The following is a 57671-nucleotide window of genomic DNA, read 5'->3' on the forward strand; positions in this document are numbered from 1 at the left end:
ATGTTGCCAGCGAAGGTGGTGTCGGCGCTGCGGTTGAACACCAGCGCGGCGTTGTTGGCGATGTGGCCGAGGATGCTGCCGCTGTCGCGGATCTCCAGCGTGCCGCTGTCGATGGTCGTGCCGCCGGTGTGCGTGGCGTTGCCGGTGTAGACCAGCGTGCCCGCGCCGGTCTTCGTCACGCTGCCGGTGCCAGTGATGAGGCCTGCGAAGGCCGTATCGTTCGATCGGTTGAAGACCAGCGCCGCATTGTTGGTGACGTTGCCGGTGATGCTGCCGCTGCCGATCTGCAAGGTGCCCGCGCTGACCGTCGTGCCGCCGGTGTAGGTGTTCGGGCCCGAGAGCGTCAAGGTGCCGGAGCCTTCCTTGACCAGCGAGCCCGTGCCGTCGATGCTGCCTGCGAAGGTGGTGCTGGCGTTGGCCGACCCGACGGTCAGGGTGGCGCTGCCCAGCTGAACGGCGCCTGCGGTGCCCGACAGGCTCGATGCACGCAGGTTGAAGCTGCCCAGGTCGAGCACGCCGCCAAACATGGTGTACGCCGTGTTCTGCGACAGGGCCGACGCGGCGCCGAAGCGCAGCGTGCCCGCTTGGATGGTCGTACCGCCGCTGTAGGTGTTGGCGCCGGTCAGGGTCAGGGTGCCCGCCGTCGTCTTCACCAGTTGGCCCGTGCCGGTGATCGCACCCGAGAACGCGCCGGACTCTACCGTCGTGGTCTGGGTCGGGCCATTGCCGGTCCGGGTGTTCAGCGTTCCCGCGCCCTGCAGGTTGCGGATACTGGCGCTGGAGCCGTTCAGGTCGAGCGTGGCGCCGCTGTCCACCGTGGTGGAAGCAGCGTAGGACAAGAAGAAACTGAGGGAATTGGCGTCTGCCGCCTGCAGCGTGCCGCCGGCCACGACGATCGCGGCATCCAAAGAGAGGCCGCCGCCGCTGCCCAGACGGATGGTGCCGTTTTCAGCGGCGCTGCCAAAGACGGCTGTCGCCCCGGGGCCCAGGTTCAGGACGCCGCCGATACCGAGGGCCTGGCCACTGGCGGCAGCCACCGTGCTGCGCTGACCGCCGGCGAAGTCCAGGCGGTTGGTCAGGTGAAGACTCGAGGTGGCGGTCAGCTTGCCGCCGTCGAGCGTGACCGTACCGGCGCCGAGCGCGCCGGCCGTGCCGATCTGCACCGTGGTGCCGTTCCTGATCGTGGTGCCGCCGGCGTACGTGTTGGTAGCGCCCAGCGCCAGCGTGCCACCGCCGTCGGCCGTGAGGCTGCCGGCACCGGAGATGACGCCGTTCATCGCCAACAGCGCGGGCGCCGCGCCACTGCCGTCGACAGTGACCGTGAGGTCGCCTGTGGGCAGGAACGCGCCCGTCAGCGTCCACTGGCTGCCGCTCTGGGCATGGACGCTCGAGAAGCCCGACATCGCATCGTCTTCGCTGCCGCTGCCCTGGAGATTCAGGGTGTTGCCGCTACCGAGGGCAACCACTTGGCCGTTCAGCACCGACCCCGTCTGCAGCGTGAGCGAAGCGTTGCCGCCGCTGAAGCTGATGGCGTTCGCGCGGGTGACGCCATCGCCAGAGAGCCCGCCCGAGATGGTGCCGCTGCTGACGATGCGCGAGGCACCGCTGGCGACGATGCCTTCTCCACCCGCGCCCGCAGCGCCTGCTGCAGCGTCCGTGCTGCTGCCCCCTGTGCCGCCGTTGCCACCGGTGATGCTGCCGGCGTTGACAAGTGAAAGCCCGGCTCCTGAGAGCGAGAGGCCCACCCCACCTCGGCCACCACTGCCGCCATTACCGACAGCCCCCCCGGCGAGGGCAACACCGTCGCCCGCTCCTCCATTGCCGCCATTGCCGCCAGACACGCTGCCGCCCTGGGCATTCGTGATCGTCGCCACGGCCGTGTCGACAACAAGCCCGAGCCCCCCGTCGCCGCCACTGCCGCCCCCTCCCGCCCCGCCAACGTTATAGCCACGGAACCCGGCGCTGCCATTGCCGCCATTCCCGCCTCGAACGGCCACTGCGTTGACAACATCGGTGGATGCCACAGACCCATGGCCACCCGCGCCGCCACCGCCGCCGCCATAGCTCGCGCTCCCGCCGGCTCTTGTTTCGCCGGCATTGCCGCCATTGCCGCCGGTCGGCGACTGCAAGGTACCGGACACGCCGCCGCCCCCTCCGCTGCCCGCGGTTGGTTGAGAGTTGGGCACACCGTCGGCTCCGTTGGCGCCCGGCGACGCACCGGCCGCCCCGCCTGCGACATGGCCCGTAGAAACACCGGCCTGTCCCACATCGCCGCCCGCGCCACCGCTGTCAAAGTCTCCCGCCCCACCAGCGCCCCCGGCAGCCAGTGCGGCAGCGCCGGCCACGGTCAGACCCGCGGCCAGGACAGCCGCACGCACCTTCGAGCCCGCGCCCGACTTGCCCGAGGCACGCGCGGTTTCAGGTGCGGCCACCCAGGCCCCCAGCGACGAGTTCCAGAGGCTGCGATGTGCTTTGTTCATGGGGAGAAAAACCTTGAAATGAGAGGCCGGATGCACCAGAAATGGGCAAACCGTCAGGAAACGTTTATTTTTGTAAATAAATTGTTTCCAACCTATCACCAGAACTAGTTATTCATGCGCGCCGCCATCCTTGCTGGGTTTTCGGAAACTTCCGTACGTCCAGCAATCCGGCGCGACAATCCGCCGCATGGCTTCCGCACCCGACCTCCCTCCCCTCAACCGCCAGTTCGTCGCCCACTTCGGCGAAATGGGCAGCAAGTGGGGCATCAACCGCACCGTCGGCCAGATCTATGCGCTGATCTTCTTGTCGGAGCGCGCGCTCAATGCCGACGAGATCGCCGAGATGCTGGAGTTCTCGCGCTCCAACGTGAGCATGGGTTTGAAGGAGCTGCAGGCCTGGCGCCTCGTGCACCTGCGCCACCACGCGGGCGACCGGCGCGAGTATTTCGAGGCGCCGAAGGACGTGTGGGAAATCTTCCGCGTGCTGGCCGAGGAACGCCGGCGCCGCGAGATCGAGCCCACGCTCTCGATGCTGCGCAACGCGCTGCTCGAATCGCCCACCAGCGACGCCGAGCGCCACGCGCAGGCCCGCATGCGCGAGATGCACGACCTGATCGACCGGCTGATGAAGTGGTTCGACGACGTGCAGCGCCTGGCGCCCGAGACTGCGATGCAGCTCATGGGCATGGGCGCGACGGTGACGAAGGTGCTGACGCTCAAGGACCGCCTCACGGGCGGTGCGTCGAAGAAGAGCAAAGGCCCCGCGGGCGAAACCTGAGTCGCGCCGCAAGGCAGAGGGAACGGATGGGGCGCTACGCCCTCACAGCCGTTCCTGCCCCTGCGGGGCTTCCGGCGTGCCGAGCTTTTCCTTGCGGATGGCCTCGTCGTCCATCAGCTCGTACCACATGGCGTTGAGCACGGCGAAGGCGGCGGCCAGCGGCAGGCCGAGGATCCAGGCGAAGTACCACATGTCTTTTTCCTTCCCGTTTCAGTAGGCGTGTCCGCTCTCGTCGCGGATGGCTTGTTCGTCGACCTTGCCCCACAGCACGTGGTAGACCCAGGTGGTGTAGGCCACGATGATCGGGATGAAGATCGCGGTGACCACCAGCATGATGAACAGCGTCAGGTGGCTCGACGACGAATCCCACACCGTGAGGCTGGCGCGCGGATCGATCGACGAGGGCAGGATGAACGGGAACATCGACGCGCCCACGCTCAGGATGATGCCGGCGATGCCCAGCGCCGCCGTGAGCAGCGCGAACCCCGGCCGACGCAGCACCAGCCCGAGCAATGCACCCAGCGTGCCGACGAAGCCCGCTGCCGGCGCAGCGATGGTCCAGGGGTGCGCCGCGTAGTTGCCCATCCAGGCGCCGGCATGCAGCTCGACGGTCTTGAGCATCGGGTTCGACGGGCCCACCGCATCGACCACGCTGCTGATGCGAAAGCCCCCGATGCCCATGGCCAGCCACACGCCGGCCAGCGCATAGAACACGAGCGTGAGCACCGCCGCGACCATGCCGTAGCTGCGCGCACGCTCGGCCACCGGCCCGGCGGTCTTGAGCAGCAGCCAGGCCGCGCCGTGCATCACCAGCATCGCCACCGACACCAGCCCGCAGAGGATGGCGAAGGGGTTCAGCAGGCCGAAGAAGCTGCCGTCGTAGAAGATGTGCATGTCGGCGCCGAAGCGGAACGGCACGCCCTGCAGCACGTTGCCCACGGCCACGCCGCAGATCAGCGCGGGCACGAAGCCGCTGAAGAACAGCACGCCGTCCCAGCGCGCGCGCCACTGCGGCGACTCGCGCTTGCTGCGGAACTTGAAGGCCACCGGCCGCAGGATGAGCGCCGACAGGATCACGAACATCGCCAGGTAGAAGCCCGAGAACGACACGGCGTACAGCTGCGGCCAGGCCGCAAAGACGGCACCGCCGCCCAGGATGAGCCACACCTGGTTGCCCTCCCACACCGGGCCCACGCTGTTGATGACCACGCGCCGTTCGATGTCGTTGCGCGCGGCAAAGGGCAGCAGCATGCCGGCGCCCAGGTCGAAGCCGTCGGTCACTGCGAAGCCGACCAGCAGCACGCCGATCAGCAGCCACCAGATGAAGCGCAGGGTGTCGTAGTCGAGAAGTGTGTGGAGGATCATGCGGCGCTCCCGGTCGATGCAGAAGAGGAAGACGTGGCGGCACGCGCCGGCGGAATGTGCGAGCGGGCATCGCCCTCGGTGGGCGCATGCTCGACCTCGGGGCCCTTGCGGATGGCCTTGAGCATCAGCTTCATCTCGATGATGAGCAGCGTGGTGTAGATCGCGATGAAGCCCGCGAGCGTGATCAGCAAGGTCGTCACGCCCAGGTTCGACACGGCCACCGCAGTCGGCAGCACGCCCTCGATCACCCAGGGCTGGCGGCCGAACTCCGCCACCAGCCAGCCGGATTCGATCGCGATCCACGGCAGCGGAATCGCCCACACCGCGACCTTCAGCAGCCAGCGGTGGCGGTCGAGCGCGCGGCGCGCCGACAGCACGAAGAAGGTGCCGGTCAGCAGGATCAGCAGCATGCCGATGCCCACCATCACGCGGAACAGCCAGAACAGCGGCGCCACCTGCGGCACGGTGTCCCACGCGGCCTTGGCGATCTGCTCGTCGGTGGCCTGGCGCGGGTCGTCCACGTAGCGCTTGAGCAGCAGCGCGTAGCCCATGTTGATGCCGTTGTCCTCGAAGTCGCCGCGCACGCCCTGCGTGACCTTGTCGGTGCCGCCGGCCTCGCGGATCTTCTGCAGCGCGTCGTAGGCCTTCAGGCCCTCGCGAATGCGGGCCTCGGCGCGCTTCACGAGCTCGTCGATGCCGGGCATCACGGTGTTGAGCGAGCGCGTGCCGATCAGGCCCATCACCGCCGGAATGTGAATGGCGTAGTGCGTCTCGCGCGCCTTCTGGTCGGGGAAGCCGATCACGGTGAAGGCGGCGGGCGCGGGCTGCGTCTCCCACATGCCTTCGATGGCGGCCAGCTTCATCTTCTGGTGTTCGCCCGAGAGGTAACCGCTCTCGTCGCCGAGCACCGCCACCGACAGCGCGGCAGCCAGGCCGAAGGACGCAGCCACGGTCATCGAGCGCTTGGCCAGTTCGATGTGGCGGCCCTTGAGCAGGTACCACGCCGACACGCCGAGCACGAACACCGCGGCGCACACATAGCCGGCCGACACGGTGTGCACGAACTTGGCCTGCGCCACGGGGTTGGTCAGCACGGCCGCGAAGTCGGTCACTTCCATGCGCATGGTCGCGGGGTTGAAGGCCGCGCCCACGGGGTTCTGCATCCAGCCGTTGGCAATGAGGATCCACAGCGCCGAGAAGTTGGAGCCGATGGCCACGGCCCAGGTGGCCGTGAGGTGACCCACCTTGGAGAGCTTGTCCCAGCCGAAGAAGAACAGGCCCACGAAGGTCGCTTCCATGAAGAAGGCCATGAGCCCTTCGATGGCCAGCGGCGCGCCGAAGATGTCGCCGACGTAGTGGCTGTAGTAGCTCCAGTTCATGCCGAACTGGAACTCCATCACGATGCCGGTGGCCACGCCCATCGCGAAGTTGATACCGAACAGCACGCCCCAGAACTTGGTCATGTCGCGCCAGATGACGCGCCCGGTCATCACGTAGACCGTCTCCATGATGGCCAGGATGATCGACAGTCCGAGCGTCAACGGCACGAACAGGAAGTGGTACAGCGCCGTCACGGCGAACTGCAGGCGCGAGAGCGCGACGATGTCAAGGTCCATGGGGGCTTCCTTTATGTGTTCTCTGTTCGTTCGTTGCTCGGTCGGTCAACTCATCAATCGGGGCGCAGGCCGCGCAATGCGGCTTCGAAGGCATCGGTGCCACGGCGCAGGTCGGCGACGATGCGGCCCTGCGCCATGCACACGAGGCGGTCGGCCAGCGCGGCTTCGCGGCGCAGGTGCGTGGCGATCAGCAGGGTGCGCGGGCCGGCCTCTTGCGCCAGGCGCTGCAGCACGTCGTGCGCGGTGGCGGCGTCGAGCGCCTCGGTCGGTTCGTCGAGCAGCCACAGCGGCACGGGCCGCAGCAGCAGCCGCGCGAGCGCGAGCCGGCGCGACTGCCCGCCCGAGAGGCCGAGGCCGCCTTCGCCCAGGCGCGTGTCGAGGCCGGTGGACAGCGCGCGCACATCGGCATCGAGGCCGGCGGCATGCAGCACGGCCCAGAGGCGCTCGTCGCCCGCTTGCGGATCGGCCAGGCGCAGGTTGTCGCGCAGGCTGTCCTGGAAGAGTTCGGTGCGTTGGGTCAGCAGGCAGGCCGGTTGCGCCTGCACCTGGCCGGCGCGCGGCGTGAGGTCGCCGGCAATCAGGGAGAGCAGCGTGGACTTGCCCGCGCCGCTGGCGCCGACCAGCGCGACGCGCTCGCCGGCGTTCAGGTGCAGCGACACGCCGCTGAGCACTTCGACCAAGCTGCCGGGGTGAACGACGGTGAGTTGGTCGACCTGCACGGCCGCCGTCTGTGCGGTGCGAGAGGCGCGCGCGCCCTCTTCCACTGAAGGGTCCAGCCGTGGCGCCAGCCGGCGCACGGCCAGCCAGGTGCGTCCTGCATCGAGCGCACCGCGCCGCAGCGCCGCGAAGGGTTCGGTGGCAGTGAGCGCGATCAGCAGTGCGAGCGCAGCGCCAGGGGCGCCGATGACGCCTTCGCTCACCAGCGCGCCGACAGCCAACAGCACGCCGACCAGCGTCAGGGTGCCCGCGCTGCCGTAGGCGAAGCCGGCCGCGGCTTCGAGCTTGTTCAGCGCGAGGTCCGCCTGCGCGAGGTGCGCGTCGGCATTCATGAGCGCCGCGCGCTGGGCGTCGAGCCGGCCCGCCATCGCGAGGTCGGCCTGGCCTGCGACCAGGTCGACGGCCCGCGCGCGCAGCGCTTCCACGGCATGCGCGCGCTGTCGCGCCGGCTGCCGCGCACGCCGCGCGATGAGGAACGCCAGCCCCCAGCCGACGGCGCAGAGCCAGAGCGCGATCGCCATGCCCATCCCCACATGCATGAAGCCGAGCACGATGCCCGCCAGCAGCGCCGCGCCCAGCGCCGCAGCGGCGGGCACGAACAGGCGCAGGTAGAGCGACTCGAGCGCGTCGATGTCGGACGTGAGGCGGAACAGCAGCCGCGCCGGCCGCATCAGCAGGTCGCGCGCGGCCTCGGGGCGGGCCCAGCCGCGGAACAGCCGCACGCGCAGTTCGGCAAGCACGGCGAAGGTGGCGTCGTGCGTGACCAGCCGCTCGCCGTAGCGCGACCCCGTGCGCCCGAGCGCCAGCAGCCGGATGCCGGCCGAAGGCATGAAGACATCGAAGGTGAAGGCCGTGGCCGCATGCAGGCCGGCGAGCGCGGTCGCGGTGATGAACCAACCCGACAGGCCCAGCAGCGCCATGCCCGCGAGCACGGTGACAGCGGCCAGCAGGCAGCCCAGCAGCAAGGCGCGCGGCTGGGTCGCGAGGAAGGGACGCAGCACGAGGCGCAGGTCGCGCCAGCGGGGGGAATGGGTGGCGTGGCGGCTCATGCGGCCTTCTCCACCAGCGGCTCGGGCCCGAGGCTCACCGTGCGGTCCATGCGCGCGGCCAGCACCGGGTCGTGGGTCGAGACGATCAAGGTCCGGCCGCGGGCGAGCGCCACCAGTGCGTCGGCGACGCGTGCGGCGGTGGCGGTGTCCAGGTGGGCCGTGGGTTCGTCGGCCAGGATCAGGTCGGCATGCGGATGCACCGCGACGCGCGCCAGCGCCAGCCGCACAGCCTCGCCGCCCGACAGGCCGCTGCCGCCCTCACCCAGCGTGGTGCCGGGATGGGCCTGCGCCACGTCGTCGAGCGCCGCGAAACGCATCGCCTCGGCCACCTCGGGCGCGCCGATGTCGGCGCGGCCCAGTGCCACGTTGGCTTCGACCGATCCGGCGAAGACGTGGGGCTTCTGCCCCATCCACGCCGTGCGCTGACGCAGCGCGGCGGCCGTGTGTTCGGTGAGCGGCACGCCGCCGATGGCGATCTCGCCGCGCGTGGCCGGCATCAGTCCGGCCAGCAGCGAGAGCAGCGCGGTCTTGCCCGCTCCGCTCGGGCCGGCCAGCGCGATGTGCTCGCCGGCGCCGATGCGCAATTCATAGCCGTCGAAGAGCGGTGTCGACTCGCCGGGCCAAGAAAAATGCAGCCCGTGGACCGTCACCGCAGGCGCGGCCCCTGCCCCGGCGGCGCCAGTCGCTGCGCGCGTGACCGCGACACCCGCGCCGGGCAACGGCAGCGCGCCACCTTGCAGGTCGTCGAGCGCCTGCAGTGCCGCCTCGCCCGCCGCGCGGTCGTGCCAGACCGCCGACAGCTCGCGCAGCGGCTCGAAGAAGGCCGGCGCCAGCAACAGCACGAACAGGCCTTCGCCCAGGCTGAGCTGCTGGCCCCAGGCGCCGAAGCCGAGCGAGCCCAGCAGATGGAAGCCGATGTAGACCGCGACCAGCGCCACGCCCAGCGCGGAGAACAGCTCCAGCACGGCCGACGACAGGAACGCGATGCGCAGCACCGCCATCGTGCGCTGGCGCAGCGACTGGGCGGAGGCACCGAGCCGGTCGGCCGTGGCGTCGACCGCGTCGAGCGCGCGCAGCGTGGCCAGGCCGCGCAGACGGTCGAGCAGGAAGGCGTTCATGCCGCCCATCTCGACCATCTGCGCCTCGCTGGCCGCCTTGGCGCGCCAGCCGACGATGGCCATGAAGATCGGGATCAGCGGCGCCGCCACCAGCAGCACCAGCGCCGCGGCCCACGAGAACCAGGCCACTGCGGCGAGCAGGAAAAGCGGCACCACCGTCGCGCGCCAGCGTGCGGGCTGGTAGCGCACGAGGTATGGCACCAGCGCCTCGGCCTGTTCGGCGAGCACGCTGGCCGCAAGGCCCGAGGGCGCACGTTCGCGGTCGAGCGGCGAGCCCGCCGCCAACGCCGCCGCGGTCTGCGCGCGCAAAGCCGTCAATTGCGCCCGGGCGCGCCCGAAGGTGCGGCGCACGCCCCAGGCTTCGCAGCCCGCGCGCAGCAGGCCGAGCAAGAGGATGCCCACCGCCGGCCACAGCACGGCCGCCATGCCTTCATCGTTGGCCAGCCCCTGCACCGCCATCGCCAGCAGCGCCGCCTGCGGCAGCCACGCGAGCGCCGCGACGCCTTGCACCACGCTGCCGATGTCGGGCGACGTGAAAGCCTTCAACGGCGATCGTGGCGGCGATGGTTCTGTCATTCCTTGAGTTTGTGTATTTTCAGTATTTACTGAAAGATTCACAATCATACACAACAGGGGCAGTTCGCGCAGACTGCCCGCTCTGAAGCCCGAAGGCAACAGATTTGCAAAGGAATGGGAAGAAAAAGGTCCGCACCGCAGCGGGTGCGGCGCGCTTCAGTACGACACGATGAGGCCGCTGACGAGCAATGCGGCAAAAAGTGTGCATACGCTGCGCAGCGAGGCCGGCCGGGCTTCGACCCCCCGGTACAGCAGCACTGCGGCGCCCACCGACAGGCCGAAGGTCGCGACCATGCCCAGCAGGTCGACCCACGGCCCGTGCGGCCCCAGGCCCGCCACCAGCGCGTTCACGGCGAGCAGCACCGGGAAGTGGATCAGGAACAGCGAATACGAAATGCGCCCCAGCTGCTGCAGCGGCACGGCGGCTGCGGGCCAGTGCGCGGGCGACAGCCACTGCCGGCGCTGCGCCACCGCGATGAGCAGCGCAGTCACCAGCGCGATGGCGATCCGGCTGCGCCAGTCGATCATGAGCGCGCCCGCCCCCACCAGCGCCAACAGCGCGACGGCGCCGTGCCAGGTGCTGGCACGCGTGGCGCGGCCGACCCAGAAGGCCAACATGCCGAGCCCGTAGGCGCCGAAGAAATAGAACGCGGTGTCGTCCAGCCGCGCCTGCCGGTTGAACAGTGCGAGCGAGGCCACGGCCACGATGAACACCAGCGCCACCGGCGCCCACCGCGCGGCCGAAGCCGGCTGCCGCAGCACGGCGGGCAACCCGACCAGCGCGAGCGCCAGCGCGAACAGCTGGAAGTCGATGGCCACGTACCAGACGCCGGTCGACAGCGACTCGTAGTTCAGCAGGTCCTGCAGCAGCAGGCCGTGCGCCAGCAATTGGCCGAGGCTCGGCGCGGCCGGCACCACGTCTTCACCGAGCCATGGCCTCACGACATCGGCCACCAGCACGCACACCGTGAGCGCCGCAAGGTACGGCATGACCAGCCGGGCGTAGCGCTGCAGGATGCGCGACACGGGCCGGTCGACACGCAGCACGCCATCGGGCGCGAGGCTCGCCGTCGCGAGAAAGCCGGCGATCACGAGGAATACCTGCACCGCGAGCCGGCCGTCGTCCGCCAGCCAGCCGAAGAAATCGGGCGCCAGCACCTGCGCGCCGGCCGGCATCGGGCCGTAGCGCGCCAGGTGGTGCCCGACGATCAGCGCACAGGCCAGGCCTTTGACCACGTCCAGCAGCGGCATCCGCCCCTGCCGCGCAGGCACGGCCCCGCCGCCACCGCTCGCAGCGGAGGTCGATGCCGGTGCGTGCGAACTGTTCAAAGTGCCAATCGCTGTCGTGCTTCCTGGTATTCGCGCTTGAGCTTCTCGATGAAGGCGCCCGCGCTCGCCACTTCGGTGATCGCGCCAATGCCCTGGCCCGAGCCCCAGATGTCTTTCCAGGCCTTGGCCTTGCTGCCTTCGCCGCCGCCGAAGTTCATGGTCGTCACGTCGCCTTCGGGCAGGTTGGCCGGGTCCATGCCGGCCTTGACGATGCTGGGTGCCAGGTAGTTGCCGTGCACGCCGGTGAACAGGCTCGAATAGACGATGTCGTCCGAGTTGCCGTCCACGATGGCCTGCTTGTACTCCTCGCTCGCGCGCGCTTCTTCGGTCGCGATGAAGGCGGTGCCGATGTAGGCGAAGTCGGCGCCCATGGCCTGCGCCGCGAGCACCGCGCCGCCGGAGGCGATGGAGCCCGACAGCGCGATCGGGCCGTCGAACCACTGGCGGATTTCCTGCACCAGCGCGAACGGGCTCTTCACGCCTGCGTGGCCGCCGGCACCGGCCGCCACGGCGATGATGCCGTCGGCGCCCTTCTCGATCGCCTTCTGCGCGAACTTGTTGTTGATGATGTCGTGCAAGGTCACGCCGCCGTAGCTGTGCACCGCGTCGTTCACGTCGGTGCGCGCGCCCAGCGAGGTGATCACGATCGGCACCTTGTACTTCACGACCATCTCCATGTCGTGTTCGAGGCGGTCGTTGCTCTTGTGCACGATCTGGTTGATGGCGAAGGGCGCGGCCGGCTTGTCCGGGTTGGCCTTGTTGTAGGCCGCCAGCTCCTCGGTGATCTCGATCAGCCACTCTTCGAGCTGGGCGGCCGGGCGGGCGTTGAGCGCCGGCATCGAGCCGACCACACCGGCCTTGCATTGCGCGATCACGAGCTTGGGGTTGCTGATGATGAACAGCGGCGAGCCGATGATCGGCAGCGGCAGGTTCGCGAGGACAGAAGGCAGCTTGGACATGTCGTCTCCGGGAAGGGGTTCGGTTTTATAAGAGCAAGGGGCCGCTGCCGCCCGTCAGATGGGCGACAGCAGCAGGTGCGTCAGAACGCTTCGAGCGCCAGCGCCGTGACGCTCTCGGCGCCTTCGACGATGCTGTCGCGGATGCCCGGCACCTTGTTCAGGATGTGCTCGGCGTAGAAGCGCGCGGTGGCGATCTTGGCCTGCATGAAGGCGGCGTCGACGTTGTGCGAGGCCTGGTCCTGCGCCACGATCAGCGAACGCGCCAGCTGCCAGCCGGCCACGAGGTTGCCTGCCAGCATCAGGTACGGCACGCTGCCCGAGAACACGGCGTTGGGCGAAGCCTTGGTCTGGCCGGCGACGAAGTCGACCACGTCGATGAACGCGAGGCGCGCGGCGGTCAGGCGCTTGAGGACGGCGGCGGCTGCGGCGCTGTCGCTCTTGGCGAGTTCAGCCTCGGTCTTCTCGATCTGCGCGGCGATCGCCTTGGCGGTCTGGCCGCCGTCGCGCGCGGTCTTGCGGCCCACGAGGTCGTTGGCCTGGATCGCGGTGGTGCCTTCGTAGATCGTGAGGATCTTCGCGTCGCGGTAGTACTGCGCCGCGCCCGTCTCTTCGATGAAGCCCATGCCGCCGTGCACCTGCACGCCCAGCGAGGTCACTTCGAGGCTCATCTCGGTGCTGTAGCCCTTCACGAGCGGCACCATGAATTCGTAGAAGGCCTGGTTCTGCTTGCGCGCGTCGGCATCGGGATGGTGGTGCGCGGCGTCGTAGGCGGCGGCGGCCACCGAGGCCATCGCGCGGCAGCCTTCGGTGTAGGCGCGCATCGTCATCAGCATGCGCTTGACATCGGGGTGGTGAATGATGGGCGCGCTGGCGTTGATCGAACCATCGACCGGGCGGCTCTGCACGCGGTCCTTGGCGTAGGCCACGGCGTGCTGGTAGGCGCGCTCGGCGATCGCGATGCCCTGCATGCCCACGGCGTAGCGGGCCGAGTTCATCATGATGAACATGTACTCGAGGCCGCGGTTTTCCTGGCCCACGAGGTAGCCGACGGCGCCGCCGTGGTCGCCGTACTGCAGCACGGCGGTCGGCGATGCCTTGATGCCCATCTTGTGCTCGATGCTCACGCAGTGCACGTCGTTGCGCGCACCGAGCGAACCGTCGGCGTTGACCATGAACTTCGGCACCACGAACAGGCTGATGCCCTTCACGCCTTCGGGCGCGCCGCTCACGCGGGCCAGCACGAGGTGCACGATGTTCTCGGCCATGTCGTGCTCACCGTAGGTGATGAAGATCTTGGTGCCGAACACCTTGTAGGTGCCGTCGGGCTGCGGCTCGGCGCGGCTGCGCACCATGGCCAGGTCGCTGCCGGCCTGCGGCTCGGTGAGGTTCATCGTGCCGGTCCACTGGCCGCTCACGAGCTTCTCGAGGTAGATGGCCTTGAGCTCATCGGAGCCGGCGGTGAGCAGCGCCTCGATGGCGCCGTCGCTCAAGAGCGGGCACAGCGCGAAGCTCATGTTGGCCGAGTTGAGCATTTCGCCGCAGGCCGCGCCGATGGTCTTGGGCAGGCCCTGGCCGCCGAAGTCCGCCGGATGCTGCAGGCCCTGCCAGCCGCCCGACACGTACTGCGCGAAGGCGTCCTTGAAGCCCTTGCTGGTGGTGACTTCGCCGTCCTTGAACGACGAAGGGTTGCGGTCGCCTTCGACGTTCAGCGGCGCCACCACGTCCTGGTTGAAGCGCGCGCACTCTTCGAGCACGGCCTGTGCGGTTTCGAGGCCGGCGTCTTCGAAGCCGGGCAGCTTGGCGATCTCGCCGATGTTGGCCAGGTGCTCGATGTCGAACAGCATGTCCTTGAGGGGGGCGGTGTAGCTCATGTCTTCTCTCCAGGGGCCGCGGTGGGGGCGGCAGATGTAAAAAAGGCATCGCGAACGATGCCTTCTGGCTCAATGCGTTGAAGCGATCAGAGCGCCTTCACGAGTTCCGGCACGGCCGTGAACAGGTCGGCCACGAGGCCGTAGTCGGCCACCGAGAAGATCGGCGCTTCTTCGTCCTTGTTGATCGCGACGATGACCTTCGAATCCTTCATGCCGGCCAAGTGCTGGATCGCACCCGAGATGCCCGCGGCGATGTACAGCTGCGGCGCGACGATCTTGCCCGTCTGGCCCACTTGCCAGTCGTTCGGGGCGTAGCCTGCGTCCACTGCAGCGCGGCTGGCGCCCAAGCCTGCGTTCAGCTTGTCGGCCAGCGGAGCCATCACTTCGGTGAACTTCTCAGCGCTGCCCAGGGCACGGCCACCGGAGACGATGATCTTGGCGGCCGTCAGTTCGGGGCGTTCGCTCTTCGTGACTTCGCGGCCGACGAAGGTCGACTTGCCGCTGTCTGCGACGCCTTCAGCGGTTTCAACGGTGGCGCTGCCACCGGTGGCGGCTGCGGCGTCGAAGCCGGTCGTGCGCACGGTGATCACCTTGGTGGCGTCGGTGCTCTGCACGGTGGCGATGGCGTTGCCGGCGTAGATCGGACGCTCGAACGTATCCGGGCTGTCGACCTTCGTGATGTCGCTGATCTGCGCCACATCGAGCTTGGCGGCCACGCGCGGTGCGACGTTTTTGCCGTTGGCGGTCGAGGGGAACAGGATGTGGCTGTAGTTTCCGGCGATCGCCAGCACTTGCGCTGCGACGTTCTCGGCGAGGTTCTCGGCCAGGCTGGCGCTGTCGGCAGCGATCACCTTGGACACGCCGGCGATCTGCGCGGCGGCCTTGGCAGCCTCTGCGGCGTTGGCACCGGCCACGAGGATGTGGACGTCGCCACCGCAAGCCAGGGCTGCGGTCACGGTGTTGAGGGTGGCCGGCTTGATGCTGGCGTGGTCGTGTTCGGCAATAACAAGTGCGGTCATGTTCAGATCACCTTCGCTTCGTTCTTCAGTTTGTCCACCAGCGTTGCAACGTCAGGCACCTTGATGCCTGCACCGCGCTTGGGCGGCTCGCTGACCTTGAGGGTCTTCAGGCGGGGCTTGACGTCCACGCCCAGGTCTTCCGGCTTGAAGGTGTCCAGCTGCTTCTTCTTGGCCTTCATGATGTTGGGCAAGGTGACGTAGCGCGGCTCGTTCAGGCGCAGGTCGGTCGTGATGACTGCGGGCAGCGTGAGCGTTAGCGTTTCCATGCCGCCGTCGACTTCGCGTGCGACGGTGACCTTGTCGGCTGCCAGGTCGACCTTCGAGGCGAAGGTGGCTTGGGGCAGATCGGCCAGCGCAGCCAGCATCTGGCCGGTCTGGTTGGCGTCGTCATCGATGGCTTGCTTGCCCAGGATGATCAGCTGGGGCTGTTCCTTGTCGACCAGCGCCTTCAGCAGCTTGGCCACGGCCAGCGGCTGCAGTTCTTCGCTCGTCTCGACCAGGATGCCGCGGTCGGCACCGATGGCCATCGCGGTGCGCAGGGTTTCCTGGCACTTGGCATCACCGCAGGAGACAGCGATGACTTCGGTCACGATGCCCTTTTCCTTCAGCCGAACCGCTTCTTCGACAGCGATCTCGTCGAAGGGGTTCATGCTCATCTTGACATTGGCAATGTCCACCCCGGTACCGTCGCTCTTGACGCGCACCTTCACGTTGTAATCGACGACCCGTTTGACAGGCACAAGAACCTTCATTGACTTGACTCCATTGGATTGCAAAAAGGGGGGCTTCGAGAGCAGCCTGCCATTTTAGGACGCAGGCCTTGGCTGCCTCTCCATTCTTCTTGTCGGCCTCAAGGGCCAAAAAAGAACGATCGTGCTTTTCCGTGATTATAAAACAGCGGGAGGCGCTGCGGCCACTCCTGCCGGCAAAGATTCCACTCGCAGCACCCGCTGCGGATAGGGAATGTCAATGCGGGCGGCCCGCAGTCCTTCGAGGATGGCGATGTTGATGGCCGAGCGCACGTTGTCCTTGCCCTTGTCAGGGTCGGCAACCCAGAAGTTCAGGCTGAACTCCAGGCCGTCGGGCGCGAAGGTGACGAGGTAGGCGATAGGCGCCGGGTCGGTCATGACGCGCGGCTGGGCCTTGGCGGCGTCGCACAGGATGCCCTGCACCTGCGCCACGTCGCTCTCGTAGCCGACCACGATGTTGGTCGTGATGTTGAACTTGCGGTCGGCCAGCGACAGGTTTTCGACCCGGCCGGTGATGAGCGATTCGTTCGGCACGATGGCCTCGCGCCCGTTGCCCGCGCGGATGAGCGTGTAGCGCGTCTTGATGTCGGTGATGCGGCCTTCGAAGGTGTCGACCTTCACGTTGTCGCCGATGCGGATCGAGCGCTCCAGCAGGATCACGAAACCGCTCACGTAGTTGGCCGCCAGCTTCTGCAGGCCGAAGCCCAGGCCCACACCGAGCGCGCCGCCCAGCACCGACAGCGCCGTGAGGTCGACCCCCACCGCCGACAGCGCGAACAAGAGGCCGATCAGCAGCAGGAAGGCGCGCACCGCGTTCGACGCCACCTTGCGCATCGACAGGTCGCTCACGGCCTCGCGCAGGATGCGTTTTTCGATGGTGCTGGAGATCCACAGCGCGATCATCAGCACCAGCCCCGCCGACAGCGCGCCCTGGATGATGGTCTGCAGGCTGACGCGGGTCTTGCCGAAGGCCAGCGTGATGTCGTCCAGTTCGGCCAGCACCGGCGGCAGCAGCCCGACGATCCACAGCACGGCGGCGATCCAGGCCAGCCACGAGATGGTGCGCTCGATCAGCCGCACCAGACTGGAGGTGGGGAACACGGCCCGCAGCACCCGCGCGAACAGCCGGATGACCGCCAGCGACAGGAACACCGGCACGGCGATGCGCAGCACCAGCACCACGGGCAGCACATCGAGCGCCACGCGGCGCGCAATGCCGGTGAGCACCAGCGCGAGCAGCGGGAACAGCAGGCCGTCGAAGGTGCGCTCGCCGAACCAGATCGAATCCTTGGGCTGGTCGCGCCCGAACCATTTGCACACCGCCCATGCCACGCCCACGCAGGCCACGAGCACGGTGAGTTCGATGCCCAGGCCGTGCGCGTCGACCTGTCGCAGGCGCTGGAGGAAGTCGTCGAAATTGAAATTCATCGGTGAAAGAAACAGGGCGCCTCGCGGGCGCCAACCGGGTTACAGGTCCGCCAGCACGCGGATGTGCGCTTCCACGCTGCGCGCCAGGGCGTCCAGGTGGTAGCCGCCCTCGAGCAGCGAGACGATGCGCCCGCGCGCATGGCGCTTGGCGACATCGCGCACGCGGCCGGTGATCCAGGCGAAGTCGTTTTCGTTGAGGCCGAGCTGGCCGAGTTCGTCCTCGCGGTGGGCGTCGAAACCGGCGCTGATGAACACCATCTGCGGCTTGAAGGCTTCGAGCCGCGGCATCCAGATCGCCTCGACCAGCTCGCGCACGTCCATGCCCTTGGTGTAGGCCGGGATCGGCAGGTTCAGCATGTTCGACGCCGGATGCTCGGTGCCGCTGTACGGATAGAACGGGTGCTGGAAGAACCCGACCATCAGCACGCGCGGGTCGTTCGACAGGATGTTCTCGGTGCCGTTGCCGTGGTGCACGTCGAAATCGACGATGGCCACGCGGTCCAGGCCATGCACCTCGAGCGCGTGCCGCGCGGCGATGGCCACATTGTTGAAGAAGCAGAAGCCCATGGCCTGCTCGCGGCAGGCATGGTGGCCCGGCGGGCGCACGGGGCAGAAAGCGTTCTCGATCTCGCCGGCCATCACGGCATCGGTGGCCGCCACGGCAGCGCCGGCGGCGCGGCGCGCGGCCAGCAGGGTGAAGCGGGTCAGCACGGTGTCGGGGTCGACCTGCGCGTGGTCGGGGCCGCCGGCAGGCGCGTCAGCCACGAGGCGCTGCTGCAGTTCCTCGAGGTGTTCGACATGCGCGTGGCTGTGGGCCCGGGTGATCTGTTCCAGCGTGGCCAGGGGCACTTCGCCCCGCGCCAGTGCGTCGCCGACGCCGGTCAGCAGCAGCCGGTCTTCGATGGCATCCAGCCGCTCGGGGCATTCGGGATGCCCGTTGCCCATGTCGTGCTTCCAGAAGTCGCGATGCGTGAAGTAGCCTGTCTTGCCCATCTCTCGCCGTGTCTCGTGTCGTCGCGTCTAGACCTCACACGGCATGGGGCCGCAAGGTCTTACGGTATCGTTTGCATATGGATACAAATATGGACGTAGCCGCGAAGCTAGCCTCTTTGCTGAGTCAGCTTAACACGGTGATTGTTGGCAAAGAGGCCCAGGTGCGCGACTGCGTGGCCTGTTTGCTGGCGGGCGGGCACCTGCTGATCGAGGACGTGCCGGGGGTCGGCAAGACCACCCTGGCCCATGCGCTGTCGCACACCTTCGGCCTGCAGTTCTCGCGCGTGCAGTTCACGGCCGACCTGATGCCGGGCGACCTGTCGGGCGTGGCGATCTACGACCGGGGCCAGCAGGCCTTCGTGTTCCACCCCGGGCCGATCTTTGCGCAGGTGCTGCTGGCCGACGAAATCAACCGCGCCAGCCCCAAGACCCAGAGCGCGCTGCTCGAGGCGATGGAAGAAAAGCAGGTCACGGTCGAGGGCGAGACCCGTCCCCTGCCCACGCCCTTCTTCGTGATCGCCACGCAGAACCCGCAGGACCAGCTCGGCACCTTCGCGCTGCCCGAGTCGCAGCTCGACCGCTTCCTGATGCGCATCTCGCTGGGCTATCCCGACCGCGCCGCCGAGCGCCAGCTGCTCGCGGGTGCCGACCGCCGCGAGATGCTCGCCGGCCTGCCCGCCCTGCTGACCGCCGGCGAACTCACCGCCCTGCAGCAGCGCGTGCAGCAGGTGCACGCGGCCGAGCCGCTGTTGAACTACCTGCAGGACCTGATCGCCGCGACCCGCTCGGGCCGCTGGTTCCTGCAAGGCCTGTCGCCGCGCGCGGGCATCGCCGTGCTGCGCGCCGCCAAGGCGCAGGCGCTGCTGGCCAACCGCAACTACGTGGCGCCCGACGACATCCAGGCCGTGCTGCCGCAGACCATCGCGCACCGTCTCACGCCCGTGGGCGATGCCGGCCGCGGTGCGGTCGAACAGGTGCGCGCGATGATCGCCGCGGTGCCGCTGCCGTGAGCCCTGTCGGCGTCCTGCGCTCGCGCATCGACGGCTGGTTCCTCTCGCGCCGGGCCCCGTCGGACACGCTCGAGCTCACCCAGCGCAACGTCTACATCGTGCCCACGCGCGCCGGCTGGACGCTGGCGGCCACGCTGCTGGTGCTGCTGGTGGCGTCGATCAATTACCAGCTCAACCTGGGCTACCTGCTGACCTTCCTGCTGGCCGGCAGCGTCGCGGTGGGCATGCATGTGTGCCACGCCACGCTGCGCGGGCTGGCGTTGCGCATGGTGCCGCCCGAGGCGCAGTTCGCGGGCGCCGCGGCGGTGCTGCGCGTGGTGCTGCACAACGAACGGCGCAGCGTGCGCTACGGCATCGGCATGGCGGTGCGCGGCAGCGGCCAGTGGGCCTGGACCGACGTGCCGGCCGAAGGCACGGCCACGGTGGAGATCGCCTTCCAGCCCGAACGGCGCGGCCTGCACCCGGTGCCGCCGCTGACCGCCGAGACGCGCTTTCCGCTCGGCACCTTCCGCGTCTGGACCGTCTGGCGCCCGGCCGCGCAGCTGCTCGTGTACCCGACGCCCGAAGCCCACCCGCCGCCGCTGCCGCCGGGCGAGCCGCTCTCGGGGCCCGCCGCCGCGTCGGCTGCGATGCGGACGCAGAACGCCGGCGAATACGACGGCGTGCGCGCCTACCGGCGCGGCGATCCACTCAAGCTCGTGGTCTGGAAGAAGGCCGCCCGCGCGCAGGCCAACGGCTCCGAAGACCTGGTGAGCCGCGACACGCAGCACACGCAACGCGAAGAACTCTGGCTCGACGCGCACGCCGCCGCGCTGCCCGACATCGAGGCCCGCCTGTCGCGCCTGTGCGCCTGGGTGCTCATGGCCGACCGGCTGGGCGTGGACTACGGCGTGCGCGTCGCCGGCCGCACGGTGAAACCGTCGCAGGGCGAAGCACACCGGCGCGCCTGCCTCGAGGCGCTGGCGCTGTGCGCATGAACGGGGCCGCCGCATGAACCGGGTCGTACGCGAACTCACCGCGCTACCGAGGGACGCACGGGACACGCTGTTCCTGCTGTGCGTCATCGGTCTCATCCTGCTGCCGCAGGTGGACGAGCTGCCCTGGTGGTGCTCGGCCATCACCGCCCTGGTGCTGCTGTGGCGCGCCTCGCTGGCGCTGCAGGCGCGCCCGCTGCCCAGCAAGTGGTGGCGCCTCGCGCTGCTGGCGCTGGCGCTGGCCGGCACCTACGCCACCCACCGCACGCTGCTGGGCCGCGACGCAGGTGTCACGCTGGTCGTGTGCCTGCTGGCGCTCAAGACGCTGGAGCTGCGCGCGCGGCGCGACGCCTTCGTGGTCTTCTTCCTGGGCTTCTTCGCGATGCTCACGAACTTCTTCTATTCGCAGTCGCTGCTCACCGCCTTCACCATGCTGCTGGCGCTGCTGGGCCTGCTGACGGCGCTGGTCAACGCCCACATGCCGGTGGGCCGGCCGCCGCTGATGCAGGCTGCGCGCATGGCCGGCTGGATGGCGCTGGCGGGCGCGCCGGTGATGCTCGCGCTATTCCTGCTGTTCCCGCGCTTCGCGCCGCTGTGGGGCACGCCCGGCGACGCCATGGCCGGGCGCACCGGCCTGTCGAACACGATGCGGGTCGGCACCATCGCCGAGCTGGCGCTCGACGGGAGCATCGCCGCGCGCATCAAGTTCGACGACAACCGCGCGCCGCCGCAAAGCCAGCTGTACTTCCGTGGCCCCGTGCTGGCGCAGTTCGACGGCCGCGAATGGACCGCGCTGCCGACCTGGGCGCGCAGCGGGCAGGCGATGCCGAACCTGCGCACGCGCGGCGAGCCGGTGCGCTACGAGGTCACGCTCGAAGCCAGCCAGCGCCCGTGGCTGCTCACGCTCGACGCCGCGCCGCGCGCACCCGAGGTGCCCGGCTACGAGGTCACCGGCACGCCCGACCTGCAGTGGTTCGTGAACCGCCCGATCACCGACCTCGTGCGCTACCGCGCCGAGAGCCACCCGCAGTTCCAGAGCGGCCCATTGACACGCACCGGCGGCCGGCTCCAGCCCTACCTGGCGCTGCCGGCCGGCAGCAACCCGCGCACCGCCGCGCTCGCCGCCCAGATGCGCGCCGACCCCGCGCTGGCCGGCGCCGATGCCAACGCCTTCGTGCAGGCCGCCTTGCAACGCCTGCGCACCGGCGGCTACACCTACACGCTGGAGCCCGGCGTGTACGGCAACGAGACCGCCGACGAGTTCTGGTTCGACCGCAAGGAAGGCTTCTGCGAGCACATCGCCTCGGCCTTCGTGGTGCTGATGCGCCACCTGCAGATCCCGGCGCGCATCGTCACCGGCTACCAGGGCGGCGAGCTCAACAACGTCGACAACTACTGGGTGGTGCGCCAGAGCGACGCGCACGCCTGGGCCGAGGTGTGGCAAGAGGGCGCGGGCTGGGTGCGCGTCGACCCGACCGGCTCGGTTGCGCCGGGGCGCATCGGGCAGTTCCAGCGCCTTACGCCGCAGCCCGGCCTGCTGGCGGGCGCCATCGGCGTCATGAGCCCGACACTGGTGCAGAACCTGCGCGCCGCCTGGGAGGCCGTGAACAACGGCTGGAACCAGTGGGTGCTCAACTACACGCAGAGCCGCCAGCTCGACCTGCTCAAGACCCTCGGCTTCAACGCCCCGAGCCTCGAAGACCTGGGCTACGTGCTGCTGTACCTGCTGGTGGCCGCGAGCCTGGCCGGCGCCGGCTGGACGCTGTGGGAGCGCAGCCGGCACGACCCGTGGCTGCGCCTGCTGGGCCGGGCTCGCGCGCGCCTGGCCAAGGCCGGCCTGCCGCTGCCCGAGACGGCGCCGCCGCGCCAGATGGCCCAGGCCGCCGACGCCCGCTTCGGGCCCGCCGCGCAGGCCGTGCGCGACTGGCTGCTGAAGCTCGAAGCCCAGCGCTACGCACCCGCCGCATCCGGCCCATCGGCCTCGCTCGCCGCGCTGCGCGCCGAGTTCCGCCGGCTGCCCTGGCCGCCCGCACCGCCGCGCCCCTGAAGCGCGGCTGCAACCACATGTGTCCCCCGAAAGTGCGCATGCGCACGGGCGGCACAATCGTGCCCATGTCACACGCCTTCCCCACGCCCTTGCGCGCCGCAGTGGCCGCCACCGCCCTCCTCGCCGCCTGCGTCGCCTGGCCCACGGGCGCCCTGGCCCAGAAGCCCCAGGCCAACGCCCGCCCCGCCGTCACGCCGGTGCGCGGCAGCACGCCCTACGCCACGCGCGACGACGCCATGGCGTTCGCCGACGACGTCGCCCAGCGCCGCAACCTCGATCGCGACTGGGTGCGCGCCACCATCGGTGCCGCGCGCTTCCTGCCCAACGTCCCGCGCCTGATGCTGCCGGGCCCGGTCGGCACGGTGAAGAACTGGCAGACCTACCGCAGCCGCTTCATCGACCCGGTGCGCATCGCGGCCGGCGTGCGCTTCTGGCGCGCCAACGCCGAGACGCTCGCGCGTGCCGAGGCCACCTACGGCGTGCCGCCGGAAATCATCGTCGGCATCGTCGGCGTCGAGACCATCTACGGCCGCAACATGGGCAACTTCCGCGTGATCGATGCGCTGGCCACGCTGTCCTTCGACTTCCCGCAGGGCCACCCACGCGCGGCCGAGCGCGTCGCCTTCTTCCGCGGCGAGCTCGAAAGCTTCCTGAGCACCGAAAGCCGCACCGCCGACGACCCGCTCACGCCCGTGGGCAGCTACGCCGGCGCCATGGGCATGCCGCAGTTCATGCCCAGCAGCATCGCCAAGTACGCGGTCGACTTCGACGGCGACGGCCGCATCGACCTCGTGAACAACCCGGTCGACGTGATCGGCTCGGTGGCGAGCTACTTCAAGGCCTTCGGCTGGACGCCCGGCATGCCGTCGATCTACCCCGTGCATTTCGACGAGGCGCGCCTCAAGAAGGCCCTGCTGCTGGCGCCCGACATCCTGCCGACCTTCAGCGCCGACAGCTTCGTGGCCGCAGGCGCCGTGCCCGAGGGCGAAGGCCTGAAGCACAAGGGCCTGCTGGCGCTCATCGAGCTGCAGAACGGCCTCGACGCACCGCCGACCTACGTCGCCGGCACGCGCAACTTCTACGTGATCACGCGCTACAACTGGAGCAGCTACTACGCGATGTCGGTGCTCGACCTCGGCCAGGAGGTCAAGGCCGCGATGGAGCAATAGCCGCGATGACACCGCAGGCGCTGCACGCGAACTGGACCGCCGCCTGGCAGGCGCTGGGCGTGGCCGCGCCCGACGACGCATTGCGGCTCGAACTGCAACGCCGCTACGGCGAGCCGCAGCGCCACTACCACACGATGCAGCACCTGGGCGAATGCCTCGCATGGTTCGACCGGGAACAGGCGCTCGCCGAACGCCCCGGCGAGGTGGCGCTGGCGCTGTGGTTCCACGACGCGATCTACGACGTGCATGCGCACGACAACGAAGCCCGCAGCGCCGACTGGGCGCGGCAGGCGCTGCAGGCCGCCGGTGCGAGCGATGCGTCGGCCGAGCGCGTTCACGCGCTCGTCATGGCCACGCGCCACGACGCCGTGCCGGAGGGCCGCGACGCCGAACTGCTGATCGACATCGACCTGTCGATCCTCGGCGCCGAGCGCGCGCGCTTCGACGAGTACGAGCGCCAGGTGCATGCGGAATACGGTTTCGTTCCCGAAGAGATTCGCCTGCCGCGCCGGTGCGCGATCCTCCAGCGCTTTCTAGCTCGCCCGGCGATCTACGCCACGCCGCGCATGCACGCCCTGCTCGAAGCGCGGGCGCGCGAGAACCTTCAGCGTTCGATCGCCGCCTGATCGGTCGGCACCAGCCGCCACCATTCGGAGCGCGGCGGCACGTCGCCGAACGTCTCCTCCACCACGCCGAACAGCAGCCCGTCGCGCCCCGCGCCCAGCTGCGACAGCGTCAGCGGCCGCGCGAGATCGCGGCACAGCATGAAGCTCGCATCGCCCTGCCAGTCGAGGCTGCGGCCGACCTCGGCCAGCATCAGCGCGGGCTGCCCCTGCATGAAGGTGAAGGGCATCGGCAGGCCCGCGTCGAGCTGCGCCAGCCCCGCACGCGTGGCCTCCCACGCACCGCGCCGGCTGGTCACGCGCAGGCGCGCGCCCGTCGGCAGCGCGGCTTCGCCGGCCGCGTCGAGGCAGCGCAGCGCGCCGTACATCGCCAGCTCGGTCCACAGGCCGACGCGGCGCGGCCGGCGGCCCAGGCGGGTCGCCAGCGCGTCGCGCCAGTCGTCGGGCGGCGGATGCGCCACGACATGGGCGACGGTGCGCCAAGCGGTTGTCGAGTTGCTCATGCGGCGTTGCAATCCTTGAGCACCAGCGACGCATGCCCGCCGCCGAAGCCCACCACGTTGAGCAGGATGTGGCGCAGCCGCGCCGGCGGCCCGTCGCTCAGCGCGATGCCCAGCGTCTCGTCCAGCGCGTAGCCGACCGACGGCCAGGCGCCGCCTTCGATGCAGCCGACCAGCAGGGCCAGCTCCGCTGCCCCGGCCGCGCCCAGCGTGTGGCCGATCGCCGACTTGAGCGACACCAGCGGCGGCAGCGGCGCGAACACCTGCCGCAGCGCCTCGACCTCGATCGCGTCGTTGACCGGGCTGCCCGCGGCCTGCACCTTGATGAGGTCGATGTCCGCGGGCTGCAGGCCGCTGCGCGCCAGCGTGTCGCGGCACATCGCGCGCACGGCGCTGGCCTCGGTGCCCGAGGGGTTGCGGCCGTCGACCACGTTGGCACCGCCCAGCAGCGCCCAGCGCGCGGGTTGCGACCCGAGCCGCAGCGCCGCCACCGCTTCGCCGAGCACCAACCCCTGGCGCCCCGCGCCGAAGGGCCGTGCGCTGTCGGTCGCCAGCAGCTGCATCGCGCCGAAGCCGGCCACGGTGAAGCGGTTGTCGAGCTCGGCGCCGATCACCAGTGCCTCGCGCGCCTCGCCCGCGCGCACCATGTCGGCCGCCGCCAGCATCGCGTTGAGCGCCGAGGTGCAGGCGGTCGAGACGGTAAAGACCGGGCCTTGCCAGTCGAGCGCGGCGGCGGCGATGTCGGCGAAATCCTGCAGGTCGCCGCTGAGCCGCGCGTCGTGCTGCGCGTGTTCCATGGCCCCGATGTCGAGCGACGACGAGGCCACGAACAGCGGCCCCTGCCGGTCCAGCCCGTCGCCGGTCTGCGCGACCACGCGGCGCACCGTGTGCTGCACGCGCTGCGCCCAGTCGCCGGGCGGCACCGGCAGCGTGTAGACCGGCCACTGCAGGCCCTGGGCCACCGTCACCGGCGTGGGCGGCACGCCGCCGCGCCGCAGCGCCGCGAGCGCCGACGGCACATCGTCGCCGAGCACGCAGGCCAGGCCCATGCCGGCCAGGTACACCGGACTCATGCTTTGCCCGCTTGCGCCAGGTGTTCCGCCAGGTGCGCGATCGACGTCATCGCGCGGCGCGTGTCCTTGCTGTCGGGCATGCGCAGGCCGAAGTGCTGCTGGATCGCCATCGACACCTGCAGCGCGTCGAGCGAGTCGAGGTCCAGCCGCGCCTCGGGGCCGAACAGCGGCTCGTCGTCGCCGAGGCCGCCGGGCGGCGCGTCTTTTTCAACAGCCTCGAGCACGAGGGCCTTGAGGCGGGCGATGAATTCAGGAGAGGAAACGGTGCTCGTCACGGTGCGCGCCTGCGAAACAGAAAGACAGCCACGAAGAACATGAGGGCCGCGAACGCCACCAGCCGGCCGACCTGCGGCAGCACCTCGGCCACGCCGCCGCCGCGCAGCAGCACGGTGAGCAACGCTTCGAGCCCCCAGTTCATGGGAGAGATTTCGACCATGCGCTGCATGAAGCCCGGCATGACGAACTTGGGCACCATGATGCCGCCCGCCGCCGCCATCAGCACATTGACCATCGGCCCGAGCGTGGCGGCCTGCGCATGGCTCTTGACGAGGCAGGCCACCGCCAGCGACAGGCTCACCGCCGCCAGGCTCACGGCCACGAGCGACAGCAGCAGGCCGCCCCAGTGGATGCCCGCCAGCGACAGCGCATCGCCGCCGATCAGCGGCATGAACCAGATGCCCGCCGCCAGCATCAGCAGCGCCTGCAGCGCGTTCACGCCGAGGTAGGGCAAGGCCTTGGAAGCCAGCAGCATCGAACGCGACACGCCCAGGCTCTGCAGCCGGCCGAGCGCGCCCGAGCCGCGCTCCTGCACGAACAGGCTGGACAGCGAAGCCACCACGAAGAACATGCCGAACACCAGCCAGGCCGGCACGTTCTGCTGCACCGACGTGGGCCGCGGGCCGGCGGTGGCAAAGCGCTCGGCCTGCACCATCGCCTGGATGGACGCATCGGGCGCGGGGCTGGCCGTGCCGGGCACCGCCAGCGCGAGCCGCGCCTTGAGTTCGCCCGACGCGCCGATGAGTTCGGCGCGCAGCGCGTTGAACAGGTTGGCGTCGATGCCGGGCTCGGCCAGCAGGCGGATGTGGGCACGCGTGGAGAGCGCTGCCGATTCCAGTTCGTCCGACAGACCCGGCTCCAGCACGATCACGTACTTGAGCGTGCCGCTGCGCAGCCGCGCCTGCCAGTCGCTGCCCAGCGGCTGCGGCGCGCCGTGGCTGCGCTGCCAGATCTGCAGCAGCCACTTGGCCGGCGTGCCGCTGTCGCGCGCATCGACCGCGTAGCTCAGCTCGGCCAGCGGCGGGCGGTAGATGTCCTTCAGCGTGAGCGACATCAGCACGATGAACACCATCGGCATCACGAACAGCACGGCCAGCCCGTGCATGTCGCGCACGAGGGCCAGCAGTTCCTTCTTGATGAGGGCGAAGAGCATGGCGTTCGATCAGTCGCGCAGCGAACGGTGCGTGAGCGCCATGAAGAGCTGCTCGAGGTCGTGCCGGCCGAACTCGGCCTGGCGCACCTCGATGCCTTCGGCTTCGAGCGCGGCCAGCACGGGGCCGGGGCCGGTGCCTGCGTTCAGGTGGATGCGCCAGTGCGCCGCGCCCTGCTCCACCGTGCCGAAGCGCGAGAGCCTCTGCGCATCGAGCCCGTCGGCGGCCAGGGTCAGCAACATCGCGCTTTGCGACAGCAGCGCGTCGAGCGGGCCTTCGCGCAGCACACGGCCCTGGTCGAGGATGGCCACGCGGTCGGCGATGGCCTCGATCTCTTCCATGTAGTGCGAGGCGTAGATCACCGCCGCGCCGGCCTGCGCCAGGCTCTTGATCGCATCGAGGATGAAGGCGCGCGACTGCGGATCGACGCCCACCGTCGGCTCGTCGAACAGCATCAGCTCGGGTTCGGGCAGCAAGGCGATCGCGAGGTTGAGGCGGCGCTTCAGGCCGCCCGAGAGCCGCTCGGCGCGCACGCCCGCGAACTGTTCGAGCTGCGCGAACTGCGTGCAGGTGTCGATGCGCGCCTTCTTGCGCGCACCCGAAAGTTTGCCGGCCGCGGCGAAGCAGGCCAGGTTCTCGGCCACGGTGAGCATCGGATAGAAGGCCTGGTCCTGCGGCGCCACGGCGATGCGCGTGGGCGCCTTCGCGCGCACCTGCTGCAGGGGCTGGCCGTCGATGCGGATGTCGCCCGACTGCACCGCGAGCGCGCCCGACAGGTGCGAGATCAGCGTGGTCTTGCCGGCGCCGTTCGGGCCGAGCAGGCCCAGCACGCAACCGCGCGGCACGGCGAGCGACACGTCGGCCAGCGCGGCCTTGTCAGCGTGCGGGTAGCGGTAGCCGAGCTGGTGCAGCTCGAGCATCGGCCCGTCGCCGGGCCGCCCCAAGGCGGGCCGAGCCTCCCCCTCGGGGGGTGGCGAAGCACACGCAGTGGCAAGCCGGGGGGCTCCCATCTCAAGCGACGGCGGCCTTGAGGTCGCGGAAGAAGGTTTCCTCTTGCTGCGCCTGCTCGCGCAGCTTGCCGGCGAGTGCGACGGGATCGACAGGCTCGCGGCCCTTGACCATGCGCGCCGCCTTGAGCGCGAACGCGCGCCAGCCGTCGCCGATGGCGATCAGGCGTTCGGACATCTGCGTGAGCTGCGGCTTGTCGAGCAGCTGCGCGGCCTCCTGCAGGAAGCCCGCGTAGATGAAGCGAAAGCCCGCCCCACCCGTGCCGATCTCTTCCTGCATGCGCACCAGGTGGCCGATGAAGTCGACGCTGCGCGGATCGCTGGGCGACAGCTTCTGCATGCGCTTGGCCAGCGTGCGCATGCCGCGCACGCCGACGATGGGCACGGGCGCGAGCATGTTGCGCACCGTCTTGCGGATGGCCTGGGTCACCGAGGCGGCGTCGACCGCCTTGCGCTCGATGGCCTGCGGGTAGTACATGAGGCCCTTGGGCGCGAGCACGCCCTTGGCGAAACGGGCGCGCGACAGGTCTTCGCTGGCGCAGCGCACGGGTTCCTCGAACACGGGGTCGCTGATCAGGTAGTCGTCGCCGTCCTTGCCGTAGACCAGCAGGTTGTGCGCGTTGAAGTGAAAGCGCATGTTCGGCGGAAAGTACGGCAGCCAGTAGACCGAGGTCTGCAGGCCCACGAGCTGGCCGTCGGCCAGCAGCGCGTCCAGCCGCTGCTGCCCGGCCTGCGGGCTGCGGAAGGTCTCGAAGCGAAAGCGCGCGGCCATCGGCGCCAAGAGGCCCTTGATGATGGCCTTGGGCGGCATGCGGTACGAGATGAGCGGCAGGCCCGACAGCTTGATGAACGGCAGGTAGGCGAACGACAGCGCCGACGACAACCCCAGCGCCATCGCCTCGCTCATCGGCGCACCGTGGTGGCGCATGAGGCTGGAGATGACGCCGCTTTCGCAGTGCGCCGCCTGTTGGTGTTGGAAGTTCACGGCAGGCCTTGCAGGGTGGAAACGGGCAGCCCCAGCGCCTGGCCGTAGCGGGCGAGCTGGGCCGGCGACAGCGCGGCGAAATGGCGCGGCTGCAGGTGGCGGCGCACGCGCCACTGCCAGAAGCCGCTGGTCTGCGAGAGCAGCGCCACGTCCATGCGGCGCTCGTACATCCAGTACTCGAGCGGCGAGGCCAGCCCGGCCTTCACGCGCGCCTTGGCCTCCTGCGCCTGCTCGACCAGCACGTCGACCGCGTGGCTGGTGACGATCTCTTCCGCCTCCCAGCCCTTCGAGGTGGTGGTGACGACGCGGCCTTGCCCGTCGCGGGCGTACATCAGCTTGGAATGGCCCGCGAGGGTCGCGTTGCCCTCCTGTGGCACGGCATCGAGGTCCATGGCTACACCGCCTCCAGGTAGATGAAGCCGCTGGAGAAGCGACCGCTTTCCGGTACGAACATCAGCAACTTCTGGCCGGGCTTGATGCGACCGGAACGGAACAGCTCGTCGAGCATGATGTACGGCGAGGCCGAGCCCGTGTTGCCCTTGGTCGCGAGGTTGCTGAACCAGCGCTCGCGCGGAATCGGCAGGCCCAGCGACGCCAGGCTCGCGGCCACGGGCTCGACGAAATAGTGCGACGACAGGTGCGGCAGGAACCAGTCGATGTCGTCGGTCTTCAGTCCGCGGCGTTCGATGATGGCGGCCAGCGGCTCGGTCAGCGTGGCGCGCACGATGTTGTCGTTGAGCAGGCGCACGTCCTGCTTGACGGCGAAGGTCGAGTCGCGCTGCCAGTCGGCCGGCGAGGTGCGGGCCCAGCCGTCGAGGCCGCCCTGCGCGTTCTTGTCGGCGCCGGCATACATGCACACCGGCAGCTCGTGCGCCGCCGACGACAGCTCGATCCACTCGACGCGCAGCGACAGCGGCCCGCGCGGCTCGCGCTCCAGCAGCACCGCGCCGGCGCCGTCGGACAGCATCCAGCGCAAAAAGTCTTTCTCGAAGGCGATCTCGGGGCGCGCTTCGAGCGCCTCGAGCTTGTGCTCGAGCTCGGCCTCGAAGTTGATGCCGCGCATCACGGCCGAGGCCAGCTCGGAGCCCGTGGCGACCGCGCGCCGCGCATCGCCCGCGCGCACCGACAGCCACGCATGCTTGAGCGCCGCCGCGCCGGCCAGGCAGATGCCGGCGCAGGCCACCACCTCGAGCCGGGGCCAGCCCAGTTCGCCGTGCACCATCACCGCGTGGTTGGGCATGAGCTGGTCGGGCAGCGAGGTGCCGGTGGCCAGGCAGTCGACCGGGCCGATGTCGTCGCCCAGCGCGCGGATGGCCGCGGCGGTGAGCTGTGCGTTGGTCATGGCCAGCTGGCCGGTGGCGCGGTCGATGGCGTAGTGGCGCGACTGGATGCCGTTGCTGCGCAGGATGAGGCGTCGCGCACGCGACACCTTGCCGCCGATGCGGCCCAACACTTCTTCGATGTCTTCGTTGCTGACCGGAGAAAAAGGCAGGAAGGCGGCGGTGCGGGTCAGGAAAACATCAGTCGTCATAGAGAGGGAGCCGGTCCGTGGCAGAGCCCGACGGGCGCTCGAATTGAGCCGTCATTTTAGTCAGCCACCCTCGGAACAAAGGCCGCAGCAGGGCCTGCAACGTCAGGCTCACCGGCACGACGGTGACGATCAGTGCCAGCAGAAACAGCACGTACAGCAAGAGCAGCGGTTTGCGCACTGCCGCGCCCGGCCCGCCGGCCGCCATGATCAACTTGCCCCAGAGGTAGAAGCTGCGCGTGCCGGCCTTCTCGCTGATGAGCAGGCGCGCCTGGGCGCGCACCGCGCCCAGCCCGGCCAGCAAGGGCGCATCGCCCTGCTCGCGACCTGCGTGCAGCGCATCGCGCAGGGCGCGGCCGAAGCGGCCGCAGCCGCGGATCTGTTCCTCGCTCAGGCCCGCGTCGGGCATGCCCCAGAAGCCGCGCTTGCGGCCCCAGATGAGCCAGGCCGGCGTGGTGAAGAAGGTGGCGAGCGTGGGGCCCGGGTCGGTGAGCACCACGTTGTCGATCAGGCGCGCGCCGGTGGCGGCGAGCAGGCCCTTGAGCTTTTCGTGGGCCAGCAGCCACATGTTGCGGCAAGCGATGACCGTGACCACGGGTTTTCCCTTGAGCAGCCGCGCCGCCACGGGGTGCTGCAGGAAGGCCACGACCGGCTGCGCAGGCGCGAGGAACCAGACCTGGTACGGCAGGATGACGAGGTCGAAATCTTCATCGCCCGTGAGCGTCAGCGGCGCCAGCGGGCCCGGCTTCAGGTGGGCCGACTCGGGGAACGCGTCGAAGAAGGTCAGGAAGGGCCAGGGAAAGGGAAAGCGCTGCAACGGCCGCAACGTTTCCACGCGCAGTTCGATGCCCGGGTCGGCGCGCAGCGGCGCGGCGATCTGCCCGGCCACGCGGTCGAGCTGCCCGGTCTGCGAGTACTGGATCAGCAGGACGCGTTTGGCACGCGCGCCCGGGGTGGCAGGAGGGCTGGCGGAGGGGCTGGAAGAACTTGGATTCACTGGCGGGGCGTGGCGGGGGCCGTCGAATGTAAGCGAAGCTTTTCAAAGGTGCATCTGCCATAGGTCATGGCGTCGCGCGAATCCGACGAACCATTCGGCCAGAACGCGAAAAAGGGCCGCACCTCGCGGCACGGCCCTTGTTTGCAATGGCTGCGGGCGCGGTGCGCCGATCAGCGCACCTTGCCGGCCTTCCAGGCGCTCAGCAGCTTGTTGTAATCGATGGTCTCGCCCTTGGGCTTTTCGTTGGCCAGCTTCTTCCACGGGGCGTGGTCGTCGCTCAGGTACTTGGCCGGGTCGCCCTTCGGGTTGAGCTTGGGCGCGCAATGGGCCATGCCGGCGCGCTCCAGGCGTGCCATCACGTTGTCCATCTCGTCGGCCAGGTTGTCCATGGCTTTTTGCGGGGTCTTCTCACCCGTGACGGCCTCGGCCACGTTCTTCCACCACAGCTGCGCGAGCTTCGGGTAGTCGGGCACGTTGGTGCCGGTCGGGGTCCAGGCCACGCGCGCGGGGCTGCGGTAGAACTCGATCAGGCCGCCGTACTTGTTGGCGTTCTGCGTGAAGTAGTCCGAGCGGATGTCGCTGTCGCGGATGAAGGTCAGGCCGGTGATCGACTTCTTCAGCGAGGTGGTCTTGGCGGTGATGAACTGCGCGTAGAGCCAGGCGGCAGCCGTCTTGTTGGCGTCATGGCCCTTGAAGAAGGTCCACGAGCCCACGTCCTGGTAGCCGTTCTGCATGCCCTGCTTCCAGTACGGGCCGTTCGGGCCGGGGGCCATGCGCCACTTGGGCGAGCCGTCTTCGTTCACCACGGGCAGGCCCTTCTTGGTCATGTCGGCGGTGAAGGCCGTGTACCAGAAGATCTGCTGCGCGATCTGGCCCTGCGCCGGCACCGGGCCCGATTCGCCGAAGGTCATGCCCATGGCTTCCTTGGGCGCGTACTTCTTCATCCAGTCGATGTACTTGGTGAGCGCGTACACGGCGGCCGGCGAGTTGGTCGCACCGCCGCGCGAGACCGAAGCGCCCGTGGGCGTGCACTTGTCGGCAGCCACGCGGATGCCCCACTCGTCGATCGGCATGCCGTTCGGAATGCCCTTGTCGGCGGCGCCAGCCATCGACAGCCACGCGTCGGTGAAGCGCCAGCCCAGCGACGGGTCTTTCTTGCCGTAGTCCATGTGGCCGTAGATCGGCTTGCCGTCGATGGTCTTCACGTCGACGCTGAAGAACTCGGCGATGTCTTCGTAGGCGCTCCAGTTCAGCGGCACGCCCAGGTCGTAGCCGTACTTGGCCTTGAACTTGTCCTGCAGGTCCTTGCGCGCGAACAGGTCGGCGCGGAACCAGTACAGGTTGGCGAACTGCTGGTCGGGCAGCTGGTAGAGCTGGCCGTCGGGCGCGGTGGTGAAGCTGGTGCCGATGAAGTCCTTCAGGTCCAGGCCCGGGTTGGTGAACTCCTTGCCGGCGCCCTTCATGTAGTCGGTGAGCGACATGATCTTGCCGTAGCGGTAGTGCGTGCCGATCAGGTCGGAGTCGGACACCCAGCCGTCGTAGATCGACTTGCCCGACTGCATCGAGGTCTGCAGCTTCTCGACCACGTCGCCTTCCTGGATCAGGTCGTGCTTGACCTTGATGCCGGTGATCTCCTCGAAGGCCTTGGCCAGCGTCTTCGATTCGTACTCATGGGTGGTCAGCGTTTCGGAGACGACCGACACCTCCTTCACACCCTTGGCCTGCAGCTTCTTGGCGGCGTCGATGAACCACTTCATCTCCTCCATCTGCTTGTCCTTGGACAGGGTCGACGGCTGGAATTCGCTGTCGATCCATTTCTTGGCCTCGGCCTCGCCGGCCGATGCGGCGCCGTGCGCGGCGAACATCGCCGCCGCCATTGCCAATGCCGTGTAGCGCATCTTCATGAGTGTGTCTCCTCGGTTGTGCTTCCCCGGTTTTTTCATCGCGGCTCCGGGGAGGCGGAGAGCCGGACGCGTTGACGAAATCGGTGGGTCTAGCCTTTGCGCATCACGAGCGCCAGCACGAACATCGACAGCACGAAGCCGATCCAGATCGAGGGCTCGGCCTCCAGGCTCAGCCACTCCTGCACCTTGCCGGCCAGGCCGACGAAGATCAGGTTCACATACGCAGCAGACAGCAGGCCGATGAAGAGCCGGTCGCCGCGCGTGGTGGCAATGGGCAGCCAGCCGCGGCGCATCGTGGTGGGCGACTTGAATTCCCACACCGTCATGCCGACCAGCATGAGCGCGATGCAGCTGAAGAAAACGGCCACCGGGGTGGTCCAGACCATCCAGTCGAACATGTCTCGGTCTCCTTAGACGCGGCCCATCGCAAAGCCTTTTGCGATGTAGTGGCGGACAAACCAGATCACGATCGCACCCGGCACGATGGTGAGCACGCCGGCCGCAGCCAGCGTCGCCCAGTCCATGCCCGAGGCGCTCACCGTGCGCGTCATCGTCGCCACGATCGGCTTGGCGTTCACGCTCGTGAGCGTGCGCGCCAGCAGCAGTTCGACCCAGCTGAACATGAAGCAGAAGAACGCCGCCACGCCCACGCCGGCCTTGATGAGCGGCAGGAAGATGGTGAGGAAGAAGCGCGGGAACGAGTAGCCGTCGATGTACGCCGTCTCGTCGATCTCGCGCGGGATGCCGCTCATGAAGCCTTCGAGAATCCACACCGCCAGCGGCACGTTGAACAGCAGGTGCGCCAGCGCCACGCCCAGGTGCGTGTCCATGAGGCCCACGGTGCTGTACAGCTGGAAGAACGGCAGCAGGAACACCGCGGGCGGCGTCATGCGGTTGGTCAGCAGCCAGAAGAACACATGCTTGTCGCCCAGGAACGAATAGCGCGAGAACGCATAGGCCGCCGGCAGCGCCACGGTGAGCGAGATCACCGTGTTGATCGCCACGTAGATCAGGCTGTTGATGTAGCCCGAGTACCACGACTCGTCGGTGAAGATGCGCGCGTAGTTGGCCCAGGTGAGCTGCTGCGGGAAGAACGAGAAGCTCGACAGGATCTCCTCGTTCGTCTTGAAGCTCATGTTGACCATCCAGTAGATGGGCAACAGCGCGAACAGGATGTACAGCAGCAAAAAGATGCTGCGCTTGTGGAAGCGCTTTTCGTTCATTGTTCTTTCTCCACCTCTTGCGTGCCCACCCGCTGCATCCAGTTGTAGAGCACGAAGCAGAACAACAAAATGATCAGGAAATAGATCAGCGAGAACGCCGCCGCCGGCCCGAGGTCGAACTGCCCCACGGCCTTCTGCGTGAGGTACTGGCTCAGGAAGGTGGTCGCGTTGCCCGGCCCGCCGCCCGTCAGCACGAAGGGCTCGGTGTAGATCATGAAGCTGTCCATGAAGCGCAGCAGCACCGCGATCATCAGCACGCCGCGCATCTTGGGCAGCTGGATGTAGCGGAACACCGCGAACTTGCTGGCGCCGTCGATGCGCGCGGCCTGGTAGTACGCGTCGGGAATGGAGCGCAGGCCCGCATAGCAGAGCAAGGCCACCAGCGGCGTCCAGTGCCACACGTCCATCACCAGCACCGTGAGCCAGGCGTCGGTCGCGCTGCCGGTGTAGTTGTATTCGATGCCCATGACCTGCAGTGCGTGGCCCAGCAGGCCGATGTCGGCGCGGCCGTAGATCTGCCAGATCGTGCCCACCACGTTCCACGGAATGAGCAGCGACAGCGCCACCACCACCAGCACCGCCGACGACTTCCAGCCCGTGGCCGGCATCGACAGCGCCAGCGCGATGCCCAGCGGAATCTCCACCAGCAGCACCGACAGCGAGAAGCCCAGCTGGCGCCACAGCGCCTGGTGCAGCTCGTCGTCGCGCATCACGGCGGCGAACCATTCGGTGCCGACGAACACGCGCCGCTCGGGCGAGATGATGTCCTGCACCGAGTAATTGACCACCGTCATCAGCGGCACGATGGCCGAGAAGGCCACGCAGATCAGCACGGGCAACACCAGCCACCAGGCCTTCTGGTTGATCGGCTTGTTCGTCGGGTTCATTCAAATACCTCCGTGCTTCGCACTGCGGTGCGAGCTTGCTTGGGGCGGCCCTGCGCTGCGCTCATGCCACCAGTCCCTCGTCCTTGTAGTAGCAGGTGTGGGTGTCGAGCACCCGCAGCCACACCGTGTCGCCCACCGCCGGCGGCTGCTCGTCCGAATGCATGCGCACCTTGACCACGCCGCCGTCGACTTCGGCGCTGAGCATCGCGTGCGTGCCGACGTCCTGCACCTGCTTCACCACCGCCGGCACGGCACCGGCCGCCCCCGCGTTCGACAGGCGCAGGTACTCGGGCCGGATGCCGATCTTGAGCGCGCCGGGCGGCAGCTCGCGCGTGGGCACCAGCGGCGTGCCCGCCACTTCGAGCGCACCGTTGGCGCTGTGGGCCGACAGGAAGTTCATGCCCGGCGAGCCGATGAAATGGCCGACGAAGGTGTGGGCCGGCCGTTCGAACAGCGCCTCGGCGCTGCCCACCTGCACGGCCTTGCCGCGCGTCATGACCACCACCTCTTCGGCGAAGGTGAGCGCCTCGACCTGGTCGTGCGTCACGTAGATCAGCGTGAGCTTGAGCTCGCGGTGGATCTGCTTGAGCTTGCGGCGCAACTGCCACTTCAGGTGTGGATCGATCACGGTGAGCGGTTCGTCGAACAGCACCGCCGACACGTCGCTGCGCACCAGGCCGCGGCCCAGCGAAATCTTCTGCTTGGCGTCGGCCGCCAGCCCCGCGGCGCGCTGGTTGAGCTGGCCGCTCATGTCGAGCATTTCGGCGATCTCGCCGACGCGCTTCTTGATCTGGTCTTCGGGCACCTTGCGATTGCGCAGCGGGAACGCGAGGTTCTCGGCCACGGTCATGGTGTCGTAGATCACCGGGAACTGGAATACCTGCGCGATGTTGCGTTCCTGCGGCGTGGCGCGCGTCATGTCGCGGCCGTCGAAGCTCACGCTGCCCTGCGAGGGCACGAGCAGGCCCGAGATGATGTTGAGCATGGTCGTCTTGCCGCAGCCCGAGGGGCCGAGCAAGGCGTACGCGCCGCCATCGCGGAAGCTCATCTTCAGCGGGAGCAGCGCGTAGTCGCTGTCCTGCGTGGGGTTGGGGCGGTAGGCGTGGGCCAGGTCGAGATCGATGCGTGCCATCTCAAGCTCCTTTGCGCCATGCCGGCGCCAGTGCCAGTTTTTCACTGGCATCGAACACATAGGCTTGCGACGCGCTGAAGTACAGCGTGATCGAAGCGCCCAGCTCGAAGCGGTGCACGCCGGTGAGCTGCGCCACCAGTTCGCCCACCGCGGTCTCGACGTGCACGAAGGTGTCGGAGCCCGAAATCTCGGCCAGCTCCACCTTGCCGGGCAAGGCGATGTCGCCCTCCCCCGCGTCGACATTCAATGCGCTCGCGCGCAGGCCGACCGTGACCGTGCCCGACACGCTTTCAGGCAAAGCCAGCGCCAGCGCGGGCCCGCCCGCCAGTTGCACGCGGCCGGCCGCAGCCGTGCCCGCCAGCAGGTTCATCGGCGGATCGCTGAAGGCGCGCGCCACGCGCAGCGACTGCGGCGCATGGAACACCTCGGCGGTCGGGCCGTACTGCAGCAGCTCGCCGGCGTCCATCACGGCCGTGTAGCCGCCCAGCAGCAGCGCTTCGCCGGGCTCGGTGGTGGCGTAGATGACGGTCGAGTCGCCGGTGGCGAAGAGCTGCGTGAGTTCTTCGCGCAGGCCTTCGCGCAGCTTGTAGTCGAGGTTGACCAGCGGCTCGTCGAGCAGCATGAGCGGTGCGTTCTTGGCGAGCGCGCGCGCCAGCGCCACGCGCTGCTGCTGGCCGCCCGACAGCTCGGCCGGCAGGCGGTCCAGGAACATGCCGATGTGCAGCTTGTCGGCCAGCGCCCTCACGCGCGCATCGATGTTCGATTCGCCGCGCAGCTTCAGCGGCGAGGCGATGTTGTCGAACACCTTGAGCGAGGGGTAGTTGATGAACTGCTGGTAGACCATCGCGACATTGCGCTCGCGCACCGGCGTGCCGGTGACGTCCTTGCCGTCGACCAGCACGCGCCCGGTGCTGGGCGTGTCGAGCCCGGCCATGAGGCGCATCAGGCTGGTCTTGCCGGCCTGCGTGGCGCCGAGCAGCACGGTCACCGCGCCGCTTTTCGGCGCAATGCTCTGCTCGTAGAGCCAGGTTTGCGCGCCGACCTTCTTGGTGACGCGCTCCAGAGTCAGCTGCATCAGCTCACCTCCACTTCCACGGTGTCGTTGTTGTTCTTTGCGTTGGCCTGCAGCCAGATCGCCACCTGCTCGCGCTCGGCGGGCGTGTAGTGCAGGCCGAGCTTGGTGCGGCGCCAGAGCACGTCGTCCGAGCTCACGGCCCACTCGCGCGCCTGCAAGAAGCGCAGCTCGCGCTCGTACAGGCCGGGCGCCACCTCGGCGCCCATGTCGGCCAGCGACTGCGCCTCGCCGACCAGTTCGGCCACGCGCGCGCCGTAGCCGCGCGCCAGCCGCAGCGCGACCTGGGCATCGAGCCAGGGGTACTTGGCCTGCACGGCGGCCACGAAGCGGGCGAAGTCGTCGTCGGGGCGCTTGGGCGCGCCGATCCAGGCCGACAGGTCGCCGCCGGCCAGGAAGGCGCCGTCGGTCCAGGCCGGGCGCTGGGCATTCGACTGGCCGAGCATCTTGCCGACCTCGTCGGCCGCGTCCTCGGCCAGCTTGCGGAAGGTGGTGATCTTGCCGCCCCACACCGACAGCAGCGGCGCGGCGGTGGTGTTCGACTCGAGCAGGTAGTCGCGCGTGACGGCCGAGGGGTCGCCCGAGGCATCGTCCAGCAGCGGGCGCACGCCCGAGTAGGTCCAGACCACGTCGGCCGGCACGATGGCCTTGTCGAAGTAGCGGCTGGCCTGGGTGCACAGGTAGTCGATCTCTTCCTGCGCGATGCGCGCGGCGCCGGGGTCGTCGCCGCTGATCTCGATGTCGGTGGTGCCGATCAGCGTGAACGCGCCCTGGTAAGGGATGGCGAAGATGATCCGCTTGTCGGGGTTCTGGAAGATGTAGGCGTGGTCGTGGTCGAACAGGCGCGGCACGATGATGTGGCTGCCCTTCACGAGCCGCAGGCTCTTGGTGGCCAGCGCCTCGCCGCGCGCCGACTGGGCCACGCCGCGCAGGAAGGATTCGGCCCACGGGCCGGCCGCGTTCACCACGGCGCGCGCACGCACGGTGCGGTGCGCGCCGTCGGGGCCCTCAAGCGTGGCGACCCAGCCGTCGGCGCCGCGCTGCGCATGGATGCAGCGCGTGCGCGTGAGCACCTCGGCGCCCTTGGCGCGCGCGTCGATGGCGTTGAGCACCACCAGCCGCGCGTCGTCGACCCAGCCGTCGGAGTACACGAAGCCGCGCTTGTACTGCGCCTTGAGCGGCGCGCCCGCCGGGTGCTGGCGCAGGTCGATGCCGCGCGACGGCGGCAGCACCTCGCGTTTGGCGAGGTGGTCGTACATGAACAGGCCGATGCGGATCATCCAGGCCGGGCGCATCGAGGGGTCGTGCGGCATCACGAAGCGCAGCGGCCACATGATGTGCGGCGCGCTCTTGAGCAGCACTTCGCGCTCCTGCAGCGCCTTGCGCACCAGCGAGAACTCGTAGTACTCCAGGTAGCGCAGCCCGCCGTGGATCAGCTTGGTGGACGACGACGAGGTGTGCGAGGCCAGGTCGTCCTTCTCGCACAGCACGACGCGCCAGCCCCGGCCGGCCAGGTCGCGCGCAATGCCGCACCCGTTGATGCCGCCGCCGACGATCAGCACATCGCATTCGGTGGCCGGCTCGGCCGCTGGAGAGGAAAAATCGCTCACAGGATGGGGGTCCGTAGGTTCGTGACTTTTGTCAGCAAAGGCCGAGATTGTATTTTCGAGTTTTTTCATTTGGATTCCTTTTGGCGCGATTTTCCTCCGAGTTTTCCCTTACTCGGATTCGTTTTCTTTCGTTTTAAAGTGACGCGGCCTGTACCCTCGACCCCAGTCTTTCCGCTTTCCACGACGCCTCTGTGAACTCCAACCCGCGCCAGATCAACCTCCTCGACACCGTGCGCGCGCGCGGTTCGGTCACCGTCGAACAGCTCGCCGACATGCTGGGCGTCACGCTGCAGACCGTGCGGCGCGACGTGCAGCGGCTGGCCGATGCGGGGTTGCTCACGCGTTTCCACGGCGGCGTGCGCGTGCCCAGCTCGACCACCGAGAACATCGGCTACCAGCAGCGCGAAACGCTCAACGCCGACGGCAAAGCGCGCATTGCGCGCCGCGTGGCCGAGCTGGTGCCCAACGACTGTTCGCTGATCCTGAACATCGGCACCACCACCGAGGCCATCGCCAAGGCGCTGATGCGCCACACGGGCCTGCGCGTGATCACCAACAACCTGAACGTGGCGACCATCCTGAGCGGCAACACGGCCTGCGAGGTGATCGTGGCCGGCGGCTCGGTGCGCCCGCGCGACCGCGCCGTGGTGGGCGAGGCCACCATCGACTTCATCCGCCAGTTCAAGGTCGACATCGCACTCATCGGCGTGTCGAGCATCGAGGCCGACGGCTCGCTGCGCGACTTCGACCTGCGCGAGGTGAAGGTCGCGCAGACCATCATTGCCCAGGCGCGCGAGGTGTGGCTGGCGGCCGACGCGAGCAAGTTCAACCGGCCGGCCATGATCCAGCTGGGCACGCTCTCGCAGATCGACCGCCTGTTCACCGACGCCGCGCCGCCGCCGCCGTTTCCCGACCTGCTGCATGCCGCGCAAGTGCGCCTCGAGATCGCGCGCGACAACTGAACCCCCTCACATCCATCGAATGACCACCTACCTGCTTGCCCTGGACCAGGGCACCTCCAGCTCGCGCAGCATCGTGTTCGACCGCGAAGGCCGCATCGTCGCCATCGCGCAGAAAGAGCTCACGCAGATCTACCCGCAGCCGGGCTGGGTCGAGCACGACCCGATGGAAATCTGGCGCAGCCAGCTGGCCACCGCGCGCGAGGTGCTGGCCAAGGCGAAGCTGCAGCCCGCCGACATCCACGCCATCGGCATCACCAACCAGCGCGAGACCACCGTGCTGTGGAACCGCGCCACCGGCCAGCCGGTGCACCACGCCATCGTCTGGCAGGACCGCCGTGCCGAACCGCTGTGCGCGCAGCTGCGCGAACAGGGCCTGAGCGACACCATCCGCGAGAAAACGGGCTTGGTGATCGACGCGTATTTCTCGGGCACCAAGCTGCGCTGGCTGCTCGACCACGTGCCCGGCGCGCGCGCCCAGGCCGAACGCGGCGAGCTGGCCTTCGGCACGGTCGACAGCTGGCTCATGTGGCAGCTCACCGGCGGCAAGGTGCACGTGACCGACGTGAGCAACGCCTCGCGCACCATGCTCTTCAACGTGCACACGAACGAATGGGACGCCGACCTGCTGAAGGCGCTGGACATCCCCGTCGCGCTGATGCCGAAGGTGCAGCCCTCGAGCTCGCACTTTGCCGACACCGACGCCGCGCTGCTGGGCCACGCACTGCCCATCGGCGGCGTGGCCGGCGACCAGCAGAGCGCCCTCTTCGGCCAGGCCTGCTTCGAGGCCGGCATGGCCAAGAACACCTACGGCACCGGCTGCTTCCTGCTGATGCACACGGGCGGCGCGTTCCAGCCCTCGCACAACGGCCTGCTCGTGACCAGCGCCGCGCAGACCGACGCGACCCCGCAGTACGCGATGGAAGGCAGCGTGTTCGTCGGCGGCGCGGTGGTGCAGTGGCTGCGCGACGGCCTCAAGGCCATCAAGGGCAGCGCCGAGGTGCAGTCGCTGGCCGAGAGCGTGCCCGACGCGGGCGGCGTGATGATGGTGCCGGCCTTCACCGGCCTGGGCGCGCCCTACTGGGACGCGGACGCGCGCGGCACGATCACCGGCCTCACGCGCGGCACCACGGTCGCGCACATCGCGCGCGCCGCGCTGGAAAGCATCGCTTATCAAAGCGCCGCGCTGCTGCAGGCCATGAGCCGCGACGCGGTGGCCGCGGGCGGCAAGCCCGTGGCCGAGCTGCGCGTGGACGGCGGTGCGAGCGTGAACGACCTGCTGATGCAGTTCCAGGCCGACCTGCTGGGCATTCCGGTGGTGCGGCCCGAGGTGGTCGAGACCACCGCGCTGGGCGCGGCCTACCTCGCGGGCCTGTCGACGGGCGTCTACACCGACGCGCGCCAGCTCTCGAAGCTGTGGAAGATCGAGCGCCGCTTCATGCCGACCATGGGCCGCGCGCAGGCCGAGGAATCGATGGCGCGATGGGAGCGCGCCGTGCGCCAAGCTACGGCGACCTGAGCGCCCTCGGCTTCACCAGCCCCAGAGGGAGCGCTTCAGCACCCAGCCGGTGGTGCCGCCTTCGTGGCGCACCTTCACCCAGTCACCGCGGCGCTCGAGGGTGCGCAGCACGTCGCCGTACACGGCCCGCTTCACGACTGGGCTGCGGGCGCCGGGCGCGCGGCGCAGCTGCGCGGTCTTCGCCTTCACGACGTGGTGCGGCGTCTTGCTCGTCATCGAACGGAAGACCCAGGCCTTGTCGTTCTCGAAGTCGGTGACGCGCAGCCAGTCGCCCTTGCGGCCGATCACGCGCAGCGGATAACCCCGGCTCACTGTCCAGTGCGCCTCGGCGCGCTGGCTGGGGGCGGTGCGCATGTTCAGGGTCTTGACCGCGACACTGACCATCTGCGGCTGCGCGGCAAAGGCGGACGGCAGCACCATCCACGAGAAGAAGAATGCGAGCAGGAGCGCGGGCAGTCGGCGGCTGAATCGGGCCATGGGGCGAGGGTTCCTTTCGAGAAGACACAGGAGGTCCGGCAAATGCCGGTCGAAGCCCCCTCTGGGACGCTGAGCGCCGATAAGTTCCGCCGGGATATCCCTGAGGCGTACCCCAAAGACCCCGCCAGGGTCGGGACACTGAACGCGTTGCCGCAGGGTGCGGGGCAGAATTCGCCCGCCTTTCGACTCCCCCACGCCGCGTTTGACACACCCTCACATCGACGCCCCGCGTCCCACCGCCAGCGCCCTGCTGGCTTGCGGCGTGGTCGGCGCCACGCTGCTGGCGCTGATCGCCCTGGGCCACGACGGCCGCCGCATCGCCCAGCTCGCGGTGCTCGCCGCGCCGCCCGTGCTCTGGCTGCTGTGGCCGCTGCACAGCGCGCGCCTGCGGCGCTGGCGCACGGCGCTGGTGTGGCTCTGGGTCATGGGCTTCGGCCTCGACGCCGTCGTCCGCGCTTATCTGCTCGACACCTACCAGGCCGCGCCCGACAGCGCCATGGTGCTGGGCGCGGCGGCCAACACCAACGCACGAGAAAGCGCCGAGTACATCCGCATGCACTGGCGCTCTGCGGTCGTCTGGTCGGCCGCACTCGCGGCGGCAGGCGTGGTGGCGGGCCTGTTCGCGCGGCGCGGTGCCGTGGCGCCACGTGCGCGGCGGCCATTCTGGGTGCGCTCGCTGCTGCTGCTGATCCTGCTCGCGGCCTGCGTGGCCTACGTGAGCAAGCCCTGGCGCCGGCTGCACCCGGTCGTCTTCTGGACCCAGTGGTCGCAGTCGCTGCAGGACCAGCGCGCCGCCTGGGCCGGCCAGGAAAAAACCCGCGATGCACAGATGGCCCAGGCCCGGCAGATCGCACCGGTGTTCTCGCGCGAAGGGCCGTCCACGGTGGTGCTCGTCATCACCGACAGCATCAACCGCGACAACATGGGGCTGTACGGCTACGGCCGCCCGACCACGCCGCGCCTGCAGGCGCACAAGGCGCAGGAAGGCGACCGCATGGCCGTGCTGCGCAACGCGTGGTCGGTGGACGCAAGCACCCTGCCCGCGCTGCGCAACATGTTCCATTTCGGTCAGCCCGCCAACGGGAAAGACGGGAACGCCGGGAACCCGCCCCATCTGCTCGCCCTGGCACGCGCCGCCGGCTACAAGGTCTGGTGGATCAGCAACCACGACGACCTGGCCATCGAGCAGGAGCACGCGCGCTATGCCGACGTGGTCGACATGGTCAACCGCACGCCGGGCCGCGCCAGCGCCTCGCTCGACGGCGAGATCCTCGACTGCGTGCAGGAAGCCTTTGCCGACACGAGCAGCGAGCGCAAGCTCATCGTGGTCCACCTGATGGGCGCGCACCCGCACTACAGCCTGCGTTTTCCCGAGAACGCCAACCCTTTCGACGACAACGTCGATGCCATCGAGACCGGCCTCGTGAAGGATGGTCGCTCGGCCTGGGTGCGGCACTTCCGCCAGCAGTACGACGCCGCGCTGCTGTACCACGACTTCGTGGTGTCGGAGCTGCTGCAGCAGACCCTGAGCACGGGCCGCCCCGAGGACTACCGCGCCTGGATGTACCTGTCGGACCACGGCCAGGAAGTCGGGCACGGCAGCGACCGCGCAGGTCACAGCCCCGCGACCGCCTCGGGCTACCGCATCCCGGCCATCGTCTGGCGCAACCGCGAGCCGCTGCCCACCGGCGCCGCCACGCAGCAACCCTTCCGCGCCGACTGGGCGGGCTGGAGCCTGATGGACCTGTTAGGCATCCGCTGGAGCGGGCAGAAGGCGCAGCGCAATGTGCTGGGCGACAGCTATGAGTGGCAGGCGCCGGAGATTCCGGTGGCTGTCGAGTCGTTCTCGAAGTAGAAGCAGCTGAAGGTCAACGATCGGCCACCGGCCGCACGGCATGGGTGGCCTCGGCCGCCTCGTTCTGGCCGATCCACGCATTGCTGAAGTCCACGGCATAGAAGTGCTGCGCGGCCTCGCTGCCCGAACCCGACCAGAACTTGCGCAGCGGCGTATCGGGAAAGCGGGCGCTGTCGATGGTGGGAACGGAGGTTTCGCGGGCGCACCATCGCGGCACGGTGACGGGCTCCTTTTCGGGGCTCAGCGCGAGCGTGAACTGCTCGTCGACCAGGCCATGGTCGCAACGCCGCAGCGCCGCCAGCTCCACGATGGTCGGCAGCCGCCATTGCGAGATGCCTTCATGGCCCTTCACGTTGAGCGCCTGCACGCGTTCCTGCGCGTCCATCAGGCTCAGGGCTTCGGCCTCGCCGACACAACGACCACCCTGCCAGGTCTGCCCCAACGCGCAGCGCAGCCAGCGCAATCCCGTGGCGGCATCGACGACGACGGCCGTCGATGCCTGCGTCGAGGCTTGTTCTTTCGGTGACGCGGCCTGGTCGCAGCCGGCGAGCAGCACGACGGCCGCCAGGGCGACGGCCATCCACTTGCCATCGTTGGCAAGCATTGATTTCTTCTTCATGGAACTCCCTGCGGTCAGCAATTTGGATCGAGATCGAACTCGAATGCTACCGCCCGCCATGCGAGGTCCTGGGGCCTCGATGGGCCCGCAGGACTCGGTGCCTTGTCAGTGCGCCGGCACCAGGAAGTCCTGGCTGATGCGCCCGCCCAGCTCGTTCACGCGGTCGAGGAACTGCGTGAGATAGGCGTGCAGGCCCGTCGCCAGGATCTCGTCGACCCGCGCGTACTGCAGATCGGCCAGCAGCTTGCCGGCGCGGCGCTGCGTTTCGGCGCTCTGCTCGTTCTGCACCTTCGCCAGGTTGGCGACCACCTCGGCCAGGCTCGCGTGCAGCGAGCGCGGCATGTCGGCGCGAAGAATCAGCAGCTCGGCCACGCGCTCGGGCTTGATCACGTCGCGGTAGACCTTGCGGTACACCTCGAAGGCCGAGACGCTGCGCAGGATCGCGCTCCAGTGATAGAAGTCGTACTCCTGGTCTTCCTCGGTGGCGGCACCGAAGAATTCGCTGTTGAGCGCGTGGAACTTCACGTCGACCAGGCGTGCCGTGTTGTCGGCGCGCTCCAAAAAGGTGCCCAGGCGCGAAAAGTAGAACGCCTCATCTTGGAGCATCGTGCCCAGCGTGACGCCGCGCGACAGGTGCGAGCGGAACTTGACCCACTCGAAGAACTGCCCCGGGTCGCGCTCGAAATCGCCGGCGCGCAGCATGCGGTTCACCTCGAGCCAGGTGGTGTTCTGCGTTTCCCAGGCCTCGGTGGTGAGCGCGCCGCGCACGGCACGGGCGTTCTCGCGCGCGGCCTTCAGGCAGGAGACGATCGACGACGGATTGCTCTCGTCCTTGACCATGAACTCCATGACTTCGTTGGGCGCGATGTGGTCGTACTTGTCGTTGTACAGCGGCAGCAGCTCGCTGATCGAAAGCACGCCCTGCCAGCCGTACTTGGCGACCTCGGCCGACTGCGGCAGCAGCGAGGTCTGGTAGTTGACGTCGAGCATGCGCGCCGTGTTCTCGGCACGCTCGGTGTAGCGCGACATCCAGTAGAGGTGGTCTGCGGTGCGGGACAGCATCGTGGGTGCTCCTACTGCGATTGGCTTTGCGACTGCGTGGCCGCCTTCGGCTTGGCCGTGCGGTCCGCTTCGAGAATCCAGGTGTCCTTGGTGCCGCCGCCCTGCGACGAGTTGACCACCAGCGACCCTTCCTTGAGCGCCACGCGCGTGAGGCCGCCGGGCACCATCTGCACCTCGCTGCCCGAGAGCACGAAGGGACGCAGGTCGATGTGGCGCGGCGCGATGCCGGCGTCGACGAAGGTCGGCGAGGTCGACAGGCTCAGCGTGGGCTGGGCGATGTAGCCGTCGGGCTTGGCGATGACGGCCTTCTTGAAGTCTTCGATCTCGGCCTGCGTGGCAGCCGGGCCGATGAGCATGCCGTAGCCGCCGGCGCCGTGCACCTCCTTGACGACCAGGTCCTTCATGTTGTCGAGCGTGTACTGCAGCTCGTCCTTGTTGCGGCACATGTAGGTCGGCACGTTCTTCAGGATCGGCTTCTCGCCGAGGTAGAACTCGATCATCTTCGGCACGTAGGGGTAGATCGACTTGTCGTCGGCCACGCCGGTGCCCACCGCATTGCAGATCACGACGTTGCCCGCGCGGTACGCGCGCATGAGGCCCGCGCAACCGAGGGTGGAGGTCGGGCGGAACACGTCGGGGTCGAGGAAGTCGTCGTCGACACGGCGGTAGATCACGTCGACCCGCACCGGGCCGCGCGTGGTGCGCATGTAGACGAAGTCGTCCTTCACGAACAGGTCTTGCCCCTCGACCAGCTCCACGCCCATCTGCTGGGCCAGGAAGGCGTGCTCGAAGTAGGCGCTGTTGTACATGCCGGGCGTGAGCACCACCACCGTGGGCTCGGCCGTGGCCGGCGGCGCGCTGGCGCGCAGCGTTTCGAGCAGCAGGTCGGGATAGTGGGCGACCGGCGCGATGCGGTTCTGGTTGAAGAGCTCCGGGAAGAGCCGCATCATCATCTTGCGGTTTTCGAGCATGTAGCTCACGCCGCTGGGCACGCGCAGGTTGTCTTCGAGCACGTAGTACTCGCCGTTGCCTTGGGCATCGGGGGCGCGCACGATGTCGATGCCCGAGATGTTCGAGTAGACGTTGTGCGGCACGTTCACGCCCATCATCTCGGGACGGAACTGGGCGTTGTTCAGGATCTGCTCGGCCGGGATGATGCCGGCCTTGATGATGTCCTGGTCGTGGTACACGTCGTACAGGAAGCGGTTGAGCGCCGTGACACGCTGCACCAGCCCCTTTTCCATGCTCTCCCACTCGTGGGAGGGAATGATCCGGGGCAGCAGGTCGAACGGGATCAGCCGCTCGGTGCCGGAGCCGTCCTCGTCCTTGGCGCCATACACCGCGAAGGTGATGCCGACCCGGCGGAAAATCATTTCCGCCTCTTCACGCCGCGATCGCATCACCTCACCGGGTTGCTTCGCAAGCCATTGGTCGTAGCGCTTGTAGTGCTGTCGGATTGCAGCGCCCGCATAGGGGAGCTGCTCATACATCTCGTCGAATTTGTGCATGGAACGACCAATCTCCTTGAGCCATAGCTTAGCAAGTTCAAGGCCAGTAGAAGCCCTAGGTTTGGGCGCAATGCGAGGGCATTTCGCGTTTCGGACCTTCAGGGCATGCGGTGGCGCCAGTAGCGCAGGTCGTGCGCGCGTTCACACTTCAGCTCGGCGGGCAGCTGGCTTGCCCAATGGGCGGCACCGCAGCGCGGGCTGTCGACCACCTGCACGCCGCGTTCGACGTAGCGCGCCACCACCTCGGGCGCCGGGTGGCCGAAGCGGCTGCGATAGCCGGCCTGGACGAGGGCAATGCGCGGGCGCACGGCGTCGAGCAACGCCTCGCTCGACGAAGTCTTGCTGCCATGGTGCGGCACCAGCAGCACGTCGGCCCGTAGCCCAGTGGTTCGTGACACCAGCACGGCCTCCTGCAGGCGCTCGATGTCGCCGGCCAGCAGCGCCGTGGCGCGGCCGTTGCCGATGCGCAGCACGCACGACACGGCATTGGGCCGCGTGAAGCTGCGGTAGTCGCTGTCATAGGGAAACAGCACCTCGAAATCCACACCATCCCAGGTCCAGCGCTGGCCGGCCTCGCAGCGGCGCGCGGGGCGCAGCGCCTGCAGCGGATGCCCGGCCTCGATGGAACTCAGCAGCGCCGCCTGCGGCTGCATGGCGAGCACGGCGGGCGCGCCGCCGGTGTGGTCGATGTCGCGGTGGCTCAGCACCAGCAGGTCGAGCCGCTCGCCCCGCGCGCGCAGCAGCGGCACGAGCACGCGGTGGCCCGCGTCGCTGTCGAGCCCGTAGCGCGGGCCGGCGTCGTAGAGCAGGCTGTGCGTGGCGGTGCGCACGAGGACCGCGTTGCCCTGCCCGATGTCGGCGGCGAGCAGGTCGAACTCGCCCACGGCGGGCCGCGCCGGCTGCCACAGCAGCACCGGCAACAGCAGCGGCAGGCCGAGCGCGCGCATCGACCACGGCAGGCGCATCGCCAGCAGCACACCGCCCACCACGCCGCCCGCGGCCAGCCATGGCGGTGGCGCGGCCATCGACAGCGTGGCGAACGGCAGGCCGGCGAGCGTCTGCAGCAACAGCGCGAACAGCTTCACGGCGCCAGCGGCCACGTCCCACAGCGGCGGCACCGCCACGCCGAGCATCGCCAGCGGCGTGATCACCAGCGTCACCCACGGGATCGCGATCGCATTGGCCACGAGCCCGACGGCCGACACCTGCTGGAACAGCAGCAGGCTCAGCGGCGCGAGCGCCAGCGTGATGGTCCATTGCTCGCGAAAGAAGCGGCCCAGGCGCGTGAGCGCGCCCGCCCTGCCCTCGCCGGGCACGGCGGTCGCAGAGGCGAACAGCACCGCCACGGCGACGAAGCTGAGCCAGAAGCCGGCCTGCAGCAGCGCCCACGGATCGGCCGCGACCACGACTGCCGCCGTCAGCAACCAGACGTGCGGCCACGGCCAACGCCGACCGGTCAGGCGCAGCAGCGCCACGACCGCAAGCATCCAGACAGTGCGCTGCGAGGGCACGCCCCAGCCGCTGAAGAGCGCATAGAGCGCGGCCAGCAGCAGCCCACCGGCGAGCGCGGCCTGTTGCGCGGGCAGCCGCAGCATGAGCCGGCTGCTGCGCCGCCAGAGCGCGCCCACCACATGCGCCGCGAACCACGCGAACAAGGTGATGTGCAGGCCCGAGATCGACATCAGGTGCGCCACGCCGGTGGCGCGGAACACGTCCCAGTCGGCGCGGTCGATGGCGCCCTGGTCGCCGGTGACCAGCGCGGCGATCACGCCGGCCTGCCGCCGGTCGTCCACGCGGGCGAAGACCGCATCGCGCACGGCTTCGCGCGCCCGCTCGATCGGGTGCCGCCACGTCGTACCCAGCAGGCGCGACGCGGGGTCGCGCGCCCCGGCCCGCACATGGCCTTGGGCATGCACGCCCTGCTCCCACGCCCACAGCTCGCTGTCGAAGCCATGTGGATTGAGGTTGCCGTGCGGCGCGCGCAGGCGCACGGTCAGTTGCCAGCGCTGGCCGGCGTGCAGCTCGCCCACGGTGCGCGCGACGGATGCGCGACGTTCGGCGGGCTGCTCCCACATCCCGCTGTATTCGCCGTACCAGGCGAGTGCGATGCGCGGCGGCACCGTCGGCGGCGCCTCATCGGAGGCATCGGCCCACTGCGCCGTCTCCACATCGAAACGGAAGCGCGTTCCGATCTCGCCGGGCTGCGGCATCTGCGAGACCACGCCTGTGAGCCGCAGGTCGCGCCCTTCCAGTTGTGGCTCCAGCGCCGCTTGCGCGTAGGCCGTGGCACGCCATCCGGCCAGACCCGCGCCGGTCATCGCGCCGCAGGCCAGCGACAGCATCAGCACGACCGGCCGAGGCCCCCGCCACCGCCACAACAGCCATCCGCCGCCGAGCCCCGCGAGCAGCAACGCGACGTAAACGCCTGCGTGCCACAGCAGCGGCTGGCGCAACTGCAAGGCCGCGCCGAGCAGCGTGCCGCCGAGCACAACGAAGGCTCCTGACCCACCCGCGACAGCCTCGGACGCACGCCGCGACTGCCCTCCCCACACCCCGGAATCCATGATGCAAACCCTCCCCCAACCCACGCTCGATGGCGCGTTAATTGCTTGGCAACTGGGCTAGTATGCGTCTCACCAGAGACATCTTTTCGATGCAACCTCGCTGCACTGCACGCCCCTACGCATGTCCATCCACGCCGCACTCCACCACGTCACCCACTACACATACGACCGCCTGGTGCAGTTGGGCCCGCAAGTCGTGCGACTGCGCCCCGCGCCCCATTGCCGCAGCAATGTGATCTCGTATTCGCTGCGGGTCGAACCGGCCGAGCACTTCGTCAACTGGATGCAGGACCCGTTCGCCAACTACCAGGCGCGGCTCGTGTTCCCCGAGAAGACGCGCGAGTTCAAGGTCACGGTCGACCTCGTGGTCGAGATGGCGGTCTACAACCCCTTCGACTTCTTTCTCGAACCGCAGGCCGAGAACTTCCCCTTCAAGTACACGGCCTCGCAGGCCGAAGAGCTGGCGCCCTACCTCGTGGCCGATCCGGTCACGCCGCTCTTGGAGGCCTACCTCGACAAGGTCGACCGCAAGGAGCAGCGCACCATCGACTTCCTGGTCGGCCTGAACCAGCAGGTGCAGCAGGACGTCAACTACCTCATCCGCATGGAGCCCGGCGTGCAGACGCCGGAAGAAACGCTCACCAACGGCAGCGGCTCATGCCGCGACTCGGGCTGGCTGCTGGTGCAGCTGCTGCGCCACATGGGCCTGGCCGCGCGCTTCGTGTCGGGCTACCTGATCCAGCTCACGCCCGACGTGAAGGCCCTCGACGGCCCGAGCGGCACCACGGTCGACTTCACCGACCTGCACGCCTGGTGCGAGGTGTTCCTGCCGGGCGCCGGCTGGATCGGCCTGGACGCCACCTCGGGCCTCATGGCCGGCGAAGGCCACATTCCGCTGGCCTGCACGCCCACGCCGTCGAGCGCCGCGCCCATCGAGGGCGGGGTCGACGAGTCCGAGGTCGAGTTCAGCCATGAAATGACGGTCACGCGCATCTACGAATCGCCGCGCGTCACCAAGCCCTACACCGAAGAACAATGGGCCGAGGTGCTCGCGCTCGGCGACGCCGTCGATGCGCGCCTCGTGGCCGGCGACGTGCGCCTCACGATGGGCGGCGAGCCGACCTACGTGGCCACCGGCGACCGCGACGCGGCCGAATGGAACACCGACGCGCTCGGCCCCACCAAGCGCGGCTACGCCACCGAGCTCGTGCACAAGCTGCGCGCCGAGTACGGCCAGGGCGGCTTCCTGCATTTCGGCCAGGGCAAGTGGTACCCGGGCGAGCAGCTGCCGCGCTGGGCGCTGTCGATCTTCTGGCGCGCCGACGGCCAGACGCTGTGGCACGACCCCGAGCTGTTCGCCGACGAACGCTTTCCCACGCACTACACGAGCGAAGACGCGCGCCGCTTCACCACCGTGCTGGCGCACAAGCTGGGCCTCACCGAGCGCTACATCCAGCCCGGCTACGAGGACACCTACTACTACCTCTGGCGCGAACGCCGCCTGCCGGTGAACGTCGACCCCTTCGACTCCAAGCTCGACGACGAACTCGAACGCGTGCGCCTGCGCCGCGTCTTCACGCAGAAGCTCGACGCGGTGATCGGCTACATGCTGCCCATCGAGCCCGGCAACGCCAACAGCGACGCGCCCGCGCTTGCCGGCCCCGGCTGGAAGACCGGCCCCTGGTTCCTGCGCGACGACCGCCTGTTCCTGATCCCGGGCGATTCGCCCATGGGCTACCGCCTGCCGCTCGACTCGCAGCCGTGGGCCAGCAAGGGCGACTACCCCTACCTCATCGAGCGCGACCCGACCGCGCCGCGCGCCGCGTTGCCCAGCGCGTCCGATTACCGCGCGCGCTATGCCACCGCCACCCCGGTGGCCGGCGCCGACCTCGGCGAGGTGCCCTACACCTTCGGCGCGCCGCCCGTGGTGGCCGCGTCGCTGCGCATGCAGAGCCCCGGCGATGCGGCGAAGGCCGATGCAGCCGCTGCTGCGGATGCCGCCACGCCCGCCACGCGCCAGCCGCTGCGCGGCGAATCGGCCCACTGGGTCACGCGCACCGCGCTGTGCGTCGAGGTGCGCGACCCGCGCCGCGCCAACGGCCCGGCGGCCGAGAAAAAGGGCAGCGCCTCGGGCGTGCTCTACGTCTTCATGCCGCCGCTGGCACGCCTGGAGGACTACCTCGACCTCGTCGCCGCCGTCGAAGCCACCGCGCAGCAGCTCGGCGTGCGCATCGTGATGGAAGGCTATCCGCCGCCACGCGATCCGCGCCTGAAGATGCTGGCCGTGACGCCCGACCCGGGCGTGATCGAAGTCAACATCCACCCGGCCCACAACTGGAAGGAACTGGTCGCCCACACCGAGTTCCTCTACAACGCCGCGTTCGAGACGCGCCTGTCGGCCGAGAAGTTCATGACCGACGGCCGCCACACCGGCACCGGCGGCGGCAACCACTTCGTGATGGGCGGCGCCACGCCCGCCGACAGCCCCTTCCTGCGCCGGCCCGAGCTGCTGGCCAGCCTGCTGCTGTACTGGCACAACCACCCGTCGCTGAGCTACCTGTTCTCGGGCATGTTCATCGGCCCGACCAGCCAGGCGCCGCGCGTGGACGAGGCGCGCAACGACCAGGTCTACGAGCTGGAAATTGCGCTGAAGGAGATCGCCAAGAACCGCGAGATCTACGGCCAGAACATGCCCGCGTGGCTGGTCGACCGCACGCTGCGCAACATCCTGATCGACGTGTCGGGCAACACGCACCGCAGCGAGTTCTGCATCGACAAGCTCTACTCGCCCGATTCCAGCACCGGCCGCCTCGGCCTGCTCGAACTGCGCGCCTTCGAGATGCCGCCGCATGCGCGCATGAGCATCGCGCAGCAGCTGCTGATCCGCGCGCTGGTCGCCCGCTTCTGGGACGCGCCCTACCAGGCGCCCGTCACCCGCTGGGGCACCGAGCTGCACGACCGCTTCCTGCTGCCGACCTTCGTCAAGATGGACTTCGACGATGTCATCAGCGAGATGCGCCAGGCCGGCTTTGCGTTCGATGCCGACTGGTTCGCTCCGCACTTCGAGTTCCGCTTCCCGCTCGTGGGCCAGATGCAGTCGATGGGCGTCGAGCTGTCGCTGCGCAACGCGCTGGAGCCGTGGCACGTGATGGGCGAGGAAGGCTCGGCCGGTGGCACGGTGCGCTATGTCGATTCGTCGCTGGAGCGCATCGAGGTGCGCGTGACCGGCCTGAACGAAAGCCGCCACGTCGTCACCGTCAACGGCAAGGTGCTGCCGCTGCAGCCCACCGGCGTCACCGGCGAATTCGTCGCGGGCGTGCGCTACAAGGCGTGGAACCCGCCCTCGGCGCTGCACCCGAGCATCCCGGCCCACGCACCGCTGACCTTCGACCTCGTCGACACCTGGATGAAGCGCTCGCTGGGCGGCTGCCAGTACTTCGTCGCCCACCCGGGCGGCCGCAACTACGACACCTTCCCGGTCAACGCCTACGAGGCCGAGAGCCGCCGCCATTCGCGCTTCACGCGCACCGGCCACACGCCGGGCCTGCTGCGCACGCCGCCGGCCACCATCGAGCTGCCGGGCAGCCGGGAGTTTCCGTTCACGCTGGACCTGCGGCGCTGACCGGCCCGAGGACTCAGGGGGAACCCTGTCGCACCGCCGGATCGGCCCCGGTGACGGTGATGTGACAATCTCCCCCCTGTGGAACCCCTGAACGAATCCCTGTTCGACGCCCAGGCCCCGGAGCATCCGGCGGCGCTGGCGTCTTCGCTCGCGCCGGCGGCCCTGCCTGGGCATTTCGACGAATTGCGGGGTCAGGCGACGCCCGCGGCGCCTTCGCAGCCGGTGTCGGGCGCGGCCCCGGCGCCCGCCGCGGCCCCGCTGCTGTACGACGCCGCCGAGGAACGACCGACCCAGTCGCAATCGCAATCGCAGTCACAGTCCCCCTCGTCCCCCCAGTCGCAGTCGCAAGGACAGGAGTCCTCCCCGTCCAGCGACCCGCCCCCGCTCACCCCCGCCTGGAACGCCTTCTTCGAACAGCTCGGCCCTGGCGGCTTCAACGACCTGCCGCGGCGCGCGGTCAGCCTGGAGCGGCAGATCCGTGACAACGGCGTCACCTACAACGTGTACGCCGACGCCAACGGCCCGCAGCGGCCGTGGTCGCTCGACCTGTTCCCGCTGATCGTCTCGCCCGAGAGCTGGGCGCAGATCGAGGCCGGCGTGCAGCAGCGCGTGCGCGTGCTCGACCGCGTGATGGCCGACGCCTACGGCCCGCAGCAGCTGCTGGCCGAAGGCCTGCTGCCGCCGGCGCTGGTGCGCGGCCACCCCGGTTACCTGCGCGCGCTGCACGGCGTGAAGCCGGCGGGCGACACCTGGCTGCACATCGCCGCCTTCGACCTCGCACGCGGCCCCGACGGCAACTGGTGGGTGGTCTCGCAGCGCACGCAGGCGCCTTCGGGCCTGGGCTACCTGCTGGAGAACCGCCTCGCGATCACGCGGCAGTTTCCGCAGGCCTTCGAGGCGCTGCAGGTGCAGCGGCTGGCCGCCACCTACAGCGCCATGATGGAAGGCCTGCAGCGCATGTGCCCGTCGGGCTCGCCGCCGCACATCGCACTGCTCACGCCCGGCCCGTACAACGAGACCTACTTCGAGCACGCCTACCTGGCGCGCTACCTCGGCCTGACGCTGGTCGAGGGCAGCGACCTCACGGTGCGCGACCAGCGCCTGTACCTCAAGACGCTGCAGGGACTGCGCCCGGTGCATGGCCTCATCAAGCGGCTCGACGACCAGTTCCTCGACCCGCTGGAGCTGCGTCCCGACTCCACGCTCGGCGTGCCCGGCCTGCTGCAGGCGATCCGCGCGGGCAACCTGCTGGTGGCCAACATGCCGGGCTCGGCCTTCCTCGAGTCGCCCGCGCTGCTGGGCTTCCTGCCGGGACTGGCACTGCGGCTCATCGGTGAAAAACTCAAGCTGCCGGCGCTGCCGACCTGGTGGTGCGGCGAACGCGCCTCGCTCGAGGCCGTGCTGCCGCAGCTGGGCGAGAGCGCCATCAAGCCGACCTACCCCGGCTTCCAGGGGCGCTCCAGCTTCGACGCCGTGTTCGGCAGCCAGCTCGGCCGCCGCGAAATCGACGAATGGGCCGGCCGCATCGTGCGCGAGGGCGACGTCCACACGGTGCAGGGCTACCTGCCGCTGTCGCAGATGCCGACCTGGGCCAGCGACCTCGGCCCCGGCCACATCGCGCCGCGCGCGCTGATGCTGCGCGTGTTCGCGGTGAGCGACGGCCCGCAGTCGTGGCGCGTGCTGCCCGGCGGCCTGGCGCGCCTGGCGGGCCCCGACGCACAGATCGCCTCGATGCAGCGCGGCGGCAGCAGTGCCGACGTCTGGGTGCAGACGCACGGCGAGGTCGACCGCACTACGCTGCTGCAGCCGCACGCCACGCCGGCCTCGCTGGCGCGGCACCGCGCGCCGGTCACCAGCCGCGCGGCCGAGAACATGTTCTGGCTCGGCCGCTACACCGAGCGCGCCGAGAACGCGGTGCGTCTGGCGCGCCTCACGCTCAACCTGCTGGGCAGCGAAGACCAGTCCTCGCGCCCGCTGCTCGAATGGCTGCACCGCATGGCGGTGCGCAATGCGCTCGTGCCGGCCGAAGCGCCGAGCGCGCCGCAATCCCGCCGCGTGTTCGAACGCGCGCTCATCGCCGAGCTGGGCGACGTCGACCACGGTGGCAGCGTCGGCTACAGCCTGCGCAGCATCCGGCAGGCCGCGGCGGCCGTGCGCGAACGGCTGTCGCAGGACAACTGGAACCAGATCGTGCGCGCCGAAAGCGACTTCCTGCGGCGCGCGGCCGAGCAGGCTGGCGAAGGCAGCTTTGCCGCCAGCGCCGCCTTGCGCGCCCTCGAATCCGCCAGCACCGCGCTGGCCGCCATGACCGGCGCGCAGACCGACCGCATGACGCGCGACGACGCATGGCGGCTGCTGTCGATCGGCCGCCACATCGAGCGGCTGGGTTTTCTCTCCAGCGCGCTCGAGGCCGGCTTCGCCAACGACGCCGTGCACGAGGTGAGCGGCTTCGAGGCGATGGTGGCGCTGTTCGACAGCACCATCACCTTCCATGCGCGCTACCAGCAGCGCCGCGACGTCGCCACGCTGGTCGACCTGCTGGTGCTCGACGCCGAGAACCCGCGTTCGCTGGCCTGGGTCACGCAGACCCTGCGCGGGCGCATCGCGCGGCTCGCGGGCAGCGCGCCGGGCAAGCTCACGGCCCTGTCGTACGAGCTGCCCGACCCCGCCACCTGGACGCTCGAACACCTGTGCGCGGCCGGCCCCGGCGCCGACTACCCCGCGCTGGTCGAACTGCTCGCCACCTGCGAGACGGCGGCGTACCACGTGTCGGACGCCATCGGCACGCGCTACTTCACGCTCACATCCGAATCGCTGCGCTCCGTCGGCGCATGAACCGGTACTCCCCCATGCTGCGCGCACTTCGTGTCGCTTCGCACTCCCCCTCGCCGGGGGCAACGCCTGCAGCCCGGCAAAGCCGGTTCTGCGGCGTTCCACGAACAAACAAATCAGAAGGCTCTTCATGTTCATCCATCGTCGTCTCACACTGACCGCCGCCAGCCTCCTGGTCGGCCTCGCGCTCGCCGGCTGCGGCAAGCAGGAACCCGCCGCGCCCGCGGCCGCTTCGGCACCGCCGCCCGCTGCCGCACCGCGCGTGCTGGTCGTGGGCACCGACGCGGCCTACACGCCCTTCGAATCGCAGAACGAAAAGGGCGAGGTCGTGGGCTTCGACATCGACGTGGTGAAGGCCGTCGCGCAGAAGGCCGGCATCGAAGTGAAGTTCGTCAACACGCCGTGGGAAGGCATCTTCAACACGCTCGAGCTGGGCGACCGCGACCTGCTGGTGTCGGCCATCACGATCACGCCAGAGCGCCGCCAGACGATGGACTTCTCGCAGCCCTACTTCGAGGCCCGCCAGCTCATCGCCGTGAAGAGCGACTCGACGGTCGCGAAGTTCGACGACATCAAGAAGCTCAAGGTCGGCGTGCAGAACGGCACCACCGGCGACGAGGTGGTGGGCAAGCTGCTGGGCAAGTCGAGCACCGACATCAAGCGTTTCGAATCGACGCCGCTGGCGCTCAAGGAACTCGAGGCCGGCGGCGTGCAGGCCGTGGTGGCCGACAACGGCGTGGTGGCGCACTACCTGGCGAACAACCCGGGCGGCGGCTTCAAGACCGTGAGCGACGCCGGTTTCTCGACCGAGCAGTACGGCATCGCCGTGAAGAAGGGCAACGCCGAGCTGTTGGCGAAGATCGACAAGGGCCTGGCCGACATCAAGGCCGACGGCACCTACGCCAAGATCTACGCCTCGCACTTCGGCGCCGAGTCCAAGTAGACAGCGAGCCGCGCGATGCTGCTGCACGTCACCCACGAAACGCGCTACGCGTACGCGCCGGCGGTCGAGACGGCGCAGCACCTGGCGCACCTGCGCCCGCTGGCCACCGCGTCGCAGGAACTCGTGAGCCACCAGCTCACGATCGACCCCGCGCCCGCGCAACGCAACGAGGTGCCCGACCTGTACGGCAACACGCGCGCCTTCTTCGCGCTCGAAAGCACGCACGACCACCTCATCGTCACGGCCGAAAGCGTCGTGAAAACCTCGCAGCCCGTGCTCTCGCCCACCGTCGCGCGCGAGCTGCCCTGGGAGGCCGTGCGCGAGCGCTTCCGCTTTCGCAAGGACGCGCCCTTCGACCCCGCCTCGGAGTTCGTGTTTCCCTCGCCGTACGTGCCGCGCCACGACGACTTCATCGCCTACGCGCGCGCCAGCTTCGTGCCCGAACGTCCCACCTTCGACGTGGCGATGGACCTCACCGAGCGCATGTACCGCGACT

Annotated in this window: 47 protein-coding genes and 1 pseudogene (1 of these 48 running past the window's edge); 13 read left to right on the forward strand and 35 right to left on the reverse strand. The window is 69.1% G+C overall.

The window, feature by feature from the left end; all coding sequences use genetic code 11:
- Both AC07Q9_RS30540 and AC07Q9_RS30545 read right to left on the reverse strand, forming a co-directional pair.
- Positions 1-1745, reverse strand: a 1745-nt coding sequence (locus AC07Q9_RS30540; protein ID WP_495312882.1) for an autotransporter-associated beta strand repeat-containing protein, incomplete at its 3' end; no start/stop codon positions are given.
- A 600-nt stretch (positions 1746-2345) separates the two neighbouring features.
- Positions 2346-2480: pseudogene (locus AC07Q9_RS30545) on the reverse strand (ESPR domain-containing protein); the annotation flags it as partial.
- Positions 2481-2667: 187 nt separating this feature from the next.
- On the opposite strand from AC07Q9_RS30545, the gene AC07Q9_RS30550 reads away from it, so the two are divergent.
- Positions 2668-3258, forward strand: a complete 591-nt coding sequence (locus AC07Q9_RS30550) for a GbsR/MarR family transcriptional regulator (protein ID WP_139703802.1) — start codon at positions 2668-2670, stop codon at positions 3256-3258.
- Positions 3259-3300: 42 nt separating this feature from the next.
- Here the strand turns inward: AC07Q9_RS30550 and cydX are convergent, their stop codons facing one another.
- The 12 genes from cydX to AC07Q9_RS30610 form a co-directional block, all read right to left on the reverse strand.
- Positions 3301-3450, reverse strand: coding sequence for a cytochrome bd-I oxidase subunit CydX (cydX, locus tag AC07Q9_RS30555; RefSeq protein ID WP_095744810.1), 150 nt, complete (start codon positions 3448-3450; stop codon positions 3301-3303).
- An 18-nt stretch (positions 3451-3468) separates the two neighbouring features.
- Positions 3469-4623 (reverse strand): cytochrome d ubiquinol oxidase subunit II, encoded by a 1155-nt coding sequence (cydB, locus tag AC07Q9_RS30560; protein ID WP_062475791.1) that lies wholly within the window; start codon positions 4621-4623, stop codon positions 3469-3471.
- Positions 4620-6239, reverse strand: a complete 1620-nt coding sequence (locus tag AC07Q9_RS30565; protein WP_095744809.1) for a cytochrome ubiquinol oxidase subunit I — start codon at positions 6237-6239, stop codon at positions 4620-4622. The genes cydB and AC07Q9_RS30565 overlap by 4 nt, the downstream gene beginning before the upstream one ends.
- 53 nt (positions 6240-6292) lie before the next feature.
- Positions 6293-8005 (reverse strand): thiol reductant ABC exporter subunit CydC, encoded by a 1713-nt coding sequence (cydC, locus tag AC07Q9_RS30570; RefSeq protein WP_495312845.1) that lies wholly within the window; start codon positions 8003-8005, stop codon positions 6293-6295.
- Complete coding sequence (cydD, locus tag AC07Q9_RS30575) at positions 8002-9699, reverse strand: thiol reductant ABC exporter subunit CydD (RefSeq protein ID WP_495312846.1); 1698 nt, start codon at positions 9697-9699, stop codon at positions 8002-8004. Before cydD ends, cydC begins: the two co-directional genes overlap by 4 nt.
- Positions 9700-9855: 156 nt before the next feature.
- Positions 9856-10950, reverse strand: coding sequence for an acyltransferase family protein (locus tag AC07Q9_RS30580; RefSeq protein WP_495312883.1), 1095 nt, complete (start codon positions 10948-10950; stop codon positions 9856-9858).
- 74 nt (positions 10951-11024) lie between these two features.
- On the reverse strand, positions 11025-11987 hold the full coding sequence (locus tag AC07Q9_RS30585) for an NAD(P)H-dependent flavin oxidoreductase (protein WP_062482679.1): 963 nt from the start codon (positions 11985-11987) through the stop codon (positions 11025-11027).
- Positions 11988-12067: 80 nt separating this feature from the next.
- Complete coding sequence (locus AC07Q9_RS30590; protein ID WP_495312847.1) at positions 12068-13858, reverse strand: acyl-CoA dehydrogenase; 1791 nt, start codon at positions 13856-13858, stop codon at positions 12068-12070.
- A gap of 86 nt (positions 13859-13944) precedes the next feature.
- Entirely contained in the window at positions 13945-14877 is a 933-nt protein-coding gene (locus tag AC07Q9_RS30595; RefSeq protein WP_495312848.1) for an electron transfer flavoprotein subunit alpha/FixB family protein, read from the reverse strand.
- A gap of 2 nt (positions 14878-14879) precedes the next feature.
- Positions 14880-15629 (reverse strand): electron transfer flavoprotein subunit beta/FixA family protein, encoded by a 750-nt coding sequence (locus tag AC07Q9_RS30600; RefSeq protein ID WP_095743555.1) that lies wholly within the window; start codon positions 15627-15629, stop codon positions 14880-14882.
- Between the two features lie 135 nt (positions 15630-15764).
- A complete protein-coding gene (locus AC07Q9_RS30605; protein WP_489057289.1) occupies positions 15765-17054 on the reverse strand; it encodes a mechanosensitive ion channel family protein in 1290 nt (429 codons plus the stop codon).
- 39 nt (positions 17055-17093) lie between these two features.
- Positions 17094-18047, reverse strand: coding sequence for a histone deacetylase family protein (locus AC07Q9_RS30610; protein ID WP_062482261.1), 954 nt, complete (start codon positions 18045-18047; stop codon positions 17094-17096).
- An 89-nt stretch (positions 18048-18136) separates the two neighbouring features.
- Between AC07Q9_RS30610 and AC07Q9_RS30615 the strand changes: the two genes are divergently transcribed.
- From AC07Q9_RS30615 to AC07Q9_RS30635, 5 genes are all read left to right on the forward strand, one after another.
- Positions 18137-19057, forward strand: a complete 921-nt coding sequence (locus AC07Q9_RS30615) for an AAA family ATPase (protein ID WP_489057290.1) — start codon at positions 18137-18139, stop codon at positions 19055-19057.
- Positions 19054-20034 (forward strand): DUF58 domain-containing protein, encoded by a 981-nt coding sequence (locus AC07Q9_RS30620; RefSeq protein ID WP_495312849.1) that lies wholly within the window; start codon positions 19054-19056, stop codon positions 20032-20034. Before AC07Q9_RS30615 ends, AC07Q9_RS30620 begins: the two co-directional genes overlap by 4 nt.
- A gap of 13 nt (positions 20035-20047) precedes the next feature.
- A complete protein-coding gene (locus AC07Q9_RS30625) occupies positions 20048-22078 on the forward strand; it encodes a transglutaminase TgpA family protein (RefSeq protein ID WP_495312850.1) in 2031 nt (676 codons plus the stop codon).
- 65 nt (positions 22079-22143) lie between these two features.
- Positions 22144-23247: a lytic murein transglycosylase B gene (gene mltB, locus AC07Q9_RS30630; protein ID WP_495312851.1), complete on the forward strand. Its 1104-nt coding sequence runs from the start codon at positions 22144-22146 to the stop codon at positions 23245-23247.
- A gap of 5 nt (positions 23248-23252) precedes the next feature.
- Positions 23253-23873, forward strand: coding sequence for an HD domain-containing protein (locus AC07Q9_RS30635; protein WP_495312852.1), 621 nt, complete (start codon positions 23253-23255; stop codon positions 23871-23873).
- Here AC07Q9_RS30635 and AC07Q9_RS30640 read toward each other — a convergent pair.
- The 16 genes from AC07Q9_RS30640 to glpD form a co-directional block, all read right to left on the reverse strand.
- The gene (locus AC07Q9_RS30640) at positions 23852-24373 is read right to left on the reverse strand and encodes a hypothetical protein (protein ID WP_495312853.1); all 522 of its coding nucleotides are present in this window, start codon (positions 24371-24373) and stop codon (positions 23852-23854) included. The genes AC07Q9_RS30635 and AC07Q9_RS30640 overlap by 22 nt on opposite strands.
- A complete protein-coding gene (locus AC07Q9_RS30645; RefSeq protein ID WP_495312854.1) occupies positions 24370-25443 on the reverse strand; it encodes a beta-ketoacyl synthase N-terminal-like domain-containing protein in 1074 nt (357 codons plus the stop codon). Before AC07Q9_RS30645 ends, AC07Q9_RS30640 begins: the two co-directional genes overlap by 4 nt.
- A complete protein-coding gene (locus AC07Q9_RS30650) occupies positions 25440-25718 on the reverse strand; it encodes an acyl carrier protein (protein ID WP_062476711.1) in 279 nt (92 codons plus the stop codon). Before AC07Q9_RS30650 ends, AC07Q9_RS30645 begins: the two co-directional genes overlap by 4 nt.
- Entirely contained in the window at positions 25715-26872 is a 1158-nt protein-coding gene (locus tag AC07Q9_RS30655) for an ABC transporter permease (RefSeq protein WP_495312855.1), read from the reverse strand. The genes AC07Q9_RS30650 and AC07Q9_RS30655 overlap by 4 nt, the downstream gene beginning before the upstream one ends.
- A gap of 9 nt (positions 26873-26881) precedes the next feature.
- A complete protein-coding gene (locus AC07Q9_RS30660; protein ID WP_062476717.1) occupies positions 26882-27790 on the reverse strand; it encodes an ABC transporter ATP-binding protein in 909 nt (302 codons plus the stop codon).
- A gap of 91 nt (positions 27791-27881) precedes the next feature.
- A complete protein-coding gene (gene darH, locus AC07Q9_RS30665; RefSeq protein WP_095947357.1) occupies positions 27882-28862 on the reverse strand; it encodes a BtrH-related acyltransferase DarH in 981 nt (326 codons plus the stop codon).
- Positions 28859-29254 carry a DarG family dialkylresorcinol biosynthesis protein gene (locus tag AC07Q9_RS30670; RefSeq protein WP_495312856.1) on the reverse strand — a complete coding sequence of 132 codons (396 nt, stop codon included), beginning with the start codon at positions 29252-29254 and terminating at the stop codon, positions 28859-28861. Before AC07Q9_RS30670 ends, darH begins: the two co-directional genes overlap by 4 nt.
- 2 nt (positions 29255-29256) lie before the next feature.
- Positions 29257-30393, reverse strand: coding sequence for a beta-ketoacyl-ACP synthase III (locus tag AC07Q9_RS30675; protein WP_495312857.1), 1137 nt, complete (start codon positions 30391-30393; stop codon positions 29257-29259).
- Positions 30383-31387: a dialkylresorcinol condensing enzyme gene (locus tag AC07Q9_RS30680; protein ID WP_495312858.1), complete on the reverse strand. Its 1005-nt coding sequence runs from the start codon at positions 31385-31387 to the stop codon at positions 30383-30385. The genes AC07Q9_RS30675 and AC07Q9_RS30680 overlap by 11 nt, the downstream gene beginning before the upstream one ends.
- A 170-nt stretch (positions 31388-31557) precedes the next feature.
- Positions 31558-33291 (reverse strand): ABC transporter substrate-binding protein, encoded by a 1734-nt coding sequence (locus AC07Q9_RS30685; protein WP_495312859.1) that lies wholly within the window; start codon positions 33289-33291, stop codon positions 31558-31560.
- A gap of 89 nt (positions 33292-33380) precedes the next feature.
- A complete protein-coding gene (locus AC07Q9_RS30690; protein WP_062476731.1) occupies positions 33381-33689 on the reverse strand; it encodes a DUF2160 domain-containing protein in 309 nt (102 codons plus the stop codon).
- A 12-nt stretch (positions 33690-33701) separates the two neighbouring features.
- A complete protein-coding gene (locus AC07Q9_RS30695) occupies positions 33702-34514 on the reverse strand; it encodes a carbohydrate ABC transporter permease (protein ID WP_062476734.1) in 813 nt (270 codons plus the stop codon).
- Entirely contained in the window at positions 34511-35401 is an 891-nt protein-coding gene (locus tag AC07Q9_RS30700) for a carbohydrate ABC transporter permease (protein ID WP_119553390.1), read from the reverse strand. Before AC07Q9_RS30700 ends, AC07Q9_RS30695 begins: the two co-directional genes overlap by 4 nt.
- A 61-nt stretch (positions 35402-35462) precedes the next feature.
- Positions 35463-36533 (reverse strand): ABC transporter ATP-binding protein, encoded by a 1071-nt coding sequence (locus AC07Q9_RS30705; protein ID WP_495312860.1) that lies wholly within the window; start codon positions 36531-36533, stop codon positions 35463-35465.
- A 1-nt stretch (position 36534) separates the two neighbouring features.
- Positions 36535-37608: an ABC transporter ATP-binding protein gene (locus tag AC07Q9_RS30710; protein ID WP_495312861.1), complete on the reverse strand. Its 1074-nt coding sequence runs from the start codon at positions 37606-37608 to the stop codon at positions 36535-36537.
- The gene (gene glpD, locus AC07Q9_RS30715; protein WP_495312862.1) at positions 37608-39284 is read right to left on the reverse strand and encodes a glycerol-3-phosphate dehydrogenase; all 1677 of its coding nucleotides are present in this window, start codon (positions 39282-39284) and stop codon (positions 37608-37610) included. Before glpD ends, AC07Q9_RS30710 begins: the two co-directional genes overlap by 1 nt.
- Before the next feature lie 122 nt (positions 39285-39406).
- Between glpD and AC07Q9_RS30720 the strand changes: the two genes are divergently transcribed.
- Both AC07Q9_RS30720 and glpK read left to right on the forward strand, forming a co-directional pair.
- Positions 39407-40177: a DeoR/GlpR family DNA-binding transcription regulator gene (locus AC07Q9_RS30720; RefSeq protein WP_062476748.1), complete on the forward strand. Its 771-nt coding sequence runs from the start codon at positions 39407-39409 to the stop codon at positions 40175-40177.
- Between the two features lie 19 nt (positions 40178-40196).
- Complete coding sequence (gene glpK / locus AC07Q9_RS30725; RefSeq protein ID WP_495312863.1) at positions 40197-41693, forward strand: glycerol kinase GlpK; 1497 nt, start codon at positions 40197-40199, stop codon at positions 41691-41693.
- A gap of 12 nt (positions 41694-41705) precedes the next feature.
- Here glpK and AC07Q9_RS30730 read toward each other — a convergent pair whose 3' ends face one another.
- Positions 41706-42170 carry an SH3 domain-containing protein gene (locus AC07Q9_RS30730; RefSeq protein ID WP_101492363.1) on the reverse strand — a complete coding sequence of 155 codons (465 nt, stop codon included), beginning with the start codon at positions 42168-42170 and terminating at the stop codon, positions 41706-41708.
- A gap of 202 nt (positions 42171-42372) precedes the next feature.
- Between AC07Q9_RS30730 and AC07Q9_RS30735 the strand changes: the two genes are divergently transcribed.
- Complete coding sequence (locus AC07Q9_RS30735) at positions 42373-44025, forward strand: sulfatase-like hydrolase/transferase (RefSeq protein WP_495312864.1); 1653 nt, start codon at positions 42373-42375, stop codon at positions 44023-44025.
- 13 nt (positions 44026-44038) lie between these two features.
- Here the strand turns inward: AC07Q9_RS30735 and AC07Q9_RS30740 are convergent, their stop codons facing one another.
- From AC07Q9_RS30740 to AC07Q9_RS30755, 4 genes are all read right to left on the reverse strand, one after another.
- The gene (locus tag AC07Q9_RS30740) at positions 44039-44629 is read right to left on the reverse strand and encodes an Lcl C-terminal domain-containing protein (RefSeq protein WP_495312865.1); all 591 of its coding nucleotides are present in this window, start codon (positions 44627-44629) and stop codon (positions 44039-44041) included.
- A 120-nt stretch (positions 44630-44749) separates the two neighbouring features.
- Entirely contained in the window at positions 44750-45706 is a 957-nt protein-coding gene (locus AC07Q9_RS30745; protein ID WP_153284960.1) for an alpha-E domain-containing protein, read from the reverse strand.
- Between the two features lie 11 nt (positions 45707-45717).
- The gene (locus AC07Q9_RS30750; protein ID WP_489057311.1) at positions 45718-47214 is read right to left on the reverse strand and encodes a circularly permuted type 2 ATP-grasp protein; all 1497 of its coding nucleotides are present in this window, start codon (positions 47212-47214) and stop codon (positions 45718-45720) included.
- Between the two features lie 98 nt (positions 47215-47312).
- Positions 47313-49778 (reverse strand): DNA internalization-related competence protein ComEC/Rec2, encoded by a 2466-nt coding sequence (locus AC07Q9_RS30755; protein ID WP_495312866.1) that lies wholly within the window; start codon positions 49776-49778, stop codon positions 47313-47315.
- A gap of 121 nt (positions 49779-49899) precedes the next feature.
- On the opposite strand from AC07Q9_RS30755, the gene AC07Q9_RS30760 reads away from it, so the two are divergent.
- The 4 genes from AC07Q9_RS30760 to AC07Q9_RS30775 all read left to right on the forward strand — a co-directional run.
- Positions 49900-53400, forward strand: coding sequence for a transglutaminase family protein (locus AC07Q9_RS30760; protein ID WP_495312867.1), 3501 nt, complete (start codon positions 49900-49902; stop codon positions 53398-53400).
- 78 nt (positions 53401-53478) lie between these two features.
- Positions 53479-56235: a circularly permuted type 2 ATP-grasp protein gene (locus AC07Q9_RS30765; protein WP_495312868.1), complete on the forward strand. Its 2757-nt coding sequence runs from the start codon at positions 53479-53481 to the stop codon at positions 56233-56235.
- A gap of 127 nt (positions 56236-56362) precedes the next feature.
- Positions 56363-57175, forward strand: a complete 813-nt coding sequence (locus tag AC07Q9_RS30770) for a basic amino acid ABC transporter substrate-binding protein (RefSeq protein WP_492678068.1) — start codon at positions 56363-56365, stop codon at positions 57173-57175.
- 15 nt (positions 57176-57190) lie between these two features.
- On the forward strand, positions 57191-57671 hold the start of the coding sequence (locus AC07Q9_RS30775) for a transglutaminase family protein (RefSeq protein WP_495312869.1). The gene runs 506 nt beyond the window's last position; 481 of the gene's 987 nt are visible here — the first part of the coding sequence; the start codon lies at positions 57191-57193; its stop codon lies beyond the right edge, outside the window.

This window comes from Variovorax sp. GW821-FHT09A10 (genome assembly GCF_059418385.1).

Coding starts and splice junctions, on each gene's coding strand:
- AC07Q9_RS30635 (WP_495312852.1), top strand. CDS start 23,253: ATGACACCGCAGGCGCTGCACGCGAACTGGACCGCCGCCTGGCAGGCG.
- AC07Q9_RS30610 (WP_062482261.1), bottom strand. CDS start 18,047: ATGGGCAAGACAGGCTACTTCACGCATCGCGACTTCTGGAAGCACGAC.
- cydB (WP_062475791.1), bottom strand. CDS start 4,623: ATGATCCTCCACACACTTCTCGACTACGACACCCTGCGCTTCATCTGG.
- AC07Q9_RS30745 (WP_153284960.1), bottom strand. CDS start 45,706: ATGCTGTCCCGCACCGCAGACCACCTCTACTGGATGTCGCGCTACACC.
- AC07Q9_RS30690 (WP_062476731.1), bottom strand. CDS start 33,689: ATGTTCGACTGGATGGTCTGGACCACCCCGGTGGCCGTTTTCTTCAGC.
- AC07Q9_RS30655 (WP_495312855.1), bottom strand. CDS start 26,872: ATGCTCTTCGCCCTCATCAAGAAGGAACTGCTGGCCCTCGTGCGCGAC.
- AC07Q9_RS30640 (WP_495312853.1), bottom strand. CDS start 24,373: ATGAGCAACTCGACAACCGCTTGGCGCACCGTCGCCCATGTCGTGGCG.
- AC07Q9_RS30730 (WP_101492363.1), bottom strand. CDS start 42,170: ATGGCCCGATTCAGCCGCCGACTGCCCGCGCTCCTGCTCGCATTCTTC.
- AC07Q9_RS30670 (WP_495312856.1), bottom strand. CDS start 29,254: ATGGACCTCGATGCCGTGCCACAGGAGGGCAACGCGACCCTCGCGGGC.
- AC07Q9_RS30625 (WP_495312850.1), top strand. CDS start 20,048: ATGAACCGGGTCGTACGCGAACTCACCGCGCTACCGAGGGACGCACGG.
- AC07Q9_RS30685 (WP_495312859.1), bottom strand. CDS start 33,291: ATGAAGATGCGCTACACGGCATTGGCAATGGCGGCGGCGATGTTCGCC.
- AC07Q9_RS30645 (WP_495312854.1), bottom strand. CDS start 25,443: ATGAGTCCGGTGTACCTGGCCGGCATGGGCCTGGCCTGCGTGCTCGGC.
- cydC (WP_495312845.1), bottom strand. CDS start 8,005: ATGAGCCGCCACGCCACCCATTCCCCCCGCTGGCGCGACCTGCGCCTC.
- AC07Q9_RS30595 (WP_495312848.1), bottom strand. CDS start 14,877: ATGACCGCACTTGTTATTGCCGAACACGACCACGCCAGCATCAAGCCG.
- cydX (WP_095744810.1), bottom strand. CDS start 3,450: ATGTGGTACTTCGCCTGGATCCTCGGCCTGCCGCTGGCCGCCGCCTTC.
- AC07Q9_RS30740 (WP_495312865.1), bottom strand. CDS start 44,629: ATGCTTGCCAACGATGGCAAGTGGATGGCCGTCGCCCTGGCGGCCGTC.
- AC07Q9_RS30565 (WP_095744809.1), bottom strand. CDS start 6,239: ATGGACCTTGACATCGTCGCGCTCTCGCGCCTGCAGTTCGCCGTGACG.
- AC07Q9_RS30770 (WP_492678068.1), top strand. CDS start 56,363: ATGTTCATCCATCGTCGTCTCACACTGACCGCCGCCAGCCTCCTGGTC.
- AC07Q9_RS30700 (WP_119553390.1), bottom strand. CDS start 35,401: ATGAACCCGACGAACAAGCCGATCAACCAGAAGGCCTGGTGGCTGGTG.
- AC07Q9_RS30750 (WP_489057311.1), bottom strand. CDS start 47,214: ATGCACAAATTCGACGAGATGTATGAGCAGCTCCCCTATGCGGGCGCT.
- AC07Q9_RS30710 (WP_495312861.1), bottom strand. CDS start 37,608: ATGCAGCTGACTCTGGAGCGCGTCACCAAGAAGGTCGGCGCGCAAACC.
- AC07Q9_RS30580 (WP_495312883.1), bottom strand. CDS start 10,950: ATGCCGCTGCTGGACGTGGTCAAAGGCCTGGCCTGTGCGCTGATCGTC.
- AC07Q9_RS30660 (WP_062476717.1), bottom strand. CDS start 27,790: ATGCTCGAGCTGCACCAGCTCGGCTACCGCTACCCGCACGCTGACAAG.
- AC07Q9_RS30615 (WP_489057290.1), top strand. CDS start 18,137: ATGGACGTAGCCGCGAAGCTAGCCTCTTTGCTGAGTCAGCTTAACACG.
- mltB (WP_495312851.1), top strand. CDS start 22,144: ATGTCACACGCCTTCCCCACGCCCTTGCGCGCCGCAGTGGCCGCCACC.
- AC07Q9_RS30585 (WP_062482679.1), bottom strand. CDS start 11,987: ATGTCCAAGCTGCCTTCTGTCCTCGCGAACCTGCCGCTGCCGATCATC.
- AC07Q9_RS30705 (WP_495312860.1), bottom strand. CDS start 36,533: ATGGCACGCATCGATCTCGACCTGGCCCACGCCTACCGCCCCAACCCC.
- glpK (WP_495312863.1), top strand. CDS start 40,197: ATGACCACCTACCTGCTTGCCCTGGACCAGGGCACCTCCAGCTCGCGC.
- cydD (WP_495312846.1), bottom strand. CDS start 9,699: ATGACAGAACCATCGCCGCCACGATCGCCGTTGAAGGCTTTCACGTCG.
- AC07Q9_RS30695 (WP_062476734.1), bottom strand. CDS start 34,514: ATGAACGAAAAGCGCTTCCACAAGCGCAGCATCTTTTTGCTGCTGTAC.
- AC07Q9_RS30755 (WP_495312866.1), bottom strand. CDS start 49,778: ATGGATTCCGGGGTGTGGGGAGGGCAGTCGCGGCGTGCGTCCGAGGCT.
- glpD (WP_495312862.1), bottom strand. CDS start 39,284: ATGAAAAAACTCGAAAATACAATCTCGGCCTTTGCTGACAAAAGTCAC.
- AC07Q9_RS30675 (WP_495312857.1), bottom strand. CDS start 30,393: ATGACGACTGATGTTTTCCTGACCCGCACCGCCGCCTTCCTGCCTTTT.
- AC07Q9_RS30760 (WP_495312867.1), top strand. CDS start 49,900: ATGTCCATCCACGCCGCACTCCACCACGTCACCCACTACACATACGAC.
- AC07Q9_RS30600 (WP_095743555.1), bottom strand. CDS start 15,629: ATGAAGGTTCTTGTGCCTGTCAAACGGGTCGTCGATTACAACGTGAAG.
- AC07Q9_RS30550 (WP_139703802.1), top strand. CDS start 2,668: ATGGCTTCCGCACCCGACCTCCCTCCCCTCAACCGCCAGTTCGTCGCC.
- AC07Q9_RS30590 (WP_495312847.1), bottom strand. CDS start 13,858: ATGAGCTACACCGCCCCCCTCAAGGACATGCTGTTCGACATCGAGCAC.
- AC07Q9_RS30605 (WP_489057289.1), bottom strand. CDS start 17,054: ATGAATTTCAATTTCGACGACTTCCTCCAGCGCCTGCGACAGGTCGAC.